The organism is Paenibacillus sp. CECT 9249, assembly GCF_918697855.1.
Taxonomy (GTDB): domain Bacteria; phylum Bacillota; class Bacilli; order Paenibacillales; family Paenibacillaceae; genus MSJ-34.
Map to the genome: position 1 here is coordinate 1 of NZ_CAKKLI010000011.1, position 57,008 is coordinate 57,008.

The following is a 57,008-nucleotide window of genomic DNA, read 5'->3' on the forward strand; positions in this document are numbered from 1 at the left end:
TAAACGCGTCATTCAGGGAGAATTATCATAATTCCCCCTCTCGTATATCCGGATGCGGTCAGATTAACCGTCAATAGCAGGATAACTTACACCATCAATCTCCGGACATTATGCGTTAGCAATAACAGGAATATGAAGAACATCAATTTTTACGTATGTCAAAGTTGCAGCAATATCATAACCAGTACAGGTTCAACAAGCATTTCGTGTTGTGGCAGGATTTTGGAGCCGATGCTTTCAAATATTGAGAACGATGAGCACCAAATAACCGTTGATGAGATTGAAGATGATTACTTTATTAAAATTCAACATGAGATGAGCAGAGATCATTATATAGCCTTTATTGCTTATATCTCTTACGATAGGGTGCTGATCGTAAGATTGTACCCTGAACAAGCCGCAGAAGTGCGTTTCCCAAAAATGTACGGCGGAACGTTATATACGTACTGCAATCGGCACGGATTATGGAAACATGAGAAAACGAAGCGCAGAACAAGGAGAATTAACTGAAATGAAAAAAGCACTTCTAATTATAGACATGCAGGTTATGCCTTTTGTATGGAAAAATTTCGGTGGAAAATCTCTTTATCAAGAAGAAAAATTGCTTGCCAATACCAAGCGCTTGATTGAAAAAGCCCGCAAGAGCAACTCACCCATTTTCTATATCATGTTTACCGAGCGTGAAGGCTCACTGAGATCCGAGAATCAACCGCTGTGGCGAGTACACGAGCAGATCGCTCCCGTTGAACACGATCATATCATTATTAAATCTCATGCGGATTCGTTTCTGGAATCGGGGCTCCACAATCAGCTTAAGGACCTCTGTATCGACACTTTAATTATGTGCGGAATCCAGACCGAGTATTGTGTGGACACGACCGTGAAGAGTGGTTTTTCTCATGGTTATCAAGTAGAATTGGTGAAGGATTGCCACAGTACCTATGATACCGACGAATTAACGGCAGAAAAAATAATAAACCATCACAATAGCATTCTTGCTCAATTTGCTGCTATTGTTCTCACCAATGAAGTCCAGTTTTAGAATCAGACTGACAGCGCAGAGAACCGTACCATAAGTGACGGTACACACTTTAAGAAATATCAGCAGATTAATATAAAAAAACAACCAATCCTACAGATCGGCTGCCATATTTTTTTGTATTTCCTATTTAGCCGCTAATTTTATAGCTTGCTCTTCAGCTTCTTTATATCCTTTTTGTAATACTTCATTTCTGTCCAGAATGGCTGTTCCTTGTACTCGAATGGTTTCAAAATCTTCGATTCCAATCAGATGAAACATGGACTTCAAAAATTTATGCGAGTACTCCACTTCGGTATAATAGTCATTATTGGTGAATATTGATCCACTGGCTTGAATGACAACGATGCTTCTTCCATCGTTGAGAAGACCGACGGATCTTCTTCCATTGTCCGATGCAGTATCGGTATATGTAAAAGTTTCCCTCGCAATCATAATATTATCCATATAATCCTTTAGTTTTGAGGGGATATTGAAGTTATGCAACGGATAAACAATGACATACTTATTCGCACTTTTGAATTGCTTCAATATCTCATTCATGCGGTCTGTTACTTCTTTTTCTTGACTTGTTAATTTTTCCCCATCCTTTTGTTTCGCCCATGCGCTTAGAACTTTTTTATCTAACAGGGGTACTTCATCTTCGTACAGATTAATTTGTTCAATGACTTCATCAGTTGAATGCTTCTTTTTGTATACTTTCAAGAAGTAATGAAATACATTTAGACTCGCAGAGGTTTTAGAATCAAATACGGGGTGTGCATTGATGATAAGCAATTTACTCATGTATATTTTCCTCCTAAATTGAAAAGTTTATTATTATCGATCAACTTAATCGACGATTAGTATAATCCATAATATATTTTCCCCAATGGCATGTCAACTTTCAGCCATATAATTTACGTAAATTTACAAAATGAAATTGATGCTATACTATGTTTTTGTATACCTCTTACCATGAAAGCGGGTGATGTGATCGATGCAGTACAGTGTAATGGTTGAATATGCTTTGCATAGCCTTGTTTATTTAATAGACATACCGGAAGAGGAAAGTATAGGAATAAAAGATCTTTCAGAATTTCAAGGGCTTTCGGAAACGTATCTCTCGAAAGTTTTCGGTAAATTGACTAAGGCTGGTATTGTGAGCTCTACACCTGGTGTAAAGGGAGGATATAAATTAGCTAAACTTCCCGAGGAGATCTCGTTTTGGGATGTAGTTGAAGCGGTTGAAGGAAAGAAACCTATTTTTCAATGTAAAAATATATTAAAAACGAATGTCATGTATAAAGATAATGAAGAATGTACGTCATGCACTCAAAGTAATCCTTTATGTACAATTAACTTGACGATGTTGGAAGCAGAAGAGCATATGCGAAAGGTTTTACGTAATAAAACTCTTGCTTGGTTGAATAAGGAACTAGATCATGTTTTACCTGAGAACGTGCGAGCTGGTAGCCGCAACTATTTTAAGAATAAAAATTCAGACTAAAACTTATAAGAAAGCAGTAAGTTCAAAGAAAGTGACGGGGCACGTGACGATGGTTGAGATGCTAACGAATGATTTGCTTGCGTTGCATGATCGGATTCAACAAGCTGGAGCCCATATTGATAAAGAACCTGAATTTACTAATGATTTCGGTTATTTCACCTTCTACGATCCGGACGGGCATTATATTCGGGCGGTCGAAGAAAGAGGCGTGTCTTTCGATTTGAAACAAAAAATAAGATAAAAAAGAATGGATGTGATCAGATAGTGAAAACAATAGGACTTATAGGCGGCATGAGTTGGGAATCATCCATGCTCTATTACCAGATCATCAATGAGAGGGTAAAAGAAAGGAAAGGTGGACACCACTCAGCAAAGAGTCTGCTATATTCCGTAGATTTTCAAGAAATCAAGGATCTCCAGCATCAAGGGAATTGGACCGAGGCTACGAAGATCATGATTGAATCGGCACAAAAACTTGAAGCAGGCGGAGCCGAAGTCCTCGTCATATGTACGAATACGATGCACAAGATGGCGCCCGAAGTAATGAACTCGGTATCGATTCCTTTACTTCATATTGCAGATGCAACAGCAAATAAAATTGTTAGCGATCATATCAAGAAGGTGGCTTTGTTAGGGACCGCTTTTACTATGGAGGAACCATTTTACAAGGGCAGACTTGTCGATCGGTTTGGACTTGAGGTGGTTGTTCCGGATGAAGCGGATCGAGTAGTCATTCACGATATCATCTATAACGAGCTTTGTCTTGGAATAATAAATGAACATTCAAAGAAAAGATATCTAGACATCATTGACAGTCTTATCCGTAAGGGAGCGGAAGCTGTTATTCTCGGATGTACGGAAATCGCAATGCTCATCTCAAAAGACGACTGTAATATCCCGATTTATGATACAACACGGCTTCATGCCGAGGCTGCCGTTGATTATGCGTTAGGAGACGAGGAGTCAAAATGAAAGAATAAAATGGTGTCAAGCGAGCGAATGGGCAGGGGAACGGCCCGGCCGCTTCCAATCCGAAGCGGATGTGCGTAAGACCGCGCTTTTGCATGAACGTCACGATCCGCTCATAGAAAGAGGACGCTCCGGGCTCGTTATTGGCGACGCCGATGGTATGAGGTGCTGTTAGTTTCTGGTTTTAACCGCTAACCCGCTAAAAGATATTGGTCCTACTACATCTACTCTTGTATTTGCAGTTAGGTTTTCTGCTGTGACTGTGTAAGCATGAGTACCTGCCCTTACATTTCTATCTTCAGCTTGGAAGGTAACGATATAATTTTGCTCCGAACCTTTAGATTCGATACCTTGCTGTGTGTTGAAAATTTCTTTATTGCCACGGAAGACTCTAAAGCGAATTTGCGCAATGCCTTTAACACCTCTGACACCAACGGATGCCACCAAATCTACCCGGTTCGGTTGTGAATTCGCTGGAATTCGTACAGCGATCGATGCAATGCCAGATCTTTGCGGGGAACGTCGAATCGTAAACGATTTGGCCGGGTTGAAGCGGCTAAGCGGTTGAACGGCCGCTTTATCAAGGATACGTACCAAAAAATCAGCTCCTCTTGTTTAATGCTCCAATTTATGTCAGTTATAAAGGGAATGATTGGGCACATATAAGATGCTTACATAGATTTGTGTTAAAAATGGGGTCTTGGCCCAATGCTTTAGTAAAATCAATGAAAGGGCTATCTTTGACATAGACATGTAAAGTAAATTTATCCACTAGATAAGGGGTTATTGTTCTTCGCGGACACAGGAGACGCTAATTGTGACAAACGACCCGATTGCGGCCAGTTTGCGGACAGACGATCCTTTATTCGCGGCAAAAGCGTAAAAATAAGCCCTGCGACGAACGGATAACGGAACCAATGTCCGCCGAAACAGCGAATAAGCGGTTTTGACGCAAAATAACGGTCGTACGGTCCGGTTAGCAATTTCTCGATGCAACGTCATTGGTAATTGAGCGAACTATTTCTGTCTGTTTTCAATATGAGCCTTACGGCAAGGGAGGATGAAAAACGTGTTAAATTATAAAAAACCAAGGTTCTGGGTACTTGTTTTCTCCATTGTCATTATCATAGCAGTTGGGATTGGATGGATAGCAAATTCTAAAATGAAGGGGATCGATGAATTAGAACAAATGACCGGCTCAAAGAATATACCATCAGGTGAAGAAGTTTCTTTTGAACAACCGGAGCAATCCGCAGAAGAAATATTAAGAGACCTAGCAAATCAACAGTTTCCAATTAAAGGGAACCAAATTGGTGATGATGATCAAGAAACCGTTGCAGCATTTGGTAAAGCTTTTGTAAATTTATATAACGGAGCTATTGCAGAACAAAAAGCAGTATCATTTGAAAATTATATATCTAACGAGAATCTTCTAAAATTTACAAATAAAATGTTAGAGTTAGAACAAAGAAAGGAACAAAAGGGAGGCATCGGTGTAATTTTCGGTTTGGAAAATGAATTCAAGGAAGCAGAGTTCATGAAACTTGATGAAAATCTCTACTACGTAAGTTTACCTTTTTCGAACCAAGGGTCTGGAATGAACTTCAAGATGTTAGTTCAAGCTGAAAACAAGGCATTAAAAATGGTTGATTTGTACTTTGGAAACAAGGATGGTGTAGATACGATTGTAACGGGTCATCCCGCTGTTAGAAAACTTCATGATCCAACACTATGGGATGACCCAATATGGGTTGATGGCGTTTTTGAACAGCTTGAAAATATGAATCTGAACTGAACGATTGAGCATGTTTGTTCATAACAAGCCTCGGCGACCGGCATCGGCGAGGCGAAAAATGCAACAGCACCCTCTAATTTGATCGAGAGGTGCTGTTGTTATTTGAATGCTTTAATATTCTCCTTTAATGACAAAAAACGAGCCCCGAATGGTTCCAGCCAGTTTAGACTTCTGCCTGGCAAACTTAAACTTTCCTTCCAATTCCTGCGGTACCTCCATCCCCTCGGAAAGCTTAAAACCAACAGCACGCTTCTTAGGGTCATCAACCGTATACAAGACGTTGACCTCTAGCCCATCCTCATAAAAGACGTAAGCCCATTGGATATTTTCCACTTGAAAACGCGATGTTTCCAAAGGTTTGGCCGCAAACTCAAGATCACGTTCTTCTTTCAAAATTCGGTTCACATAATCAAGCGTTTCCTGGCTTTCGCTAGCCGGTACAACTGTAAATTCATGCTTATATTTGTTCATAAAGTAACGGGCTTCATTCGCACGTAAACCGGCAAGCGCTTCTGCTACGGGTGAAGATTCTAAACCAACCGTAGATACATTTTTAAAATCAACGATATAGGACATGTGCATCCCTCCTAAAAGTTTTGCGAGCATTACTTCTCAGAACCTGCTTCGAGCAAAACCCGCATCCGAAGCTTTCGCTTATCTCTTTATTTTCTAACAACAGGAATCCACATTTCTCCAAATACGAGGCCGTTTCGCTGCCCCATCTCAACCGTTGCGTTTGGCCCGCCAACATAGGCAAAATTCTGCGCTTCCGGCAAGACTTGTCCAAAGGCAATGCCGGTAAGCAGATTGCTCAACTCATCGGACGTCTTCGCTTCCCCTTTGACAACGAGGTATTCCCCTTTAGGAAATTGGATTACTCTGGTCGCTTCCGGTACCGACGCCTCTGTCATGACGCCGGCATAATACATCATCTTGTTATTCACCGCTTCGTTCACGGCAAAAATGTAGTCATTTGCGGCTACGGCCTTTAAAGTGTCAAGCCTTCCATCTTGTTTCACTGCCTCCCAAAAGTCTGCTTTTTCCTTGTTTATGCCAACATAATCTGTGTAATCGCTCTGAAGCTCCTTTCCAATACCTAAAACGATAAAGCTGTCTTTTTCTTCAAGGGTATAATTTGTCATGTTCAAAACCTTCCTTTTTTAAATTAATCAAATGATTTGTCTTTTCACTTGATGGGTTTATAATAACCTTAAATCATGTCAAAAAGTGATACTGTTTAGGGGGGCCCGATGAAAAAAGTTGAACGGATTAATATTATCATGCGATATATCAACAACCGCGCCCACTTTACCATTTCTGAAATCATGCGAGAATTTAACATTTCTCGTTCGACGGCTATTCGGGATATCCGGGAAATCGAAGCCATGGGGATGCCGCTTGTCGCTGAAGTCGGAAGGGATGGGGGTTATTTTGTCATGAACAACTCTGTCTTGCCCACGGTCCGCTTTACCGATAATGAGATCAAAGCTCTTTTTATTGCCTTTATGGCCACAAGAAACCAACAACTCCCTTATCTGAAGAGCCGTCAGTCTTTAGCTGAAAAATTGCTAGGCCTCATCTCGGAAAACCAGCAAGACGACCTTGTTGTTTTGAATCAAATCTTGCTTTTTGAAGGGACCAATCCCCATAATCCCGACCTGCTTGATCTGTCGGACTTGCCCCATCCGATGTTGGAAAAACTCATCCAAATCCTTCTTACGGACAGTTACTTATTGGTTTCCATCAAGGAAGAGAAGGTTATCAAGTCTTATCCCGTTTATCTCTTGCATCTATATCGTGAAAAAAGCCTATGGCAAATTGAAGGCTTCGACTTAGAGGAAGAAAAGAGACGGATTATTCCAGTCGACAATCTTGTCGATGTAGAACCATACCCTGCGAAAAAAAGAACAAGCAAGAAAAAGATATTAGAAAAACTAAATAAGCAGGAAGAATCCATCAACCTTGTCGTTGAACTTGGTCCCAAGGCGATTGCTCAGTTCAAAAAATACCATCCTGTAAGAATTTCAATTTCCTATACGAATCCTTATCAAACTACAGCCATTCTAAAGACTTGTATCCATGTTGACAATTCGGAAGAATTGACCGAAATGACAAATTGGCTGCTTTTCTTAGGTGGGGATATCAAGGTCCGGGAAATGCCGGAAGAACTCTTAGAAGGTTTACAAGAGAGATTATTCCTATACTGCCCATAAGCAGTGCCGGTTAAACTCTAACGCAGCGATAGAGCAATATAGATAAAAAAGAAAGCCCTTTCTAAAGGGCTCTGAATTAATATAAAAGGGGTCTGTGTTTGTCTACGGTTTGATCGCTTTGATAACGGCAGAGACAATATAATCCTCCGCCTTCGACCCAGGAACCCAATCTTTGATAAATGACCTGGATTCCTCTTTCGGCTCGACCACTACATTTTGAAATCCACTTTGCGTAAGCATCGTTTTCAGCTCATCAACGAACGAGGCCCCGGATATACACCCCGAATATAAAACATCCAAGTCGTTTTTTATTTCCACTGGAAGTTCTGCTGTCGTTACGACATCGGAAATAGCCAGACGCCCGCCGTAGCGCAGGACGCGGAATGCTTCATCAAACACTTGTTGTTTATCCGGCGAAAGATTGATGACACAGTTGGAAATGATAACATCCACCGTTTGATCCGGAACCGGTAAATGCTCGATCTCCCCTAGCCGAAAATCTGTGTTCGCGAACCCGCCTTTGACGGCGTTGTTGCGGGTGCGACTCACCATTTCCGGCGTCATATCGACCCCGATCACATGGCCGGTTTCCCCGACTTGCCGAGACGCCAGAAAACAATCGAAACCGCCGCCGCTGCCGAGGTCCAATACTACTTCTCCCGGTTTAAGCTCCGCGATAGCTTGCGGATTGCCGCAACCAAGACCAAGGTTTGCACCGTCCGGAACAGCGGTTAATTCTTCGGATGAATAGCCCAACTGCGAAGAAACGTCATGGGCCGATCCGCAGCAGCTTGAAGCTGGCGAGCAGCACGAACCCGACTCCACTTCTTGCAACGCGATTTCCTTATAACGGCTGCGTACATTTTGGCGAATTTGATCGTTCGTTACTTGATTCATGAATCATCTCTCCTTCACTTTTTTATAAGGATAGTTATTTGCAAATTGCAAATATTTTAGAAAAAAGATCACCCGCAAGAAGGGGTTGAACAGCATTGGCCGGATTTCGCCATCGCTTCGTTTAATAGCTTGATCGAGCGAATGACGGTATCTTTTTCAAAATCGTTCATGTGCGAAAAAATTTCGTTTAAATAGTCGTTCATTTGTTGGTCAATCGACGCCGCAACATACTTGCCTTCCGTCGTTAGGGAAAGCAGATTTACCCTCCGGTCGTCCGGATTGGGCGTTTTCTTCACTAATTTCATCTTGATTAACGATTGGACTTGTCGGCTGAATGTCGTTATATCTGTCCCTAATGCCTCTGCTACTTGCTGGATAGAAGGCTTATGCTGGCGATCGATTTCGTAAAGGATATGGCTTTGAATTAAGGAGATGTCGCAGCCGCCGGCAGAACAGCAGTTTTTATTCAGAAAGCCAAAGCGACGAGTCATGATTTGAAACAGTTCACGTACATTTTCCACGGTGCCTCACCTCATGAAACAGTTATACCGCATTTATTTGCAATTTGCAAGTGTAAAATTTGCCTTATCTTAGGAAATGGGTTGTGAGGGGGGGGTTCAATATTGATTTTTTTTCATAAATAAATAACAATATAGTTATATAGTTTTGATATGGGGTGATCATCATGACAATGGAATTTGAAAAGATTGCAGATATTCTGAAAGCTCTTGCCGATCCGACAAGGCTGAAAATCCTTTCTTTGCTCCGTATTCGCGATTGCTGCGTGTGTGAACTGGTTCCCATCTTTAACATTTCCCAGCCAGCCATTTCTAAACATGTAAGCCGTCTGAAAACGGCTGAACTGGTCCGCGAAACGCGAAAGGGGCAATGGGTGTTCTACTCCATCAATGAGAAGCGGTTAGAGGAAATTGGTTATGCTTTGTCCCATTTGCCTGATCTATCCGAGGAGCTGCGGAAATTGGAGCAACAAGGAATGACGGTTACATGCGAGTGAAGGGGGTACAGCAAGTGAGAAAACAAGAGAAAAAGCGACTCTCATTTCTGGATCGCTATTTGACGTTATGGATTTTTGTTGCGATGGCGATAGGAATTGGCTTGGGTTACGTATTTCCTAACTTTGTCGCCGGTTTGAATGAATTTCAAGTCGGAACCACGTCGATACCGATTGCGCTTGGTCTCATTTTAATGATGTATCCGCCGCTGGCGAAAGTACGATACGAGGAAATCGGCCGTGTCTTTCGAAATGGCAAAGTGTTAACCATTTCATTGATTCAAAACTGGCTTATCGGCCCGATCTTAATGTTTTTCCTGGCTATTATTTTTCTCCAAGGCTATCCCGAATATATGGTCGGCCTGATTATGATCGGTTTAGCCCGTTGTATTGCAATGGTTATCGTTTGGAACGATTTGTGCAGAGGGGATGCCGAGTACGCAGCGGGACTCGTTGCTTTCAACTCGATCTTTCAAGTTTTGTTTTACTCCGTCTACACCTATATCTTTGTTACGATTTTGCCGGGATGGTTCGGGTTGGAAGGCGTCGTTGTTGACATTACGATGGCCGAAGTTGCCAAGAGCGTGTTCATTTATTTAGGGATACCTTTTCTGGCCGGGATGATTACGCGCTATTCGCTTGTAAAAGCAAAAGGGCGGTCCTGGTACGAGACGGTCTTTATTCCGAAAATCAGTCCCATTACACTGATCGCTTTATTGTTTACGATCATCGTCATGTTCTCGCTGAAAGGCGAAATGATTATCCAATTGCCGTTCGATGTCGTGAGGATCGCGATTCCGCTCTTGATTTACTTTGTTGTCATGTTCCTGATTTCGTTTTTCATGGGCAAAAAAGCAGGGGCTAGTTATCCTGTGACTTCTACACTGGCATTTACCGCCTCGGGCAATAACTTCGAGCTGGCGATTGCCGTGGCCGTTGGGGTGTTTGGTATTCACTCCGGAGCGGCATTTGCGGCAGTGATCGGGCCTCTTGTGGAAGTTCCCGTGATGATTGCCTTGGTGAACGTCGCGCTCCGATTCCAGCGGAAGTATTTTCCAAAGCAAGCAGCTTAATATAATAAACAGGAGGACCACCATGTCAGAAAACAAAAAACTCGTTTATTTTCTTTGTACGGGAAACTCTTGCCGCAGCCAAATGGCGGACGGCTGGTTGAAGGCGCTCGGTAATGATCGCTACGATGTGAAAAGCGCCGGGCTGGAAGCGCATGGACTGAATCCGCGCGCCGTCCAGGTGATGAAGGAACCTGGTGTGGATATAAGCGGTCATACTTCGGACGTCATCGATCCGGAGATTTTGAATCGGGCTGACTATGTGATTACGTTATGTGGCCATGCAGAAGAACATTGTCCGGTGATTTCGAATAAAAACGTCGTGAAATGGCATTGGGGCTTCGATGATCCAGCCAAGGCCACCGGCACCGAAGAAGAAATTATGGACCAATTTAGAGCGGTACGGGATGCGATGAAGTCGCGCGTGGAACAGTTCTTAGCCGAAGGTCGGTAAAATAAAGGTCATGTGCGAGACACAACGCAGATACCAAGAAAAAGAAGGTGCCCCAAAAGTCCTAAAATGATGGAGGGATACCTTCTTTTAATTTCATGACGGAGCTATGCGAGCAGTGTAGGGGTAAGTTGTAAATCTAAAACTTAATGTTTTTACGTTTGATCAGATCGTAGGCTACATAGAAACATCAGTTGATACGGGGTTATTGGATTTAAAACACGCCGCCATCCTACACCGGCTGACGATTCTAGAAGATGTCTATTGCCTTCTACTTTGTCCATTTTAAGCTCTTCTGAATATGCTTGAGGACATCGGAATGATTCTCGTAATAGTCAGTCGGCATATCAAAGGACACTTCTAGAACTTGATCGGCGCTCTCTACAAGGATGACCTGTATCACATTAGAAATCAATGTGTTGCTTTGCGCGTCATCGGCATTGGCTTTGAAGGTCATTAGTGTCATGTTCTTATGAAGCTCCGTTTTATCGCTGAGCGCATAGATGCCTTTGTAGGTCTCCTCTTCCCAGTCGATAAACATGCTTTTATAGACTTCCCTTGGATAAGGAAAAGAGTAGATGTAGAAAAAGCCGACTTTTTTGCCTTCGAAGTTCAGTTCGTACTTGAGTTCGTCGCTCATTTGCCCCAAAAAAGTCCATTCGTCCGGAATCTCCAACTCGACTCCTTTGAACGCGACGGTCTGATAATTCCCTGCTGTCTCCGGGGAACTACAGCCGCCCATCATTAGCGCAACCATGAGCAAGCATAACAATAGGGTGTATCTTTTCATTCGGTACCGCTCCTTTGTATATCCAAATATAATCTCTATAGTACTTTCGGTACTTTGAAAATAATTGTTTAGCTTTTGTCCATTTTAGGTTCGATTGGCAAGTTTAAAAATAATTCTCCATCATTTTCTTTAAATAATTTCGAAAGTCTTCAACATATGTTTTGGGCTCTACTATTTTTAGATTTGTACCGAAACTTGCCAAGAATTGAAATCCAATACTGTTTTGAGGAACAGTGATTGTCGCTAAGAAAAATTCGGAACTATAGTTCTCAATACTCTTTCGACCGTACCTTTCAATGAAATGATCTTTTACGCTAGGCGAAATCAACGCTCTTACGGCGACTAGTTCCGGATGATAACTTGCTTCACGTTCTTGTTCTAATAAATCATCTCTAGGACTAAATGTTTTTTCATCCATAGTAAGATGATCGATCCTCGATAATTTAAATGTTCTATATCTCATGCGTTGTAAGCAGAATCCTTTCAAATACCAACTCGCTTCACTAAAATGGAGCTGATATGGCTCGACAATTCGATTCGTGTTAGTGCCATTTTTATCAAGGTAATCAAATGAAATGAACCTTCTCTTTGCTATTGCTTCTTGACATGTCTTCAAGGCTTGACGAATCTCAGAACGACCCCCCCAATCATAAAATGACAGTTGAATCGAACCTTTCGGAGACAATGAGCTAACCATTGATTCTATTTTTTTAATAGTCAATTCAACTTCTTCGCTAATTAGAATTTGTTCCAATCCGCCGAGCGCAGTCAATATATTCTCTAAGTCGGAGCTGCTTAACAGACGTTTATCAAACTTGTATTCATCCATAATCCCGTAGCCGCCATGAACTCCATTAACAGAATAGATAGGGATGTTCGATAAACTCAGCGTTTCCATATCGCGAAGTATCGTTCTTTTGGAAACGTTAAATAATTGTGCGAATTGTTTGGTTGAAACAACATCTTTTTTCAGCAATATCATGATGATTGATATTAATCTCTCGACTTTTTCCATAGTTCTCCTTCTTTTTGTACTTTATTTAGAAATGGTGACATACACCTGTCACCTCTTATCAATTATACTTCATTTATCACAAGAAGGAGGTATTGCTCTATGTCAGCTTTTGTATATTTAAACTTTGATGGAGTTGCGGAACAAGCGATTGATTTTTATTCGAAGGCTTTACATGCGAAAGAAGTAAAACAAGTAAAATTCAAGGATTTCCCGCAAGATCCAAACTATCCATTGCCGGAAAATGAGTTACGTATGATCATGGAGTCTTCCATAGAATTCGCAGGCGGGAAAATCATGATGTCGGATATTTTGCCTTCAATGAAGAGGGTAACAGGTGAGTTAGCGAAAGGAAATAATGTAATAATTAGTCTAGTCATTGATGATAAGCAAAAACTGGAAGAATACTTTAACAATTTGTCTGTCGGCGGCAACGTTACGATGCCGTTATCCAATACGCCTTGGTCTTCGTGCTTTGGAATGCTGGTTGACAAGTTTGGAGTTAACTGGAAATTTAATAGCGATGCAGAAAAGTTCCTTGATAGAGTCATTTCCAACAAACAGTAACTCATTCTATGGAAATTGAAAATTCACTTGACACCGGACGCAGTGGTGATATAGCATATTCCTAATAATTAAAATACGTTGAAAAGGAATAGTACGGTTTTCCAAGCGCCCAGAGAGCTGTTGGACGGTGCGAAACAGCCGTGGAGAAGATCGGAACTCGCCTTGGAGTTGCTCGCTGAACCCGTGAAGTAGGCGGAGCCGGAGCCTGACCGTTATCATCAGGAGGATCGCAGGTTTGTCCGTTTTTGCAAACCCGTATCCGTAGAGTGCATGCCGACGATGGCATGAATTCGGAGTGGTACCGCGTAAGATGTTAAAGTCTTTCGTCTCTGTTTATGGAGATGAAAGGCTTTTTTTGCATGTTCAGTCATTGACAGATAAAACAGGAAATCGATGAAAGGAAGGATATCCATGAAAAATGTTGAAAAGTACGCCAGAGGATATTTTATGCCGCCGGAGACCAGCTTGAATTGGACCCGGAAGGAATATATTACCGAGGCGCCGATTTGGTGCAGCGTCGACCTTCGCGACGGCAATCAGGCATTAATCGTTCCGATGAATCTGGAGGAAAAGCTGGAATACTTCAAATTGCTTGTAGAGACCGGATTCAAGGAGATCGAGGTTGGATTTCCCGCTGCATCGGAAACGGAGTTCGCCTTTTTGCGCACATTGATCGAGCAGGATTTGATCCCGGACGATGTAACGATCCAAGTGCTTACCCAATCGAGAGAGCATATTATCCGCAAAACCTTTGAATCGCTGAAAGGCGCGAAAAAAGCCGTAGTCCATTTGTACAACTCGACCTCCGTGGCGCAGCGGGAACAGGTATTCCGCAAGTCCAAGGAAGAGATTATCGACATCGCCGTGAGCGGCGCCAAGCTGTTGAAGGAATGCGCGCAGGAGACGGAAGGGAACTTTCAGTTCCAGTATTCGTCGGAGAGCTTTACCGGTACGGAGATCGATTTTGCACTGGACATCTGCAACAGCGTACTCGACGTATGGCAGCCGACGGCGGAAAACCCGGTCATCATCAATCTTCCTGCAACGGTATCCATGTCGATGCCTCACGTCTACGCCAGCCAGATCGAGTATATGAGCGAGCATCTGAATTACCGGGAGCATGTGATTTTGTCGGTCCATCCGCATAACGACAGAGGAACGGGTGTGGCGGATGCGGAACTGGCGATGCTGGCCGGGGCCCAGCGCGTGGAAGGCACGTTGTTCGGAAACGGGGAACGAACAGGGAACGTCGACATTGTGACGCTGGCGCTCAACATGTACTCACATGGGATAGATCCGAAGCTGAATTTCGAGAACATCCCTGCGATCATCTCCGTGTATGAACGAATGACCAAAATGAGAGTAGGCGAAAGACATCCTTACGGAGGCGAACTGGTATTCACCGCTTTCTCCGGTTCGCATCAGGATGCCATTGCCAAAGGAATGAAATGGCGCGAGGAACAGGAGCCCCGGCATTGGTCGGTCCCTTATCTGCTGATCGATCCCAAGGACATCGGCAGGGAGTACGAAGGTGATATTATCCGCATTAACAGCCAGTCCGGCAAAGGCGGAATCGGATACGTGCTGCAACTGAAGTACGGACTCGATCTTCCGGCGAAAATGCGCGAAAACTTCGGATACGTCGTGAAAAACGTATCGGATCAGCAGCAAAAGGAGCTGATGCCCGAAGAAATATACGATATTTTCGTGAAAGAGTATGTCAATATAAAAACGCCTGTCGAGTTTGTCAAATACCGCTTTACAGATAATGAAGATTTTCACACCGTTGTCACGATACGAACCGGCGCGGAAGTCAAGGAAATTGAAGGCACCGGAAACGGAAGACTCGATGCGATCAGCAATGCGCTGCAAACCGAACTCGGATTGAATTATACCGATTTGATTTATAAAGAGCACGCTTTGGAAACAGGCTCGAAATCGCAAGCTGTCTCCTATATCGGTATCACGGCTTCAGACGGCAGCGTATATTGGGGTTGCGGCATTGACGTCGATATTATGACCTCATCCGTAAAAGCTCTGTTTAGTGCCGTGAATCGTTTCAGCCGTAATACCACGAACTGATTACTCGCTAACGTAATTGCAGGTTTCGTTAGAGGAAACATAGGATTATTAAACTAAGGGGCTGCTGCAGGCAGTTCCTTTCGTTTTTCATTCCTCGACGGCGATGCCGGCAGCTTTCAAATGCCCGTAGGCAACGATTCTGCTAAATTGAGATGCAACTTCACCCGCAGGAAGAGGCAGATCGTTTTGAATCCACCACATGACAATCCCCATGAAAGACGAGACGAGGTATTCAAGCAGCAATTCCTTGGATACCCCAAAAGGGGAGCTTCCTTGAGCAAGATCCCAGCCTTCATTCAGTTTCTCTTTAATGATATTCTCCATTTTCGCCCGAAACTGGTAGATTCTACTCTCTTCAATTAACATGGCATAGTAAAAGGTGGTGTTCCGCGAAATATGCTCCAGTACAGTTTGCATGACTGTCTCAAGTGTAGAAATATGGAAAGGACTCATATTGAATGGACATAGTACGACCGCATTCTTTAATTCGCTCAACAACTCATCCATGCATGTATTTAATAAATCAGGTTTATTTTGGTGATGAAGATAAAATGTGTTTCGATTGATCATAGCCCGATCTGCAATATCCTGGATCGTTATCGCTTCATATCCTTTTTCCTCAATAAGCTCATAAAACGCCATTCGAATCGATTGTCTAGTGCGCAGTACTCTCAGATCCGTTTTTCCACTCATGATTTTCGTTCCTCCCCAAATTAATTTAGACCGTTAAGCGACAAAGTTCTATGAATTGTATCTTATCCTGCAAAAACAAAAATATTAAATATTGAGCGTCGTCTTCGTCTCTATTATAATGAGCGAAAGATAAATAAACAACACTATGTTCATTATTTATCTGATGACTATAAACTCTAAGGAGGATATTTACAATGACATTCAACCATCAAAATGAGCTTGTACTTAAAGCAACCGCTGTGCTGGAAAGTTTAGAGAGCGGCAACCCCGAAGCGATTACGGCTTACGTTCATCCCGACAAATATATTCAGCACAACCAAGCCTTACTCGATGGTCGTGAAGCCATGCTTGGCGCACTTGAACATTTGAAGAAAGTTGGTACAAAGGTAAGAATTAAGCGCACTTTAGTCGACGGAGATTATGTGGCCCTTCATTCCGTATATGATTTTCACGGCCCTAAAGTTGCCTTTGATATTTTCCGTTTTGAGAATGGACTGATCGTCGAACATTGGGACAACTTGCAAGAGATGGCGGACAAGACGCCAAGCAATCATACGATGATTGACGGACCGGTCACGATTAAGGATATCGACAAGACGGACGCAAACAAAACATATGTCAAAAGTTTTGTCGAGAATATCCTGGTTGGGAAGAACCCAAGCCTGCGCGCCTCTTACTTTGACGGGGATAACTACATTCAGCATAGTCCGCATATTGCAGACGGCCTTTCCTGCCTCGATGCCGCATTGCAGGCACTGAAGGAGAAAAATATTGAATTTCAATATACTCATGTTCATCAGGTTATCGGACAAGGCGATTTTGTGCTTACGGCGAGTGAAGGTCTCTTCGACGGCCAGCCTACCGCTTTCTACGATTTGTTCCGCGTTGAGAATGGAAAGATCGCCGAACATTGGGACGTCATCGAGGCCATACTGCCGGCAGAAAAACGAAAGAATTCGAACAGTAGATTTTGAGGTTGGTTTAGCTGAATCGCAAGAAAGACAGAGGAAAACGTATGGGCTTATTTAAAAACAGATTGATTGTGGCATTACCCCTTATCGTTATGGCAGTCATCTTCATCTTTAGCCTTGCCATGATTCCCAGCATCAATCCTGCTCCCCATCGCTTGCCCATTGCCATTGTGAATGAGGATCAGGGCTTGACGGCTTCAAACGTAAATATGGGCGAGACGGTTGTGTCTAACATTCAGGCGGCAACCTCTGCGAATTCGGATGGAGAGCCGGCGATGAAATGGATCGAAGTTGGCAGCGAAGAAGAAGTAAAAGCAGGACTCGATAACCAGGAATATTATGCGGCATTGGTGATTCCCGAGGATTTTAGCGAGAAGCAAGCATCGCTGACGACGCCGGATCCGTCTTCATCCCCGGTGCGGATTTATATCAACCAAGGCATGAATGCATCGGCGTCTAGTATGGCGGAACAAATGTTAGATCAAGCGATTAGAGGCATGAATGAGGAGATGCGTGCCGAGCTGTTAGCGATTTTCGATCAGCAAGGCGCTGCGGTCTCGACGAAACAAGCCGCCGCGTTCGCTTCGCCTATCGTTAGCGAAGTCATCTATGCGAATGCAATCGGAACGCGCAGTGCCAATGGGAATTCGCCGGTTTTGATGTTCCAACCTTTGTGGATGGCCAGTCTAATCGCAAATGTAATATTCTTGCTTGTAAAAAACAAATCGAATTCCGCGAATCGCAATGAACGGCTTCGGGCGAATATCGTCCAAGTCTTGTGGGGAGCGGTTATTGCTTTGGTAGCTGGATTTAGCTTCACTTGGTTCGCTGAGAGTTGGGGCTTGCACATTTCTCATTTCATGGATACGGCTTTATTTTTGGCCATTGCTTATTTCGCGTTTTTCCTCATGATAGCTGCTGTTTTCTCTTGGATGGGATTGAAAGGCATGATTCTTTTTGTATTGCTCCTATTCTTAGGTGCGCCGCTCCTTAGTCTCGCTCCTGAGTTGTTGTCTCCGTTTTACCGTGATTGGATACTGTCATGGTTGCCGATGCGCTTCTTGGTTGAGGGGCTGCGTGAGTTGTTCTTCTTCGGGCAAGGACTGAGCATGAACCATTCGACAATCGTCTTAATCCGGATCGGCGTCGGCGGCCTGTTGGTCTTGCTTGCATCTGCCTTGAAACGTTCCCGTCAACCGGAACGGAAGCAAAAGGTTGAAATTGCGCATAACCCCTAATAATCATCTCTGTGGGCACCCGTTAGGGTGCCTTTGCATACCTCTCTGGATTGACTCGGGTACTTAGGAAGGTCAGATGGCATGAAGTTCACGCCAAAGCGACTCGAGTTGTCACAAATGTTTCATACTTCAAATGCTGGAAGAATGTTACGATTAATTTAAATTTATCTTCGTGTAATATATCATTCCTAATCCAACATTTGGAGCGTGATCATATGAATGAACAGAGATTATGCGACAAAAATCAAAAACCTTCTAAACACGATGGAAGATGGTTGTGGATTAAGGTTAATGGTATTCAAGCTGTAAAAGACATCGAGAGAATGGTCATGATCAAAAAAAAGCCATTAAAAGCGAGGTCTTAATGATGTGTTGGACGATTGAGAGGATTATTCATTTCAGCAATGAACAGAAAATCATTGATGGATATTGCCATTTCGGGTTTCATGACCAATATGGAAATCAGTATATTCTCGATCATGATCATCACTGGATTGGTGGAATAGATAAAGATAGCGGTCAACTGTATTGGACAGCTGGGCAAAAAACACAAGAAGCTTGGGTACGGCACGTTCATGTTGATTTACTGAATCCAACATACCTCTCCACTATTGATAAGGAGACTGTTGTAGTTGTAAGCAGCGGCAATAAAAAAATCTTTAAAATAAACTTTATCATCGGTTATGTTGAACTCCTTATCGACGGAGAAAAGTGGGGGCTTAAAGATATTGGAAATTGTGAATATGACCCTAGTGGATTTTTGTGGGTAAATGAAGTTACTGGCTGCAGGGTACATAAGTTTAATCTGGATGGTGAACGGATCATAATCCTTGGAAATGGTGAACCTGGGTTTCAAGAAGGTACGGTATCTTTTGAGAATGTACAATTCAATTGGATTTATGATTTAAGGCGGGGGCCAGACGGAAATATATATGTACTGGATAGCAAGAACTACTGTGTGAGAATGATTAATCCAATTTCGGGAGAAGTCGAACGAGTTGCTGGAAATGGGAAAAGCGGTTATTCTGGGGATGGGGGTTTGGCCATTCATGCAACCTTTGGATCAAATTATGCTGAACAGTTTGATGGACCCTGGTCGCTGTCTTTAGACGAAGAAGGGAATTTATATATCGGAGATACCCAAAATCATGTAGTTCGCATGGTAGATCGTAAAACGGGGATTATTTCCACTATTGCAGGGACAAATCAATTAACCGATGTTACTAATCATAGCCCTTCTTCTGAACCCATTAATCCACTTGAACTTCAACTGCTCAGGATATGTAGTCTTGACTATGCGGATAGTTTATTATTTATTCCTGAGTGGAACGGAGATTTAATTGTATTAGGCAAATCGCCGAACAAACTCCATCCTACAGAAAATAGAAAAAGCAGCAAAAATTAAGAAGGGCCATCCAAATGGGTGGCCTTAAAAATTTCCGTTACAGTCAGCGCGGTCAACCGTATCATAAGTAATTCAGTGCAGTTTTATTGAATCAATGATTAAGGAAATCGGGCGTTTTCGATGTCATGATTGGGTGATTCAAGAGCGCAATCCGAAAGAAATCGATGCATGACTAATGTGCTATACTTAAAAAAGGAATTTGCCCAATTGGAGGGATGGACATGAGCCAAAACAACGCAACAAACAAAATCCCGGCGCAAGTAGGGGAACGCGAGATTACGATCACCCGCGTATTTGACGCTTCGCGCGATCTTGTGTTCGAAGCTTGGACGAAAGAGGAACATCTATCGAAGTGGTGGGGTCCTCAAGGGTTTACGACGACGTTTCAGAAATTTGATATGAAACCGGGCGGTACGTGGCAGTTTATCATGCACAGTCCTGATGGCGTTGATTTTCCCAACACCAACGACTTTGTCGAGGTTGTTACACCCGAGCGAATCGTCTTCAAACATGCTGTGTTTCCCCATTTTCTGGCGACGGCAATCTTTGAGGATCTGGGTGGTAAGACCAAACTAACTTACAGAACCGTTTTTGAAGAAACTTCCGCTACATTCGATAAGGTAAAAACATATGCCGTCCCAGGCGCCGAACAGACCATGGATCGTCTTGAGGAGCATCTGGCAAGTCTGTCTCAAAAGTAAGAGACCAACATCATTGCACCGAATTTATGGGCTGCCGCGCCGCGTCGAGCCCTTTTTTACTTCTCGCCGATAGATGCTTCTTCATCGGTATTATGCTTTGCTATGCCATAATGGTCAACGGCGAAGCCAAACAATACTTTAAGCATAAACAATATGCAGACGATCAGCATATAGGGCGTTATCCCCGGCAGCATGGGTATGGAGCCCAGGCCAATTGATAAGAGCAACCCCGCAACGAACAGCTGCGAATGCTTTCCGATAAGGGCATTTACAATAAATGCCCCGATTATCGTATAAGCCCATACCCCTAGCGAATACCCAATATCAGTACGGAGAAGAAGGGCAACGAGCACGAGATGGAAATGTATCGTAATGAATACGATCCGATTCGTTTTTCTCGCCGCATAAAAGTTGCTGGTAGAAGCCGTAAAATTCGCTATACAGCCGGCAAAAATATCGAAGATCAATAATAATGCCAGGGCGCTGCGCCACACCGGCAGTTGGTTTGTCAATTCGGGGAACGACCAATATAACGCAGTAGTCAGTATTCCGCCAAAAAGCAGTATCGCCAGAATAGACCCAATAGACTGTTTTTCACCAAAAACATCATGCAAAAAAGCAGGAATCCGCAGTTGTTTCATTTCATTACACTCCCATCGTCCATTCATGGTTCCAATCGCCATTTCATTTTTGCAAAGTTATGTACTGTATAGATCAATTTACTCTAAAATCATTATAACTACATAGGTTTAAAAGTTCAATGTTTTATACTGATTTTATTGAAATGCTCTAAAACTTTGGTTACACTGTATGGGAGGTGAAGATGATGGACGGCTACGAGCGACGGAAACAGAAAAAAATGGAGCAGATCTACGGAGCATCCATGGAATTGTTTTTTAAATATGGATTCCAAAAGGTCAGCGTGAATGAGATTGCGCATAAAGCGAAGGTTTCCCCTGCTACGATATATAACTATTTCGGTACCAAAGAACGGCTCTATACCGATACGCTGATGAACTGGATGGACAAGCAGTTGGCGCTGTATGAGAGCATTCTTGATTCCGGGCTGTCTTTCCCTGAGAAGACGAAGGAAATCATGCTGCTGGAGGCCAAAAACTTGAAAATTCTAGCGGATGAGTTCCCGAAAGTCCCGTCCTCTGAGTTGGGCGGATTGATGCAAATGATGGAAAGCTATAGCAATCAGAAGATCGTGCGCTTTGTTAGGAAGTTTGTCGCGCTTGGCAAACAAGAGGGTTATATTAATAAAGAACAATCAGAAGAGGTGACGATGCGTTACTTCACGATGTTCAAGAATGAACTGAGCCGATATTGGGAGGCATCGAATCAAGAACAGACAATCTGGAGTATGGATCAATTGATGGAGTTGTTCTTTTACGGGTTAGCAGGACGGGGGAGGCAGCCGGAATAAATTCAAGGAAACTCTTGAGGAAGCAAGCCACTCGTCTGGGAGTGGCTTTTTAGTTAGAGAACCGTGCCGTAAGTATTCTTTACCGTTTAATGACGGCAACGATCTTATGAATAGGTATAAACATTCTAGTTCCCAGTAACGTTCTGAGTACGACTATTCCTTTATTCACTTTCACGACGACGCCCCCGACTTCTTCCGCTGAAACCAATTTAAGTACAACGGCTTTTCCTCGAGAACGAAGCAAAAGATTAACAAGCATGGTCATCTCCTCCTTCAAGTCCCTCTTTTATTCTATGAGATGGAAACGATTCGGTTCGGGCTGAAGGCCCTATTATTATTTTCTCGCAAGGCTTTGGTTGGTCGATGGACAGCTACGGTCCATTAGTCGACTACTGGGCTGAGCTGACTTGAGTCCGTTCGCGGCAGAGCACTTCCCATTCATGAACCCGAGTTTCTCCGATATGAGGACGCCGACTCTCGTGGTCGCGGGGGATCATGACCAATCCCACCTGTCCACTCGGGGGCCGGACTGGTTCACAGACCCCTACTTCCTGAGCCCGGGCAGTAAAAGCCTGCTCACTCTCTTCGGTGCAGAACATATACTTGGCGGAATCTCCGGGTACAACGTCGCGGAGACGACGGATGAGAACCCCGAACGAGTTGCTTTGCTCCAGCAGCTCACGTGGTCTTACCTTCGCGATGCGCTCAATCTCGACGACTCAAGCTGGTTGGCAGCACGGAAAGATCTGGAGGAGGGTGCCAATCCATTAGGTCGCATCGAATCTAAGTAAGAACCTAAAAGGCGTGATCAAGCGAATCAAAGAAAGGGCCATCCCGCAAAAGAATGCCCTAAACCTAAAGCCAAAGGGAGCCATGATATAAAGCGCTCCCTTTTGGCTTGTCGTAAGTCCTCCATCTTTTTCTTGTGAGCCTCGATTACAGCGCAGGCTTTTTACCTCTTGGCAGAGGATATTTTCAGTGTATCGTCTTCTATTTTCCTTGTTCTCTGTCCCTGCACAGTGGCTAGAACTACGCCGGAAATAATGAGAACAGATCCTGCCACTTGCGTTAAGGAAATCGGGGTGCCGAGCGTGATATATCCTAAAATCATGGCGACAAACGGTTGTAAATTCAGAAACAGGGAGGCTTTAGCCGCCCCTACCTTGCGGATCTGCGCATTCCAGATAACCGCGCATAAGCCCTGAATAAGCAGAGCCGATCCAACCAAGAGAACCCACCACCAGAAATGAGGGCTTACCTGTACGTGAGGCTCGCTCCAGACCGCCACCGGGTATACCGAAATGCAGCCCAGCAGGGTGGTATATACCGTTGCGACAAACGCATCCATACGTTCCGTCAGCTTTTTCATGAGGATCACAGATCCCGAAAATGCCAGCATACAGATAAACATGATCCAGACGCCTTCGGTAATGGCTGTACCCATGCTTCCGCCGGGTCCAACTACGAAGAAGACACCGGCGAGGGAAACAATCGAGCCAGCAGCCATGCGTTTCGTTAACGGCTCTTTCAAAAATAAGCGGGCAAATAGCGCTGTAAAAATTGGAGCTAACGATAAGATGAGCGAAGCCGTCGTTGCATCCGTTGTCCGAAGTCCCGTAAAGAAAGAAACTTGGTGAAGCAGCATCCCGATCAGAACGAAGGGCACTAAATAAACGGAGTCGCGGAGCGTAATCTTCGTCATGCCACGGGTTGCAACCAAATATACAAGCAGGAACGCCGATGAAACCATAAGCCGGTATGCCGACAGATACAAGGCGGGAAATGCTTGCAGCAGCAGCGAACCTAAGACGAAATTACTCCCGCAAAGGGTTGCGCAAAACAAGAGAAGCAAATAAGTTCGCAAACAGATGCGCCTTCTTTCACAGAAATACGAATAATGGAGCGGAATTAAATGCGTTTGATTGCGATAAGCTCTATTTCAATCTTGGCGTCTCTTGGAAGTCTAGACACTTCTACGGTTGTTCTGGCAGGGTGATGATCGCTGAAATATTGGCTGTATACTTCGTTCATCTGCTGAAATTGCTCTAAATCCGTCATGAAAACGGATGTTTTTACAACGTCTACTAAAGATAATCCAGCTTCAGTTAAGACGGCTTGCAGGTTTTTTAATATTTGATGGGTTTGGTCAACGATGCCTTCTTTCAGATTTCCTTCGGCATCAATCGGAAGCATGCCCGACGTATAGACGGCATTTTCTAAAGCGATGGCTTGCGAATAAGGGCCGATAGCTGCGGGTGCTTTTGTTGTTGTTATAGCGGTATGGCTCATCGTATTAAATTTCTCCCCGTCTTTTATAAATTGGTGAATAAAAAGGCCCGAGGCGACAATGCCGCGGGCCTCTAATAAAGCAATCGATATAATCTTAAAGTCCGTTCATGCAGCGGAAGCTTTATTTCACCGGTGCGTACGCTTCATCCAGGAAACCGAGGATGGCTTGAAAAGCCTGAAGTCTGTTTTTCTCCAACAAAACCATGTGCGTCCCTTCTCCGATTTCGACCCAGCGGCGATAGGCAGCTCCTGTCAGGGAAGTGAAGAAATTCTGGGCTAATTCAAGGGGCACATCAATATCCCACTCGGCATGAACAAGAAGGATGGGAACCGTGATATTCTTAGGATCATAGAAAGCTTTGCCAACCGTCCAGTATTCGCGGATATCCAGGATAGGGCCGTTGGTCGCCCGGATATGCTCAGGATGATCGGTTAGGCTCCCCGGGTCAGAAGCAAGAGTGGCGTTGACCCATTGTTCAAACCAGCCATCCGGAATCAGATCGCTGCGTTTATGTTCCGGTGCGGCGCTTAGCCAGCGTTCTTTCGTGCTGCCGACAGCAACAAGGCGATACGAACCAAGCGGACCTCCGGTATCGATCGGAACCGGTTTGGAGCTCAGCCATTGTGGAGCGACAAGAGTAAGCTTGTTTACTTTATCGTTGTTTCGGCTGGTATAAGCTCCCGCAACCGTTCCTCCCCAAGACATGCCCAGAACATTAACCTTCGTTAAATTCCGGCGTTTCAGAACATAGTCCACGGCTGTGCCAAAATCTCGTACCCCTGTCTCCGTACGGACAAGCGGTGGATTAAGGTCGGCAGGCTGTTCCATCTCAGGCGGTCTTGTCGAGCCGCCGTAGCCGCGAACGTCCACGGCGTACACGTCATAGCCATGGCTGGCAAGATAGTCCAGAAAAGTGAAGCCATCCAGCTCTACATCGTACAGACTGCCAATTGGATAGGTAGCGCCATGAACCATCACGATCGTTTTCTCGTTAGAGAAGGTATTCATGGAAGCTGGCCGTTTATTTCGCACATAAAGCTCGATTCCGGGTGTATCACTTGGGATACGAAGGTCTTCGGTCACGATATTTACATCATTAAGAAAATTATGGGTTGTCATAAGCTCAGCGCCTTTCGTATTGTGTTTGTGTCAGGTCGTATTAAATAAAGTCCCACTTGTATCCGTCCCCGCTTCGAGTCACGTACCCCGCCGCACTTTCCGGAAAATGCGTGCTGAAATAAATGATTGGACGATCCGCGATGCTCTCCAGCACCCGGAGCCGTGAGACTCGGGCTTGGTCGGTAAATTCGCAGTACATGGAATTCCATTCGGGGTTAAAAACCTGGAACGGATGGTGCATCACATCGGCGCCGAATAAAGATTCTTCTCCGCCGGTTTTAAGATGGATGGACATTTGGCCGATACTGTGGCCGGGCGTCGGAATGAATGTGAAAATATCAAGAAATTTCCCGCCCTCAGGGCTAATCGTTTGCGTTAAGCCAGCTTCAACAACAGGCAATACGCTTTCTTCGTAAACGTTAAAGTTTGCTTCGTTTGCTTTGTTGTGGCTGGCCTCACTCGAATAATATTGTTGTTCCGCGAGGGGGAATACGTATTTGGCATTTGGGAACGTAGGTACCCATTTTCCGTCAACGAGCTTTGTATTCCAACCGACATGGTCCACGTGCAGATGCGTCAGCAGAACGTAATCGACTTCCTCCGGTGTAACTCCTGCCTCTTTCAAGCGTTCGAGATAAGGGAGCTCGAGATTGGCGAGATCCGGATTTAAAGGCAAGTTTTTATCATTTCCTGTAGCAGTATCAATAAGGATCGTATGCTTCGGGGTTTTCACTACCCATGTTCCAATGCTAACGATAAGCTGAGAATTGCCATCGATCAGGCCAGATGGAAGAGAGTTCCGATTCTCCTCCAGGAACTTGGGGTCCCACGATCCCGCAAAATACACTTCTGGTGGAATACCGTCAAGCATCATCTCCGTAACACGTGTAACGGTAACATCACCTACTTGATAGACCTTAGGAATTTTATTAGTCATTCTTTATGCCCCTTTCGTCCTTCTGACACGTTTCTATGAATCCGAATAACAAGGAACGGCTTTTCCATTGCCATCATGTGATTCGTGTCTCGTAACCATCTAAAATTTCGCTGCAAATGAAAATTATTCTGCCGAGAATGAACGATCTGTAATACCCGGGTAAAATTCATTCGTCAACCTTAATAAAATAGTAGTCCAATAAAACTGACAAATCAACGTTTTTACACCGTAATTCCGTCCCAGTAGAAGGGCTTGATATTACTCGTGTTTACCCCTATTATAAAATTATAAATTTCGCTCTCAGCGAAATTAATTCCGGAATTTAGGAGACTGTCAAATGAATTCGATCGGTGAAACCATTCGAAGCACGCGAAAAAAACAGAAATTAACGCTCAAGAAGGTAGCTCACGCAGCCTCTGTATCCTTATCTTTTCTCAGTGAAATTGAACGCGATAAGGCGAATCCGTCCATCAGTGTTCTGAAGCGCATAGCGAATGCATTAAATGTGAATTTTACCGATTTGTTCGGTGAGGAGAATCGAAGCATTGTCGTTAGAAAAAACGAGCGCAAACCTTTGGTGCATTCCGAGGGATCTCGTATTACCTGGTACGCACTCAGTCAAGGAAGCAGCAACCGAATGGGACCGATGTGGGGAGTGTTGGAAGAAGGAGCGGCTTACGGCGACATCGGCGTCGGCCATAGCGATGGCGAGGAATTTCTATTTGTCCACTCCGGGCGATTGGAGTTTGTGCTTGGCAATGAACGTTATACGCTCGAAGAAGGGGACAGCATCTATTATGATGCCACAATTCCCCATAGTTATAAGAATATCTGGGAAGGCGAAACGCTGCTAATAGCGGTTGCTACTCCGCCTACTTTTTGACAGAACGGATTGGAGGTACATCCGTACGAACCGCTGATGACCATTTATAAAGAACAGCGGAAGGGAACCCCTTTAGTATTTTTCGCCGATAGCCCCGTTAAGCTGAACCATACCAAAAGTAACAGCGAGATTTTCGGTCTATTCCGTCCAATGGCTGTAGTAAAGCGTCTAGGAGAATAGGTATACTATAAGTAATTTTAATTGAATAGGACAATTGTAGATCGGAGGCTGTTCAGGATGCAGGAAAAAGAAGGCTCTGCAGATAAAAAAAGAAACGACTCTCACCTGAGCCATTTAGCTTCTGTCGGGCAAATCGCCGCAGGTATCGCCCATGAGGTCAAAAATCCGCTAACTGCTGTCAAAGGATTTTTGCAGTTGTTGAAAGAGCGAAATGAGAGCAAATACATAGAAATTGCCGAATCCGAGCTGGAAAATGCGATTGACATTTTGCAAAATTTACTGCATGTGTCCAAGCCCGATTTGGAGGACGAGCCGTATGTTTCGGTTGACTTGATCGTAGAGCTGGAGTCATTGACACAGTTGTTCCAGGATCAATTTTATCGGGTTTCGATTCATAAAAACTTGCAAAATCCGGGCTCTTACATCTTGGGTAAGAAGAATCAATTGAAAAAAGTGTTTTTCAATTTGCTGAAAAACGCCTTCGAGGCCATTCCAGACAAGGGTTCCATCTATATTGAGCACTTGTCGACAGAGGACGAAGTGATGATTCGTATCCAAGACAACGGCGTAGGCATTCCGCAGGAAAAGCTCGGTATGCTGGGTACGCCGTTCTTTACGACGAAAGCAAACGGTACCGGGATGGGATTGACCCTCGTTTTCTCGGTCATTTATCAGCACAACGGCACCATCGAAGTGGAGAGCGCGGAAAACGCCGGGACCAAATTTACAATCACCTTTCCGAAGGAAACCAAGAATATTAAATTGAAAGAGGTGGTTTATCTGGAATTGGAACGAACGATGAATTTGAAAGATTTTTTCGTTGTCAATCGAAAAGCTTTCGAACAGCGGTTGCTATTGGAAGCGGTTAACGTCCGCGATAAAATCGACGAAATTCTTGCTATCGGCAATATTAACTTGATAGATAACGCCCACAAGCTGGTGCTTTTCGTCATCGACGGGAAAGAGTATGAAGCAATCGCCTTTGCCAAGCAAGAAGGGGTTACATGGGCGAAGCATTCGTTGACCCTCGCCTTCAAGCTGGAATGGATCCAGGCGGTACGGCGCGTCATGTGGGATTTTCTGTACAATTACGATCGAATGCACAACCAGAACGATAGTAAGGAACATTATTTCAACCTGGAAAAAAACATCAACCAGTTAATGGACCAATTCCTCAATCAATTCTTTATTAGCTATTCGCAATTCAAAGACGACTTGATTCGGGCGCAGCGAGCAATGGTTGAGGATCTTTCCGTTCCGATCATTCCATTGACTCAGGCAACTTCCATTCTGCCTCTGATCGGTACGATTGACGAGTTCCGGGCCAACACCATCGAGGACAAAGTCATTTCGCAAATCGGCAATGAGCGGATCGAAACGCTAATCATTGATTTGTCGGGCGTGATGGAGATGGATGCCGATGTCGTTAGAAAGCTAATTAACGTCTTTGATGGGATTAATATGATGGGCGGCAAACCGATCGTTACCGGGCTCAGGCCGGAGATCGTGAAAATGATGATTCGGTCGGGATTGTCCTTCGAACAAAAAGCAGTCACGAAAGGTACGCTGCAGCAAGCGCTGGTGGACCATTTGACAGATGCAATCAAGCTCGGATGAGCGGAAAGTTGAAAACGAATATAGCGGTTCTTCTAAAAAGCCAGAGAGGCTGGCGATAAGCGCCGCGGCAGATTTTTCGCCGCTAGACAGGATAAGCGAAACCGTATCGCAATTAGTGGCAAAGTGGGGGGGCTACTCGTTCAAGTTAGACTTTCTGTTTCCCCCCTAATTCCTGTGCTTATGCTTGCTTCCCCTTATGGCTGCTATTCAGCCACTGGTAAACTGCAACGGCCAGCGCCGAACCGACAAGCGGGGCGATAAGGAATACCCACAATTGGGATAAGGCTTGCCCGCCAAGCAGAAGTGCCGGGCCCAGGCTTCTTGCAGGATTGACGGACGTTCCTGTTAGGGCAATGCCTAGAATATGTACGAAAGCGAGCGTCAGACCGATGACCAGGCCTGTTACGTTTCCATTGCTCTCCGTGGAAGTCACACCCAGGATCGTATAAATAAAAACGAAGGTTAAAACGATTTCGACAATGAAAGCCATCAGCGCTGAAATCCCGATTCCATAACCGGGGCCGAATCCATTCTGACCGAGCCCCGTCGTGGGCATGCCCGCTGAGACGATGATGGCGTATAGAATGGCGGAGCCCGCCATAGCACCGGCTATTTGAGAAATGACATACCCGATGAAGTCGGTAACCGTAAGCTTACGGCTAAAGAGCATGGCAAGTGAAACCGCCGGGTTGATATGACATCCGGAAATCGGACCAATGACGTACGCCATCGCCACAATAGAGAGCCCGAAAGCCAATGCAATTCCCAAATATCCGAGCTCTCCTCCCGCCGTAGCGGCACTGCCGCATCCGAATAGAACAAGCACCAATGTTCCAATGAATTCGGCGGCATACTTTTTGAACGAAGTATTCATAATCTGCCTCCTTATTAATAAAGATCAATCTTACTATAAACGAGACAAATGAACAAAAACTATACATGAAGAGGGTCCCACGACAAAAGTGGCAAATGATGCGAGAATGAACTAGAGCTTTAAGGAATATTTTGGAAGGGGTACTCTCCTTTATTTAAAGAGTACATTCATTACTCACATGATATCGTCCTTTTGGCACCACCATTGGAGAGCCGGAAATGGGGTCCTTGATCACGGTGCAATCAAGTCCGAAAATGTCTTTTACCAAGGAGCTTGTAATCACCTTGGACGGCTCCCCCTCAGCGACAAGCTTTCCTTGATAAAGCGCAAAAATATGGTCTGCATAACGCGCGGATAAGTTGATATCGTGAAGAACCATGACAATGGTCGTTCCGTGTTTTCGGTTCAGGTCGGTAAGCAGGTCGAGAATTTCGATCTGATACGTAATATCTAAAAAGGTTGTCGGTTCGTCGAGAAATAAAATATCGGTTTGTTGCGCCAGAGCCATGGCAATCCAGACACGTTGCCTTTGGCCGCCCGAAAGCTCGTCAATATTACGATTGGCAAGCTCGGTAATATCCATAATTTCCATCGCTTCGGCAACGGCCTCAACATCCTTTTTTGTCCATCCGCCGAACAAGGATTGGTGCGGAAATCTTCCTCGTCCAACCAAATCCGCGACAGATATTCCTTCCGGAACGATGGGGGATTGCGGCAGCAGCCCTAACACTCGAGCCAATTGTTTTGGCGGAATGGTGCCGATTGGCTTTCCGTCAAGAGTGATTTTGCCGGACGTAGGCTTGATAAGCCTTGCCAGAGTTTTCAGCAGCGTAGACTTTCCGCAGCCGTTTGCTCCAATCATAACGCTAATTTGATGACTGGGGATAACGAGGTCTATATCCTGGATGACCGTTCTATGATCATAGCCGGCTACGATTCGTTCGGCTTGAAAAAGATGTGGCGGTTTCATTATAACTCTCCCTTTCGATTCATTCGGATGAGCAAGTAGATCAGATACGGCGCTCCGAGTATTCCGGTGATGATGCCCACAGGGAATCTGACCTCGAAAGCGAATTGTCCGATGAGATCTGCCGCCAAAACCAAATTAACGCCAACAAGAGCTGACGGAATTGCGTTTGAGAAGCCAACTCCGACCAGCCTTGTCGCAATCGGTCCCGAAAGGAAAGAGACAAAGGCGATTGGACCCGTAGTAGCGGTAGCCAGAGCAATCATGCAGACGGAACTCGCAACAAGCGCAATTCTTGTCTTGTCCGTGTCCGTGCCGAGCGAAGAAGCCGATTGTTCTCCAAGTTCCAATAGGCTTAGATGCTTGCCCAGCACGATAACGATCGGCGCAAAGATCAATACCGTTATCGCAAGAGGCGGAAGCTCATGCATTTGCGATCCATTGAGGCTGCCGGTGAGCCATCGGAGCGCTGCGGGAATATCTTGTTCTGCGCTAACCAATAGGAGATAGGAAATAAAGGCGTCAAGCATGGCCTGTAAGCCTATTCCGACAAGGATTAATCGCCCGATCGAAAATGACCTTCCTCTGGATAATAGATAAAGCAATGCGACTGTAGCAAGACCGGCAATCACCGAAGCAACGGAAATAACAGCTCCGCTTGTATGAAGGATGGTGATGCAAAAAACAGCCGCCGCGCTCGAGCCGGAGGTAATCCCGATGACATTCGGGTTCGCAAGGGGGTTGCGCAGCATGGTCTGGAAGACGTACCCGGCAAGACCGAAAGCAAATCCGGCGAAAAGACCTGCCAGCATTCTCGGCAAACGTATCGTATTTACCGCAAAAGACACCCCTTTGAGTTGCTCTCCCGAAAGGGCCCGAACGACATCTTTAACCGGATAAACGGTGCTCCCCAGTAACAGCATGGCACAGCAAAGAACGCTTGCAAGTGCCGCAAGGAAGGCGGTAACAAGGATCCATCGGCGGCGTCTTTGACGTCGGCCCGCCATAATAAACTCTACAGATTTATTTTTCATAATGAACGCACTTTCGATCTCATCGCTAGAATGATTAGTAACGGAGCTCCTATAAACGCTGTAACTACGCCGACTTCAAGCTCTCCGGGGCTGCCGACGAGCCTGCCGCATACATCCGATATCGTCAAAATGATAGCACCCGAAATCGCCGACATCGGTATCACAAATCGCAAGTCGGGGCCAAGAATCAGGCGTATGACATGAGTAGATAAAAGCCCGACAAATCCAATAGGGCCTGCCAGCGCTGTCGTCGCGCCGCATAAAAGAACGCCGGCAAGCGCCGCAACAAGCCTCAATATTCCTGTTCGGACGCCCAATCCGGTCGCCGCCACGTCTCCCAGTGACAGCGCATTGAGTGCCGGCGCAGTAATTACCGCGACCAGGATGCCGACGATCAGCAACGGGGCGAACGTGGCAATCGCGCTCCAGGTTGCCGAACCGACGCTTCCCACTTGCCAAAACCTGAATTGATCCATAACGTAAGAGCGTGGAATCATGATGGCGGTGACGAGAGAAGAAAGGGCGGCGCTTGTGGCGGCTCCCGCCAAAACAAGCTTAATGGGCGTGGCGCCGCCGCGCCCCATCGAGCCGATTCCGTATACGAAAACCGCAGTAACCGCAGCCCCGACTAAAGCGAGCCATATATATTGATGTGCGGTGCTGATGTTTAAGAACGCAATTCCGCACACAACAAACAAGGATGCGCCTGTGTTCACTCCCAATATACTCGGGTCTGCAATCGGGTTGCGAGTGACCGCTTGCATCAGCGCTCCGGAAACTCCGAGCGCCGCACCGCAAAACAAGCTGAAAACGGTTCGGGAAATCCGCTTGCGAACCACGTCCGCCCCATAGGAGTCTGCGTCTTGGTGAAATAAACCGTCTATCAGTTCGTGAAATCCCACCAGACGAGAGCCTAAGGCCAGAGATGCAAGCACGCATACGCCGAGCAAGACCAAACAAATCGCCAGAACCGTCGTAAATTTCCGCGGAATATGTAAGCTTAGCCCTTTGTTTTTGGAGACCGAAGAACTATTCATTGATTTTGGCAATAGCTCCTTCTATTAGTCCCAGGTATTCGTCAATGGTATAAGCGATCGAAAGCGGATTGGGGTTTCCCGAAGCCGCCAAAGGCGTGCCGTTGCCGATGAACACAACAGAACCTCTCCGGATCGCCGGAATTTTGCCGAGCAAGGAATCAGCTTTCACGGCTTGATACAATTCTTCATCGCCATACCCGATTAATATATCGGCATCGGACAGGATGTCGGCATTCTCAGCGCTTAGATTCAATGAGTAGCCGGTAGGATCCGTAATCTGCTTCGTCACGCTTTCAGGATAAACCATTCCGAGTTCAATCAGAAAAGAGCCGCGAGGGTCTGTGGGTGTATAAATATGTAATTTAGACATATCTTTCGCGGAGAAGTTAACCCAGACCACTTTTTTGCCTTGCATCTGGGGATATTTGCTTGCCTTTTCCTTAATCAGGTTCTCGGTATCCTTAATGAGTTGTTCGCCCTCCGCTTTCATGCCCATCCCTGTTGCGTTCATAATGACTTGCTCGCGCCATGTGGTTAACCAAGGAGCGGTCGGATAGGCCACGACAGGAGCGATTTGACTAAGAATATCATAGTCTTCCTGTGTGATACCGGAGTAAGCCGCAAGAATGACATCCGGATTTGCATCTGAAATAGCCTCAAAATCAAGGCCGTCCGTATCCTGGAAAATATTCGGCTTCTCTATGCCGAGTTCCTTGAGCTTTGCAGCCGTCCAAGGCAAAAGCCCGCTATCGTCCTGAACGCCGTAATTCGCCGCCGAGAAGCCTACGGGCACAACGCCGAGAGCGAGAGCGACATCATGATTCGCCCATTGTATGGCAGCAACTCGTTCAGGCTTGCTTGGAATGACCGTTTCGCCAAAAGCATGCTTGATCACGATCGGATATTCGGCATTTGCATCTGGGGAAGCGGGTGTTTCCGTGTTGGACGTTACGTTGCTTGCCGTCTCATTCCCAGTCGAAGTTGGTGCGGGTGTCGAACCTGATTGCGGACTTGAGCAACCAACCAGCGATATCATAAGCACAGCCCCAATGACGAATGTTCCTAAAGAGATTTTACGTTTTGCATTCATTTGCAGACCCTTCCTTATCATGAACGATATTTTAAATGATAATGATTATCAGTATCATTCATTAATATATATTCTCATTGGCGGGTTGTCAATGAAATATTTATAAGTGTGATTTGCGGTGCACGCCGAGTCTTTCGATATTCAAGAAATCCAATAGACCTAATTTTTTTAATATGCTAGGATGTAGGCGAATGTAGGATACATATTTATCTTATTAGCGGAAAGGATTGAAAATATGGAAAATAACGAAAAGAAAGAGCCGATGATTTTTGACATTCTTGTAGCTGAAAGAAGCAATTATGAGGTAGGCAAGCAACGAGCTGCAACTCTAAAAGAGTACTATCCGGAAGATCTCAATTATTTTATGAGTCCAATGGAAGGGCAGGATTATATCTCCGCAGCAACGGCTCATAAGAGAATGATGTTGATTGACAACATATGCTCCGGCTTTGTGGATGAAGTACAAGGATTTGCCGATGAAGCAGGCATAGAACCGGAAAAAATCATTTGCTATGCCAATTCTTATCACAACGCTCCTCATTGCTGCCAATTTGGAGTGCTTCCTGTAAATACGAGCGATGGGCATTTTTATGTAGGAAGGAGCTATGAGTATTTTGTAAGAGATGAAAGAAGCTTATGTATTACTCGAGTGACAGGAAAACCAAAACATATGGGCTTCTCATTGCAAAATGCGGGAAGAATGGATGGAATGAATGAATATGGGCTCGTTGTCTCCATGTCCAGTACGGCTTACTTGAAGCCTCTTGGCGGGGACGGATGCGAGTTCTGGGTCGCGATTCGCGCCTTGTTGGACCGCTGTAAAGACGTTTATGAGGCTCGATGTTTGTTTGAAGAAATACCGTTGTGTACGAATGCGAATTTTCTGGTGGCGGACGCTTCGAATCAAGTGGCCGTATTCGAGGCGGCAAGCTTTGCATCGGATAAAAAAAGACTTTCCGTGCGCAAACCGTTCGGCGGCTTGTTGGTTGCTACCAACCATTATGTGAGTCATGAAATGAAAGAATTCGACGAGTATCACTTTTGGCATTCTGAAATGCGCTATTCTTCCGTCATGAATTCGTTATTGCGGGATGCGCCCGATCTCGACGATGAGAAGATAAGGAACTTACTATCCACTCCGTATCCAAATGGTCCGTGCTGCCATTATTATTCAAGCGGGATGGGTACGCTGCGAAGCATGATCTTTGATGTAACGGAGAAGAAACTGAAGGTCAGCTTCGGACCGCCGGATAGGAATCCATGGCATGAAGTCGATATTGACGCGCCGGTAGGGCTGCAAGAGATTGTATGCAAATATGATGATGTGAAGATCGAGAATCCGGAGCAATTTTGGAGGGAAATGGATTGATTGGAGAGCGGGGGCCAGGAAAAGCCCCTTCCGCAGTTTTCAGCAGAAGGGGCTAACCCTCATGAAACGGGATCGGCTGGCTGCTCCTCATCGGAAATATAGAAATGATTTGTCCCGATTTGGATATTCTTGAGCGAATCTTTGCCGCCGGGATCGTGATCGAAGAAAAGGCTGTGGACGACAGTACCGTCCGCATAGGTAAGGACGAGCGTATTGCCCGCGATTTTATAAGTGCCTTTGTCGCTCTTGGATTCGCTCGAATGGGTCGCGGAGACCGTAGCGTCGAGGGAGGCCAAGGTCAGGTCCGTGCTTTCGAACGTACCGTCGCTCGAGAAGGTCAAGGATTCCGTCCACGACGAAGAGGCGGCATTCACGCCGATGAGGCCGCTAAAGCCGATATACTCGTAGGTCCCTTTCAATTTCAGCCCATTGGCAACCGGCTTAACAGGGGACATAGAGACATCGTCAATATACAGTTCCCCTTTGTCCGATAGGCGGATCGTATGGCTCTCATCATTGCTTAGCTTCAGCTTGTCGCCGGAAATGGTGTAATTGCTGCAACCGTCGCGTTTGCAATCGATCGTTTCCGGCCCGCCCTGCGGCGGAGGACCGACGAGAATGCGACGGTCCGGAAGAAACGTATACATGTCCCAACAAGCGCCTCCGCATTCGTAGCCCCCTACGTCTTCTCTTAATCCGTAATACATGCCATTGAGATCCTTCAGGTCGCTGAGATTTGCAGTTGGCTGCTGAACTTGAGGCGGTTCCGCAGGAGACGGATTGGACGGTTGTTGCTGCTTGGCTGTGTATTCGTCCAGCCGCTTCTGCATCTCTTCCTTCGTGATACCAAGCTGCTTCAGCAAGCGATCCGTGATCACCGTGATTTCCCGATTGACCTGATCCCAATGGACGATCGCGCCCGTGGACTCCCCGATGAAACGAAGCGGAACCATGGTGCTGCCGTTCGCGATTTGAGCGCTTTGGCTGAGCGGAACCTGCTTCCCGTTCACGACCGCCTGCGTGTCGTCAATACGCAGGACGATCGTCAATCCCTCTTTCGATCCTGTCACAACCTGATTGGTTTGATCCCAATCCACTTCTAATCCCATCGCTTCAAAAAGCGGACGGAACTGCACAAGCGTCGCACCCTTGATCGTGAGCGGTTGAACCTGGAAAGCGATTTCCGCCGTATCGACGAATACCTTCACGGGCCGTTCGCCGGCAGCGAAAGTTCTGTCGGGGTGTACCGCGATGAGAGTGGCGAAAAACAGCATACATACAAGTATGGGGCGGTACCAACGCAAACGAATCCCTCCCTGATCTTCATTTGAATGAACTAAACATAAAATACACATTTTTCCTGTAACCTCCAAGGTGCAAAAGTCGCTTTTTTGACGCAGCTTATCCCGAGTAGAAGCACTAATTTCTGCAAAAATAGTCCATTTCATAAGAGCGCTGAGCGGCTGATGTCCCGTCGGGCGGGCTAACGAAACGTAAACACGCTAATCGCCTGTAAATTTCCTTGTTGCTGGTATAACGAAACGAAAACACGCTAATGAGGGAAAAAAGGCGGTAAAACGGTCGATTTCCAATGATTAGCGATCCGTACTTTCGTTAGATTGGGAACTCCTTCATTTTGAGCCCAATAAGGATCGTCAGTTTCGTTAGCGCCAAATTAAGAAGCGCAGATCCGCGCGGATCGCCTTCGGATGTAGGGAGCTATCCCCTTCTATATGCGCAATCAAGCCAGTTACATTAACGACGGCGAATTATGCACTGGACTCCAATTGCAGGTTTCTGAATAAAAGGATCTTTCTTGCGTGTGGTGGGTTATTTTACCTATTATAAGGTAATCCATGGTATTGAACTGGATTTTGAGGGGATGAAACAGTAAAATTTAATTGTATAAAAAGGGAAAATGTAGAGGCCGAATCATTAGTATAAAGACAAGCCGAAGGAGATCAATCACATGCGAAAAATGCTAGGCGTACTCTTTGTGCTGGCTGGTATAGGGTGCGTGACTTTCGCTGTCATCCAATACGTCGGACATCAACAAAATTTGAAGGAAGCAATGGCAGAAGCGAGCGCTTTGATTCGTCTGTCGGACACCGGCGGCCATTCGAATGGAGAACGCGTGGATCAGGTATCCTACCGCGATCGCGATCGCTTGATCGATAAATCGGAGTTTGATCCGAAGCCGAACGATGTGATAGGAATGCTCGAAATTCCAGTGCTGGAAGCGGAGTTGCCGATTATCGAAGGTACGGATGAGGAGATGCTCGCGCGAGGGGTCGGGCACTACAGCGCTACCGCTTTTCCTATGGATAACGAGCAAATTCTGCTATCGGGGCATCGGGACACCGTTTTTCGAAATTTCGACCAGTTGTCGATAGGGGATCGTTTTATCGTTAAACTGCCCTATGGAACATTTGAATACGAGATTCAAAGTACGGACATCGTCGATAAAGACGATACGTCCGTCATTCGTTCTATGGGAACCGAGGCGCTGGTCGTGTCGACCTGCTACCCGTTCCGCTACGTAGGGAATGCGCCTGAGCGTTATATCCTGTATGCTTACCCGGTCGAAGATGAGGGGGATTCCTGACCAGGGGCCTCTATTCAAGTCGCGAAGAATGTAGACACGATTAGAAAAAAAAGATATAGTAAATATGTGGATATTTTTCGATAATTTCATACATCGTACGACAATAGCAAACCCGCCGAAAGGTGGCGACGCAAAGCTATAGGGGCTAACGTGAACGATAAACACTATGCCAGCCAGTTGCCGAATACGACGGAAGCCTCCGTCTATTTTTGCAATGCATGTAAATAGTAGACGGGGGCTTTTTGTGTTTTGGAAAGTTGTAGATATATTGTATAGGTTCAGAAGCTACAATACGACGTCTCGGATACGAATTGGCACACGGTGCAGTTCAAAGCGATCGTACAACCCGGCCAAGCGGGCAAGAATATTATCAACATCGCTTCCGTACATGCCGACAATGTCAAGACGCCTGACAGGCCGAGAGAAGATGTGCAAGTATACCCGAGAAACCCAATGATTGAATCGGAGAAGTTTGTCACGAATACGGATGTCACGAAGACGACATATGAAGTCGGGGACATCGTCTCCTATACGATTCGTGTAAGATCTGTGGTCAGCGACACCTATCTGGAGAATCTGACGATTACGGATCATTTGCCGATAGGGCTGGAATACGTTCCGGGCAGCTTACGGGTGGATGGCGTATCCGTTACGGATGCGCAAGACGGCGATGCCGGCCATTCCGTTACCGGGCAAGTATACGGTTCATTTGGCGATGTATGGGATATGAACTGGCATACGCTGGATTTCCAGGCCGTCATACTTGAGGGCCAAGGCGGTCGGACGATCGAAAATACGGCACTCGTGACCGGCGACAACATGGAGCAGCCGGGCGAACCGACGGAAAAAATGGTTGTAGAGCCGGAGCCGCCGGTTGAACCGCCTGTAGATTCTACCGATCCGGATGGCGGAGATCGGGGCGGCGGCGATGGAGGAAGCCCGGATGACAATCCATGGCGCTCCCCGGTCGTTGAATCCGAGAAAATCGCGAAGGATTTGAACGGGGGCAGCATCCGAGTCGGTGATGTGATCGAGTATACGATCCGGATGCGCAACACGGTTTCCAACAGCCAAGTCACCAACCTGGTGATTTCGGATTTTCTTCCGGAAGAACTGAAATACGTAACGGGTTCGTTGAAGGTCGACGGCCAAGCGGTAACGGATGCCGTGGATGGCGATCAAGGTTCGTATGTCGACGGCAAGGTCAGCGGACGATTCGGCACCATTACGGATACCGACTGGCATACCATCGTGTTCCGGGCCGAAGTGGTATCAGGGGAAGCCGGCCAGACGATCCGCAACACGGGTGAAGTGACCGGGGATAACCTGAATCATTCCGATCATCCTTCCGAAGACATCGTCATTGGCGATGGAAGCGGCAGCAACCCAGGCGTGCCCGGTACTCCGAACAACCCGGAAGGAGAGAACTCGGATTCTGCCTTCCCAGATTCCGGGCTATCCGACGGATCAAGCGGGTCGGGCGATTCCAATTTATCCGGCGGATCGAATGTATCCGACCAATACGATGCTTCGAGTGATCCGGCGAATGCCGAGTCAGGCATAGGCCATAAGCTGCCGAATACGGCTACGAATATGTACAGCTATTTGCTGGCTGGATGTATCATTCTGCTTGCAGGACTGTTCCTGCTAAGAAGAAAAAAAGCATAAAGTTACAGGTGCGAAGGGGACCGGAGCAATCCGGCCCCTTTTCGTTTGATTTATGGAGTGTTGCAGCTAACACATATTTTTCCAAAAGGGATTGACAATGAATGGTGATATAATGAATATATATTCAGTCATTTATATTGAGGTTACAAATCACTTTAAGAAAAAATGGGGGGAATAAAAAATGAACGAAGTTAGTGAAAGAATTCAGGCCTATTTTAAGGATTTCGAGCATGCGAACAATGTGTACGATCCGGATCTTCTCGATCCCTTGGTAAACGATCCTTTGGTGGGTGCTTATCCATCCGGCGATGTACATGCGGTGAAGAAAGAGGATTACTTGGCGGGGACAAGAGAGTCGGGTGAATACTTACAATCTTTATGTTATAAATATTTCAAGCTTACGCCTGTAAAGGAAACTCCCTTAAAAGACAACTATGTGTTGGTAGAAGTGAAAGGCACGGCGAGAGTGGAGCAAGCTTCGGGTCAATCCTTCGACCTCGTCCATGATTCTTTCTACATCCTGCATGTCAAGGAAGAATCGATCAAGATGGTCTTTACGATTACTCATGACGCCCCTATACAAATGATGCAGGACCAAGGATTTTTAACAGCGGAGTAAATGAAGAACGGAAGGAGCGGATGAACGTTGAGCAAGCAGAAAGAACGCTTTGAGGCAATGAGAGCCGAGGCCACGGAGAAGATTTTATTATCGGCAGCCAAACTTTTCGCTCACAAAACGTTTGGCAAAACCACAATGCAGGACATTGCGGAAGACGCCGGTCTCAGTAAAGGATTAGCATATCGGTACTTTGCCACCAAAGAAGAAATCATGAGCAGGTTGATCGAAATCTCGATCCCCGGGTTTGATCGTATGGCAGAGCTCTTTCAACAAGAAGGCAATAAAAAAGAGGTTATCATAAACGCTACGACATTTTTGCTCAATAACCTTCAAGAAGATCCTTCCTCCACCGATGGGCTGCTTCTCCTTAGCCAAATCGACAGTTTTTCCGGTCGAGAGTTGAGTCCGGATCTGAAGAATGCGGTACGGGCCTCGATGAACGGACTGATCGATAGCGTATCGGATCTCATCCATCACGGACAAGAACAAGGGGATTTCAAACCGGGGGATCCACGGAGGCTTGCATTGTTCTATTACAGCGCTTTTCAAGGAGTCGCGTTTACGAGTCGAAGTTTTCGGGGGGATTACGTGTTTCCGACGGCAGAGATGTTTTTGGGCTTTTTGATTTTATAAACCAATGACTAAACTGGCGCTTGACATTTGTTTGATATCAAACTATAATCCGATTATGGAAAGCAGAGACGTAATTTCATTCATTTCAAAAATTAGAGAGAAAGTGAACCGGTTTATCGTATCGGAGATGGCGAAGCGTGGTATCGAAGGGATTGCCACTTCGCATGGCGATATCATCTACGCGCTCTTTAAGACGCCGAGACTTACAATGGCCGACATCTCCAGAAGGATTAACAAAGATAAGTCTACTGTCACAGCGCTTGTCGACAAGCTGGTCAGGCTCGGATATGTGACAAAGGAAAGGGACGTTGAGGACACGAGGGTTGTTTATGTTGCGTTAACCGATAAAGGGAAAGAACTGCAACCGATCTTTGAATCCGTCTCAAAGGAATTGTTGGACTTGTTTTACTTGGGCATCTCTGAAAAAGAAAAAGAAAATCTGCTTCATATTTTAAAAAAGATTTACGATAACTTTTAAATTTTTTTCGAGAAATAGTTTGATGTCAAACAAAATGCCGGGGAGGAAATCATTATGAAAGATTTTACGAAAGAATTGCCCGATCATACCAAGAAGTACATTGGGGAGAACGATTTGTTTCTGGAGATATTCGAGGGGGACAACGTCTCGAAAACAACAAAAAACAGGCCCCCGTTGCTTTTTGTGCACGGCGCTTTCACGGGAAGCTGGATGTGGGCCAAATACATTCCTCACTTTATCGGTGAAGGTTGGAAATGCTATGCCATGAACTTGAGAAGCCATTACAAAAGCAGGCTGCTGGACATGACGAAGATCACTTTGGAAGATTATTCGGAGGATATAAAAGAGGTGATCGCTGAGTGTGGCGTTGCTCCGATTCTAATCGGATTTAGCATGGGGGGCATCCTGGGCCAGAAGTTGGCTGAAACGGTCGAACTGGCCGGGTTGGTGTTGATCGATTCCGTCATAAGCAGAGAAGTTCATGAAGCTGTGCCATACGAAGAATTAGAGCGGATGACGACCGATATCGTCGTGCCCGCCCCGGCCCGGGAAGAGCATTCAAGCATCGATGAAACGGCAGATGACATTGCATTCCAAAGGAAATATCTCGCAATGGAGTCAGCACTGGCCTTTAACGCGTTTGTGATCTCAAACGAGTCGAAGGGCATATCCATAGACAGCCGTTCCATTGCCTGCCCGTGCTTGGTTATCAAAGCAGTAAACAGTGTTGATGACGATCGGCGGGGCAGGCTGACGGCGGAACGCCTCCGTGCTGAATATACGGGGCTTTGGAATACAACGCATACCGGCGTGCTCGTCGGGCAGAGATATAAGGAAGCAGTCTCTGCAATCATGGATTGGTTAAACAGATTTTAGAACGAATGCCGAGGGCATGGAGAGACGAGTAAGCGGCTTAAGGCATATAGGAACCTACTACCTCGAACCTCTGCTCATTGTCTATCGTCATATGCTTCACTTCAACGATGTTGCCTTTTTGAAAAGCGGGAATATTCACGATCGGGATGACCGTCTTCACCACGGTATGGATCACCTCGCCATCCTGCTTCGTGACGGTAAGGTCGAGCATTACTTCCGGTTGATTGTCAATTTGAACATTCGTTTGCCGGATCGAGTTGATCACCGCTTGCGCGGAAGCGCCGCCCGCGAGAATCGCCTTGCGTTGCAAATATGCTTTTTTGCGTGCCCGCATTCCCTTAACCATAAAAGCGATCGTCAATGACGCCGTAAGTAATGAGCAAATGATGAGGATCGCCATAATCATATTCATTGGTATACACCTCGCTATTTATCAATAAGTCCCCGCAGCTGTGAAGCGGCCGATGCCCTTTAACGCGTAGTCAAAGAATGTAAGAATAAGGTCATTTTCAGTTTCGATACAATCGTATTTATCAATATCCGCTTTGCCGCCTTGCAGCATATCGGCAATCACAGGAGCGAACAGCGATAAATCCGTCAGGCTTAAATGTTTGGCCCCTTGAAAATGAACGGTATATGCGTCTGAGGCGTTTTCGTCAATCGCTTTATTGGCCGCATAGATGGAATTGTTGTCGAGCTGTACCCAAACGCTGTCGGAATAGATATTAAGAAGCGGGGTCGTGTAGGCTTCGCCGCTTGCCACAAAATCATGAATCTCATTGTCATAGACAAGCTCGCTAAACAACGGGGCATCGATATTGACAACCGCACTTATATCATCGCGTTCTCTGCTAAGCCAAACGCTTGCCGAACCGCCCATGGAGTGCCCGAATACGCCTATTTGATCCGGATTGATAAGTCGATACATGGGGTCCTTGTCACTTTGCGATTCTGCAAGTATCGTATCAATGACAAAATTCATATCGTCCGTACGCAGTTTCATCCATTTTTGAAAGAGCCCATAGACTTCCTCCGTCGTATAAACGCCCTCTGTGTTGGCATTTTTGATTTCCCTCATATATTCCGAATTGGCGAGAGCCCTTGTTCCATCGTCTGAAACGGTATACAAGGAATGATAAGGATGATCGATGGAACAGACGACATAACCGTGGCTTGCAAGCTCCGTATAGGTAGAGGTGTTGCTTGCTTTCACACCGTATGCCCCGTGTGAAAACACGACAAGCGGATAGGTTCCGTCGGCATGTTTAGGATACCAAAATTGTACATTGACGAATCTGTTCTTCCCCGTGCCGATAAATTCCTCCGTTCGGTTTGTATCAACATATGTGTAACTCGCAGTTGCGACTTCATAGGCTCCTGTCACTTGTGGCGATTGATGCTGGGGAAAAAGAAGTGCAGGCGCAAGCGCAACGATCAGCGCAAAGATCATGCCTATTGTTTTCCCGATTACGCGCGAGTGTTTGTATTCTTGGGGATCTGCTTTGTTGCGGAAAAGTGCGGCGACGCCGATTGCTGCGAGTATGAAAAGCAACGCTCCAAGCATAACCCAGCGGAAACTCCACACGATAACCGATAAGAGTACAAGAATGACAAATGCGACGAAGACGGCAACTCTAACCCAATTCCTCAAAGGTTTATTGGTTTTCCTCGTGACAATACAGTATATGGCCAAAGCAATCTCGAGAATGATAGCGATGAATAATATCAACATGCCCATAGTGCTTACTCCTTTTCTGCTCATCCTTTTGCTATGATCCATCTTAGAAAAAGACTGGAAGGATGTATATAGAAAAACAATAAGCTGTAGCTATAGGCCAATAAGTTGCAAACAAGAGGGCGTTCCTAAAACTAAATCTCAGATGTCTTCCTTCAATGCCAACAGTTTCTCGTTAATCTTCTTTGCTGCTCTTTTGTCATTTTGCCATGACAGTAGACGAACGATGACATAGATGGCCGCGATTTCTACGGCAAGAAGGATTAGACTTGCTGCACTCTCAACGATACCCAGCAAATATCCAAGAGAAATCAATGTAAGTTCTAGCGCACAAAAGTGAATGGCAATTCGAATACGTATATTCCTCTCGCTTATATTATGATGAGAGTATAAAATAAATCCCGTTAATGCACCTATCAGTGAAAACGCCATAATCATATAAATCGACTTCAAATCAAAAACCGTATCGGGATAAAAAACTTGCCGCAAAATCGTGATCGTCATGACGATCGATCCGAAGATGATAAAATAATTTTTAACGATCCTGTTTACTAATTCGGTAAGCTTCACGGTTGTCCCCCCCCCCTTTATAATCCGAGCTTAGATTTCAGTACAGGCACATATTGCCTTGAGACGACAACACGTTCCCCGTTATCGAGTACCGCTTGAAATCTGCCGCTGATAGACGGTTGAATGTATGAAATTTTGGCGATGTTCAAAATCGTAGATTTGGACGCTCGAAAACATTTCTTTTCATTGCATAGCTCCTCTAATTCGTAAAGCTTTTGTTTGACCTCGAAAACTTCGTCTTTGCAGTAAACAAAAACCTTACCGTCAACGGCTTCAAAATAATAGATATCGCCAAGTTTTATCCGGTGAACGGTATCGTTGCGGTATCCGAGTATAATGAGGGTTTCCGTTTTAAGCTTGTTTACGATTTCGTAGATCTCGTCATCCACCTCATGGCACCTGATGAGAATTTCCTCTTCTTGTTCCTTGCTTATTTCTTCGATTGAAACTTTCATATGATCACCCACTGAAACTCAAGCTACGTCTGATTATAACTCTTCTTATAAAATCTCATCCATTCCCTGTAATCATCTTTGTTCTCTTTTACAAATGTAAAGATATCTTTCAATGAGGCGATTCCAAGCCGGTTTAGTTCCTCGTTTAATGCATGGTTGTATTCAACGCTGCGATTCGATACGAGGTATACCGAAGATTTGGTTACGACGTTATTATGTTCATCGCGATAATCAGCGACGACGGCAATCGTGGTGTAACTATATGCTTTTTCGTTTTTTACGCCGATTGCCCTTAGATCGACGAATTCTAAAGGGAACGGTTCAAGGATTTGGTCAAAGAGGAGGTTGCCTTCAAGATCCGTTAGATATAATCGGTGTTTCTTTACTCCATCGACCGCCTGAAAGCCATTGTAGATTTTGCTTTTCCCGTAACTGTGCAAGCTTTCTTTCCTCGTTGCATCTTCCAATATGGTGTATCCATGTTTGACAGCGCTGTCGATGCGCATGTCCCCGCCAAATAGGACCCGTGTTTCGATTTCCTGCATAATATACGGGAGTTTCTTTAATTTATACGCATCGGGTTCTCGATGCTGCGCAAATCCTTCCTCGATCGATTCTCTATTATTTTGAAGTTCGCCATTGTCTGCAATAGCAGCGGTTATTTTACAATCGTCCTTCAACCTGCAGTAAGTAAAGAGATCGTCTATTTCGAAGGCATTGCCATAGTAGTTGTTAAGAACGGCAAGAATATGATCGATATTCGCAAAATCGTAATCGTTGAGATAAACGGCGGTGATGAAAAAGTTGTTCATTCCGCGATGAATTAATTCCTTTTGGATCAAGTCGATTTTGTCGGAAGCTTCCTTATATTCGTCCGGATGTAAAATCTTCTTCACATAGACCTCGATATTGAAACTTTCCGTATATTCCGATAGTTCGGATTCGAGTGTAAATTCATTAGAAGGCAGGAGGCCAAAAGGTTTGCCGAAAGTGGCGATTTCATATTTTAACGGCTCGTTGTACGCGGCGTTTAATGTTTCGGATAAGATTTGTTCCGCCCTTTCTGTCATAAATATAGTTGAATATCCGTCATCAATGATTCCGTTCTGCTCGAAGTACTGCACCTGAAAGGTTTTCCCTTCTTCGCCTAGTACATGCGCTTCTCCTTTAAGGCCTACGATCCCTCCTCCAAAAGGGTTCCCTAGAGATATGGAGTGAAGATTGTCTGTGATGGTAACGGAAAACTCTTTATTATATTTCTTGGCGAGATGGTCCAACATCAATTTTTCAATCTCTTTTTTTTGTTTGGCGTTATATCCCCCGCAGGAAATCAATGTAAAGGCTAATACGGCGAACAACGACCATGTAACAATATTTTTGACAGTCAAGAGATCCCCTCCATAACATCTTGCGATTGCCAATATATACACATGTTACCATAAATTCATCCTATGCGGGGGGAACAAGACCGCTGTGGGAAGAAACTTGTAAATCCTGCTAATAAGTTTGGATATTGCTATTCTTAACGATAACAGTATGTAATCGCTGAAATTTCCGGCTTTCAAATAGCAGATAACTATCATATAATAGTAAATATCTTAATCTATAAATAGTGATGCAAGGGCGGTAAACATGAGCAACAGACAAACCGAAACAGACGTTATCTTAATTGGCGCCGGAATCATGAGCGCGACGTTGGGAACATTGTTGAAAGAAGTAATGCCGGACTGGAGAATTAGCGTGTTTGAGAAGCTGGCAAGCGCAGGCGAGGAAAGCTCCAACGAATGGAATAATGCGGGAACGGGACATGCCGCACTGTGCGAGCTTAATTACACAGCCGAGAAACCGGACGGATCCATCGATATTAGCAAAGCGATCAAAGTGAACGAACAGTTTCAAGTGTCATTGCAATTTTGGTCTTATCTTGTAAACAGCGATCTGATACGCAATCCGCAAGACTTTATCATGCCGTTGCCTCATATGAGCTTAGTCCAAGGGGCCAAGAATGTAGAGTACTTGAAAAAACGTTTTGAAGCGATGTCGGGCAACCCTCTGTTTCAAGGGATGGAATTCTCCGATGACCCGGATCAATTAGCGGAATGGATTCCGCTTATTATGAAAGACCGGACATTGAACGAACCGCTTGCGGCCACAAGAATCGAATCCGGCACGGATGTTAACTTTGGCGCTTTAACGCGCATGCTGTTTGGCCACTTACAAAATAAGGACGTCGATATCCATTACAACCATCGTGTCGATGATATCAAACGGACGAGCGATGGCTTGTGGGAATTGAAAATACGGAATGAAAGCGGTACAACGGAACGCCATACCGCGAAATTCGTTTTTATCGGCGGCGGGGGAGGAAGTCTTCCTCTGCTTCAGAAATCCGGCATCTCCGAAGGAAAGCATATTGGGGGATTCCCGATCAGCGGATTATTCATGGTGTGCAACAATCCGGAAATTGTCGCGCAGCATCATGCCAAAGTATACGGCAAAGCGAAGGTTGGCGCGCCTCCGATGTCTGTTCCCCATCTTGATACAAGATTTATCGACAATAAAAAATCGCTGCTCTTCGGACCGTTTGCCGGCTTCTCGCCGAAGTTCTTAAAAACCGGTTCCATGTTCGATTTATTCGGCTCTATCAAACCGCATAATATTATCACGATGCTGGCGGCAGGTATAAAGAACCTGTCCTTGACAAAATACCTCATCCAGCAAGTGATGTTATCGAAAGAAAAGCGCATGGAAGAGTTGCGGGAGTTCATCCCGAACGCCAAGAGCGAGGATTGGGATCTGCTGGTGGCAGGCCAACGTGTGCAAGTCATTAAAGATACGGTTGCCGGCGGCAAAGGAACGCTGCAATTCGGTACGGAGGTCGTAAGCGCCGCCGACGGTTCGATCGCCGCACTGCTCGGCGCTTCTCCTGGCGCTTCTACCGCCGTTTCGGTCATGCTGGAGGTCATTGAGAAATGCTTCCCGCAGCATCTCCAAGCGTGGGAACCGAAAATAAAAGAAATGATCCCTTCTTATGGCGTATCGCTCGTGGAAAACCCGGAACTTATTCAAGAAATTCATACTTCTGCAGCTCGCATGTTTGGCCTAAACGGTGAATTGCAGCTCGCCAAGTAGATAATAAAAATCTAATATCGCTTCCGATGAGATCAAATGAAATATCCCCCAGTTCCTCAAGACGGTACTGGGGGATATCGCTGTTTATTTTACGGAGTAGATTCCTTTTTCATAGATCAAGGTGTAGACCATTCCATCGTCGGCGAGGACGGCGCTATTGATGCGATCGTTCACCAAACGAACATTGTTGCCATCTTTATCGACCTTATATAATCCGCGGTCATAGCCATTCGACAGATAATAAATGCCCGCTTTGCCGACAAAGAACGAAGCGACCGATTTATCGCTAAGTTTCGTTTCTTTGCCTGTCGCCGGGTCGTATCGATACAGGTCTGCCGCATTGGTATCTCCCGTCTTGGCGGTATAGTAGAAACTTCCGTTATCGTACTGAACCTGCGTCGCCATTCTTGCGGCTGCCGTTCCATGGCGTTCTCCATTCACATCGGTTTTCTCCAAGTTGCCGGATTTGGAATCGATGTAATAAATATCGCTGCCGATCAACCAGAAGTCGCTGGCCGGAGGGGTCAATTTCACTTGCGTCTGATCCGCCAGATTGATTTTGTACACGGCGCTTGCGTCGTTCGGATCGCTGTCTTTATAGCCTAACGTATACAGATAGCCGTCCTGAACGTACAGGGCGTCCCTGGCTGAGAAGCTTGTTCCACCCTGGGGATGCTGTTCCCGGTAGATGTTATATGCAAACTCCGGTTGTCCGACCGACTTCCATTCTCCCGTCTTCAGATCGACCCGGCTTACATTATTGGATATATCGGTCATAAATCTGAAATCTGCGAGGTATAAAGAATCTTCCGATTTGACTACCCGGACTATGCTTTTGAAATTATTAAGCATCGTTAAAGCGCCGTTATCGACTTTGTATAACGTATCGCCCCCCATCGTGTTATCTCCAACATGGAGAATAACATACAATTCGTTGTCGATGAGTTCGATGTTGCCTAACCAGCCGTCGCCCGGTTTCCACGGATGCAGCGAGCAGACTTTTCTGGATTGTTGATTGGCAAGATCCAATGCATAGAGCTCAGCCTGGTCATTGACGATGGACACATAATAGAGCTCGTGTTTGATGATTTTTGCATTGCTAAGATGCGGCTTGCCCGGCAACTTGACTTGCGTTTCTTTTTGCCCGTCCGCTTTTCTGAATAATTGATCTATCGTTTCGTCGCTTTTATAAATCGTCTTCACATAATAAGCGGCATCTCCATTTTTCGTAATCGGATTCAGGCTTTCCGTATAATCAACCGGCTTTCGGCGATCGGTTAGCAAGGCTTTGATGCGATCTTTGGCGGCCGCCGCCTGCGGATCCTGCAAATTGACAGGCCGGTCGCCCATCAGAATGAGGCCGTCCCACCATTGGATTTCTTTGTCCAGCGCCTCTGCCGCGCTTCTCAAGGGCAGCATAATTTGACCCGCTATTTTTTGCGGCGGCACATCCATCGTATGGGGCTCTTTATTGACCAGCATGGTGGTGCTGTTCACCGTAAACTTGATCGTCTTGCTGGCTTGGTAGTTCGATAAAATCACGTCATTCGGATGCTGAGGATCCCATTTCGTATCCCAGAACCCTTGGGATTGCCCAAGTTCCGTAGCGAGCGTACTCATCAAACGAATCGGAACGAGAATCCGCCCCTCGCGTTGTACGATACGATGATCGCCGTACAAGTCTGCCATCTGCCCTTTGACAAACGCTTTCCCTTGGAAATTCTGGGGAATCACGATCATTTGGCCGAATGCCTTGTCGAAGGGTTCCGGGGCCGTCTCCCCGGCCGCAAACGCAGGGACGGCGCTGCAAACCAGCCACATGGACAGTAAAGCAATAAGAACTCTGAATTTTGCCATAAAATCTTCTCCTCTTCTCCCTCACTTTGGATATCGAATCCCATTTTGGATCCTTCCGAACCGACTCGGTAAAAAGATCATCTGCATTATAGACGCATTGCAAAGGAATATGTTTCTGTTTTGCTATCCCAATATTTTACGGGGCGTTTCCTCCCCTCGTCGGTTTGGAATTTATCGCGGAAGCATTCATTTCCCAGTGTATGCACTTCGATAAACTGTTACAATGAAGAATAGTAACAGAATCGGAGGTTTATCTGATGGCGAAAACGATTGTTGAAAAGCTAAACTTGCAAAAATATAAAAAAGCGGCCGTATTGGATCAACCGGAAGGCGAGGATCTATTGGCGGGCTTGGAACAGTATGATACCGAGCTGAAGGGCGGCGGATACGACCTCATCTTCGCTTTTGTGCTCGATTTAAAATCATTGCAGAAACTTGTAAAGAAAGTGATCGATCATAGTCACCTGAATGAAGGCGGCTATTTCTACGCGGCGTATCCGAAAAAAGGGAACAAAGTTTATGAGACTTATATTCATAGAGACAGTCTGCTGGAAGGATTAGGCGCCGATGAAGACGGTTATATTGGGACTAGCAGCGTCAAATTTGCGCGCATGGTCGGGCTGAACGATGTCTTCACGGTTGTCGGCTTCAAAGCGGACGAACGCAATAAAAATCGGGCTTCGTCGAAACCTAGCCAAAGCGTCGACGATTATGTATCCATGCTTCCGCAAGTGGAACAGGATTTGCAGGATCGTCCGGACGTGCTGGCCTTTTATCAATCGCTCACGCCGGGGTACCGCAAAGATTGGGCCCGATACGTATATAGTGCGGTGCAGGAGGAAACAAGAGCGAAGCGGCGGGCGGAAATGAAGGAGGTTCTGGCTGCGGGGTATAAGAGCATGGATCTCTATCGAAGAAGACCATAAACGGAAAGGCGGATTTGACTATGAAGTCGAAGCAGGGAATGGACATGCTGGAGCGGGTAAGGGCGATTTGCGCCCCCTTGCCGGAAGTGGAAGAGTTGATCGACGGCTTCGGCCATAACGTTATGAAGGTGAGGGGCAAGACGTTTGTTATGATGGGAGAGAACCAAGGCATCCCCAGTCTTTCGTTCAAATCGACCAAGGAAGAGCAGTTCTTGCTGCTGCAGCAGGGAGGCTATGTCAAAATGCCGTACATTGGGAATCACGGCTGGGTTTCGGTTGATAAAGCGGCAACCCCGGACTGGGGCGAACTGTCCGGACTCATCAAGGAGGCGTATTTGCTGGCTGCGCCGAAGAAGCTCGCCAAGCAGGTGCTGGAAAGCGAAAGAGAATGAGGCTCGGACGGGCGGAATAAAGGTGCGATTGCTACAAATATGGCGGCTTCGCCAAACCAAGGATTCTCAGTCCATCGCGACCGCTAACGTTGCATCAAAGCAGTGTCGTCATCTTATCCAACCATCCGCCCCGGCGGGAAAGAATAGCCAGGCCATGAAGGACCTTTCATTCGGAAGGGGATACCTCCCTATTTCGAAGACGATCCGCGTGGCGCTTCTTGGTTTGGCGGTAACGAAACTTTTGGCGGTAACGAAACTAACGATCCTTATTGGGCTCAAAATGAAGGTTTTCCCAATCTAACGAAAGCACATATCGCTATTCATTGGAAATCGGCGGTTTTACCGCTTTTTTCCCCTCATTAGCGTGTTGTAGTTTCGTTACACGAGCAACAAAGTGATTTAGCAGGCTATTAGCGTGTGTCAGTTTCGTTAGCCCCCCGACGGGTCGTCAGCCACCAGCGATATGATCAACTTGACTCAAAATGATGTATTTTACCCAATCAAACAGGAAATGAGGAATGGCGTTGCATCGAGGAATTGCTATCCGGACCGTACGGCCGTTATGATGCCTCCAAATCGCTTATTCGCTGTTTAGGCGGACATTGGTACCGTTATTCGTTCGTCGGAGGGCTTATTTTTGCACTATTGCCGCGAATAAAGGATCGTCTGTCCGCAAACGGTCCGAAATCGGGCCGTTTGTCACAAATAGCGTCTCCTGTGTCCGCGAATTTGAGGAGCAGGGCGGTACATCGTATTGCTTCGATGTTATTCTTCGTTTATAGTGGTATTATTGAGTAATGAATCAATAACATAGTAAGGAGACGGCAATGATGGCAAAAATGGAGACATCGGCGAATCGTAAATCCGACATCATATCGGCGGCGATCGAGGTATTCGCGGAGATCGGATACTACCGGGCCACGACGGCACAAGTCGCAGAAAGGGCTACAATATCGCAACCGTATATTTTTCGTTTCTTCTCGACCAAAGAAGCTTTGTTGCAAGCGGCGCTGGAGGCATCCTGGACGAGAGTGATCGATTCCTTCCGCAAGGTCGTGGAGTCCGCATCGCCGGAACAGCTGGAGACTGGGCTGATCCAAGCCTACGAGGATATTTTGGACGCGTATCGGAATGAAATACTGCTTCAGATGCAGGCTCAGACCATCCAGGAAGACACCATTCGGGAAGCGATGCGTAACGGATTCCGGGAAGTTCGCCGAATGGTTCTGGATGCCTATCAAGCGGCCGGCATTCCGAATGCCGAGGAACGGACGATGCTGTTTCTCGCCCGGGGAATGCTGTGCAACATCTCGGCAGCGCTGGACATGCCGGAATTGAAGGAAGGAATGTAATGATCGCAGAATTTATAGAAAAAATTTACAAATCAGTGAAAGTTATATTATAATTATGTTAACAACAAGATAGCTTGATAGAGTGATATAGAATTGTTAATACAATCGCAACCGTATTAGAATTCTATATCATTCAGAAGAAACGCACTCGCCCTACAAGACGGCGGCAACGTTTCTTCTGGTTCCGAAATCGTTTGGACATCTCAGTTGAGACTGCAAACGATTTTTCTTTTTGTATTTTGAGAGAAAGGGGGGAATTGACGAATCCTGCCGGACGAGCATGAAGGAGTCTACGAATGGAAGCGGGATGATAGAATCGCATACACGCAAGTTGGTTGCTGTTGTTCGTTGATCGGATCCGCGGAAGAACTCCCGGTCCGATCCTCCTGAAGGAACGCGCGCCCATTACAAGAAGAAACGTCTTCACCGTTCCGTAATACGGCAGCGTTATCTTTAGGGGCTGGTTTGAAAGGTTTGAAAGCGTTTCCATTTTGAGAAGAAAAGGAGTGAATGAACATGATTACAGCAAAGAGCAAGTGGCTGAATGGTGCGATCATTCTTGCACTCGTTATCAGTTTAATACCGTTCTATGCCGCAACCGCCCTCGGCGCGGCAACCGGTGCGCCTGCAGTGCCGCAGGTATCGCACGACAACTGGGATAATGACGGAAGCTATACTATCAGTTGGAATATGTGGAGCGGGAATAATGCAACGTCTTGGGCATTGCTGGAGAACAATGTGGAAATGCCGGGGATTGGCGGGCCGTTGACCGACAATACGCCGGGAGGCCAGAGCGGCAGCGTCAAGCTGCAGGGGAAGAAGCTCGGACAATACACGTACGCGGTGAAGCTGACGAATTCGTTCGGCACTACGTTGTCGGCGCCGATTACGGTCAATGTAGGCAAGAAGGGGCCGCTGCCTTCGCCGGCGCCGGTCGGTCCGATGCCGAACAAGAACATCGTCGTCTATTTCCCGGAGTGGGGCATTTACGGCGCGCATAACAATTATACGATGGACAAAATCCCGTGGGATAAAGTGACGCATGTGAACTATGCGTTCGCCAAGCCGCTCGCCGACGGCACGATTGCCGGGTTCGACTGCTGGGCGGCGATGAAGGAATCCCAGGGTTGCGAGAACAAGGACGGAGCTTATGACGGGAATTTCGCCGATCTGCAGTATGCGAAGGCGAAGTATCCGCGCGTGAAAATTCTGATTTCGATCGGCGGATGGACGTTGTCCGGCACATTCTCGGATATTGCCGCCGATCCGGTCAAACGGAATCGTTTCGCGGACAGCTCCGTTGCGTTCATGAAGAAGTTCGGCTTCGACGGCATTGACATCGATTGGGAATATCCCGGCCAGCCGGGAGATCCGTATACCAACAACAAGTACCGGCCGGAAGACAAGCAAAACTTCAACCTTCTGCTGGCCAAGGTGCGGGAGAAGCTGGATGCCGCTTCCGCCGCGGACAACCGGACAGGCAACGACAAATATTTGCTGACGATCGCGGCTCCAGCGGGCTATACGGCCATTGAGACGTCGGAGCCGGGCGTCTATCATCAATATCTGGATTTCATCAATCTGATGACATACGACTATCGGGGGGCGTTCGATCGGGTCACAGGCCACCATTCCCCGGTATATCCGAGCGAGGACGGCAAGGAGAAGGAAAGGTTCAACGCGGATTACACGGCGAATCTCTACCATTCGCTCGGCGTGCCGAAGCACAAGCTGAATATCGGAACCCCATATTATTCGCGAGGCTGGGGGCTCGTCGACCCGAATACCGGCGTGAACGGCATGTACGCGAACAGCGGCGAGACCTACAATGTCGGACCTTGCGGCATCTGGGACGATCCGAACTCCCAGCATAACCAGTGCGGCGGGCAAAATCCGTATTATCATATCAAAAATGCGATGGAGAAAGACCCGGCGTTCACCAAATACCGCGATCCGGTCAATCAGACGCCATGGTTGTATTCGCCTTCGAAACGGGAGGTATACACCTATGAAGATGAAGTGTCCATCGCGTTCAAAGCGGATTACGTGAATAACTCCGGTTGGGGAGGCATGATTGCCTGGGAGATTACGGGAGATTCGCCGGCAAGCGGAGGAACTGCGTTAACGGATATGATGTATCAGAAGTTTACGCAGCCGACTGCGCCGGATACCGAACCGCCGACCGCGCCAAGCGGCCTGGCCGTGACGGGCCAGACCTCGGCCAGCGTCAGCCTGTCGTGGGCCGCTTCAACGGATAATGTTGGCGTAACGGGCTATGAAGTGTATGCGAACGGCGCCGCGGCTCCGTCGACGACGACGACGGGGGCGACGAGCGCAACGGTAATCGGACTTGCTCCGAATACGACGTACAGCTTCACCGTGAAGGCTCGGGATGCCGCCGGCAATGTATCGGCAGCGAGCGGCGCGGTCAGTGCAACAACGGCCGCGGATGTGCCGGACGCCGAGCCGCCGACCGCGCCAAGCGGTCTGACCGTGACGGGGAAGACGTCAACCAGCGTCAGCTTGGCATGGACCGCTTCCGCCGATAACGTCGGCGTTGCCGCATACGACGTTTATCGCGACGGCGCATTGGCAGGCACAACGACAAGCACGGCCTATACGGCAAGCGGACTTGCTCCCGGCACGACCTATGTATTCACGGTGAAGGCCCGGGACGCCGCCGGCAATGTATCTGCCGACAGCAATGCCTTGAGCGTCACGACAGATACGGTCTCAACGCCCGAGTGGCAAGCCAATACAAGCTATACCGCGGGCGATGTGGTCATGTACAATAACATGCAGTATAAGTGCCGGCAGTCGCATACGTCATTGCCAGGTTGGGAACCTCCGAATGTTCCCGCACTGTGGCAGTTGCAGCCGTAATAGCGAATAAAAACAATCTTGAGACGATCCGCTTTTCCGCAGTGCTGAAACGGATAGAACAAGTTCTGGGCGGAAAAGCGGACCCGCAAACATAAGAATCAACCAATGACGAAAAAGGGAGTGATTCATATGTCCGGAGGTATCCGCAGAACGAAGTTCCTGTTAAGAAAAATAGGCCTATGTCTTTTAACGCTCATCCTGCTTGTGCCGGCTGCTCCAATCCTTTCCCTGGCATCGTCCGCGGCATTAAGTCCAACGGACGATTCATATGTGCATCAGGGCAATGCTTCCTCCAACTATGGCGCCTCCTCATCGCTGTACGTCAAAAATGATGCGGCCAACTCCCGCCAAGCCTTTTTGAAATTTAACCTTTCCGGAATTTCGGACGTAACGAACGCCAAGCTCAGAATGTATGGGAGCGCTTCTTACAATACCGTTTTATCCGCCTATCAAACCGGAGATCAATGGAATGAGCGGACCATCGCTTGGAACAATAAACCGGCGCAGGGAAGCTTGGCCGGAAGTGTGCCGATGAATACCGCGAAAGCTTATTACGAGTTGGATGTGACGTCTTACGTGGCAGCAGAAGCAGCCGGGGACGGGGTCGTCTCTTTTATGCTTCAAGATAGCGCAGGCAAATATACGACGTTAAACAGCAAAGAAAACGGGTCGAACGGACCCCAACTTGTCGTTGCCGGCAGCGGAACGAGTCCCGGCGAGGATCGTCAGCCGCCTTCCGCTCCAACCAATGTTACGGCTGCTGCCATGTCAGGGACACAGGTTTATTTGAGCTGGAGCCCCTCTACAGACAATGTGGGGGTTACGGGATACGAAGTATTCCGAAACGGAGACCTGGCAGCAGAAACGACTGGTACCTTTATAAATGATACCGGCCTGAATCCGGATACAACTTACAGCTATTACGTGAAGGCCAAAGATGCTGCCGGCAACCGGTCCGCTCCCAGCAGCACAGTGACGGTCGCAACCCTGTCGGATTCCGGCTCTACCCCGGTCTGCACAAATGCGCTTAACAGTACTGCAGCGATCCAGAATGCGATGAAAAACGCCTCTCCCGGCGATGTGATTGCCATAGCGCCAGGAACCTATGTTGGAGTGCGATCCACGAGTGGAGACCCGGGAGGACAGGGCTTGTTCTATTCCGGCAAAAACGGAAGCCAAGCTTCCCCAATTATTCTGAAAAGCTGCGATCCGGCTCACCCTGCCGTGTTCAAAGGAACGAATGTAAACGACGGCTCTTACGGCATTCATTTGACCGGAGATTATTGGCAAATTCGTGATATTGAGATCCATACCGCGCAAAAGGGAGTTGTCGTCGATCATGGGAATTATAATCTTCTTCATCGGCTGAAGGTGCACAACATCGGAGACGAGGGGGTTCATTTCCGGGACGGAAGCTCATACAACACGCTGGAGTATTCAACGATATACGATACCGGCAAGTATCAGCCGGGATATGGGGAAGGGGCGTATGTCGGATCGGACTCCAGCTCGAACTATGAACATCTGGTATATGACAACGTGATTCGACATACGGTGTTTGACGGCGGGATTACCGCGGAACATATCGATGTAAAAGAAGGGGCCAG

At 46.4% G+C, this 57,008-nt stretch carries 60 protein-coding genes, 1 riboswitch and 1 other annotated feature (1 of these 62 running past the window's edge); of the genes, 33 read left to right on the plus strand and 27 right to left on the minus strand.

Annotation, left to right across the window (positions count from 1 at the left end; translation table 11 throughout):
• Positions 1–315 precede the first annotated feature (315 nt).
• Complete coding sequence (locus LQ229_RS10630) at positions 316–510, plus strand: hypothetical protein (protein WP_230191755.1); 195 nt, start codon at positions 316–318, stop codon at positions 508–510.
• A complete protein-coding gene (locus LQ229_RS10635; protein WP_230191686.1) occupies positions 473–1,042 on the plus strand; it encodes a cysteine hydrolase family protein in 570 nt (189 codons plus the stop codon). The genes LQ229_RS10630 and LQ229_RS10635 overlap by 38 nt, the downstream gene beginning before the upstream one ends.
• Before the next feature lie 123 nt (positions 1,043–1,165).
• Here the strand turns inward: LQ229_RS10635 and LQ229_RS10640 are convergent, their stop codons facing one another.
• Positions 1,166–1,825: an NAD(P)H-dependent oxidoreductase gene (locus tag LQ229_RS10640; RefSeq protein ID WP_216537618.1), complete on the minus strand. Its 660-nt coding sequence runs from the start codon at positions 1,823–1,825 to the stop codon at positions 1,166–1,168.
• A 193-nt stretch (positions 1,826–2,018) separates the two neighbouring features.
• Here LQ229_RS10640 and LQ229_RS10645 point away from each other — a divergent pair, with 193 nt between their 5' ends.
• From LQ229_RS10645 to LQ229_RS10655, 3 genes are read left to right on the plus strand one after another with little or no spacing between them, the layout of a single operon-like run.
• Positions 2,019–2,528, plus strand: a complete 510-nt coding sequence (locus tag LQ229_RS10645; RefSeq protein ID WP_216537617.1) for an Rrf2 family transcriptional regulator — start codon at positions 2,019–2,021, stop codon at positions 2,526–2,528.
• Complete coding sequence (locus LQ229_RS27285; protein ID WP_356710368.1) at positions 2,464–2,769, plus strand: VOC family protein; 306 nt, start codon at positions 2,464–2,466, stop codon at positions 2,767–2,769. Before LQ229_RS10645 ends, LQ229_RS27285 begins: the two co-directional genes overlap by 65 nt.
• 23 nt (positions 2,770–2,792) lie before the next feature.
• Positions 2,793–3,500: an aspartate/glutamate racemase family protein gene (locus LQ229_RS10655; protein WP_230191687.1), complete on the plus strand. Its 708-nt coding sequence runs from the start codon at positions 2,793–2,795 to the stop codon at positions 3,498–3,500.
• A 168-nt stretch (positions 3,501–3,668) separates the two neighbouring features.
• Here LQ229_RS10655 and LQ229_RS10660 read toward each other — a convergent pair whose 3' ends face one another.
• Both LQ229_RS10660 and LQ229_RS10665 read right to left on the minus strand, forming a co-directional pair.
• Complete coding sequence (locus tag LQ229_RS10660) at positions 3,669–4,094, minus strand: exosporium protein C (RefSeq protein ID WP_216537615.1); 426 nt, start codon at positions 4,092–4,094, stop codon at positions 3,669–3,671.
• 186 nt (positions 4,095–4,280) lie between these two features.
• The gene (locus LQ229_RS10665; protein WP_230191688.1) at positions 4,281–4,499 is read right to left on the minus strand and encodes a hypothetical protein; all 219 of its coding nucleotides are present in this window, start codon (positions 4,497–4,499) and stop codon (positions 4,281–4,283) included.
• Between the two features lie 67 nt (positions 4,500–4,566).
• Between LQ229_RS10665 and LQ229_RS10670 the strand changes: the two genes are divergently transcribed.
• On the plus strand, positions 4,567–5,292 hold the full coding sequence (locus LQ229_RS10670) for a hypothetical protein (RefSeq protein WP_230191689.1): 726 nt from the start codon (positions 4,567–4,569) through the stop codon (positions 5,290–5,292).
• Between the two features lie 111 nt (positions 5,293–5,403).
• Here LQ229_RS10670 and LQ229_RS10675 read toward each other — a convergent pair whose 3' ends face one another.
• Positions 5,404–5,868, minus strand: coding sequence for a phage tail protein (locus tag LQ229_RS10675; protein WP_216537613.1), 465 nt, complete (start codon positions 5,866–5,868; stop codon positions 5,404–5,406).
• 86 nt (positions 5,869–5,954) lie between these two features.
• Entirely contained in the window at positions 5,955–6,434 is a 480-nt protein-coding gene (locus tag LQ229_RS10680; RefSeq protein ID WP_216537612.1) for a GyrI-like domain-containing protein, read from the minus strand.
• Between the two features lie 108 nt (positions 6,435–6,542).
• Between LQ229_RS10680 and LQ229_RS10685 the strand changes: the two genes are divergently transcribed.
• The gene (locus tag LQ229_RS10685; RefSeq protein ID WP_216537611.1) at positions 6,543–7,505 is read left to right on the plus strand and encodes an HTH domain-containing protein; all 963 of its coding nucleotides are present in this window, start codon (positions 6,543–6,545) and stop codon (positions 7,503–7,505) included.
• Between the two features lie 102 nt (positions 7,506–7,607).
• On the opposite strand, the gene LQ229_RS10690 is transcribed toward LQ229_RS10685, so the two are convergent.
• Both LQ229_RS10690 and LQ229_RS10695 read right to left on the minus strand, forming a co-directional pair.
• Positions 7,608–8,402: an arsenite methyltransferase gene (locus LQ229_RS10690; RefSeq protein WP_216537610.1), complete on the minus strand. Its 795-nt coding sequence runs from the start codon at positions 8,400–8,402 to the stop codon at positions 7,608–7,610.
• A 68-nt stretch (positions 8,403–8,470) separates the two neighbouring features.
• Positions 8,471–8,923, minus strand: coding sequence for a MarR family winged helix-turn-helix transcriptional regulator (locus LQ229_RS10695; protein ID WP_216537609.1), 453 nt, complete (start codon positions 8,921–8,923; stop codon positions 8,471–8,473).
• A 170-nt stretch (positions 8,924–9,093) separates the two neighbouring features.
• Between LQ229_RS10695 and LQ229_RS10700 the strand changes: the two genes are divergently transcribed.
• Genes LQ229_RS10700 through arsC form a run of 3 tightly spaced genes read left to right on the plus strand, consistent with a single transcriptional unit; the run spans position 9,094 to position 10,938 of the window.
• On the plus strand, positions 9,094–9,417 hold the full coding sequence (locus LQ229_RS10700; RefSeq protein ID WP_216537707.1) for a metalloregulator ArsR/SmtB family transcription factor: 324 nt from the start codon (positions 9,094–9,096) through the stop codon (positions 9,415–9,417).
• A 14-nt stretch (positions 9,418–9,431) separates the two neighbouring features.
• Positions 9,432–10,487: an ACR3 family arsenite efflux transporter gene (gene arsB / locus LQ229_RS10705; protein ID WP_290370025.1), complete on the plus strand. Its 1,056-nt coding sequence runs from the start codon at positions 9,432–9,434 to the stop codon at positions 10,485–10,487.
• 22 nt (positions 10,488–10,509) lie between these two features.
• Positions 10,510–10,938, plus strand: coding sequence for an arsenate reductase (thioredoxin) (arsC, locus tag LQ229_RS10710; protein WP_230191690.1), 429 nt, complete (start codon positions 10,510–10,512; stop codon positions 10,936–10,938).
• 268 nt (positions 10,939–11,206) lie between these two features.
• Here arsC and LQ229_RS10715 read toward each other — a convergent pair whose 3' ends face one another.
• Both LQ229_RS10715 and LQ229_RS10720 read right to left on the minus strand, forming a co-directional pair.
• Positions 11,207–11,725 (minus strand): hypothetical protein, encoded by a 519-nt coding sequence (locus LQ229_RS10715; RefSeq protein ID WP_216537607.1) that lies wholly within the window; start codon positions 11,723–11,725, stop codon positions 11,207–11,209.
• 103 nt (positions 11,726–11,828) lie between these two features.
• On the minus strand, positions 11,829–12,740 hold the full coding sequence (locus LQ229_RS10720; RefSeq protein ID WP_216537606.1) for a YafY family protein: 912 nt from the start codon (positions 12,738–12,740) through the stop codon (positions 11,829–11,831).
• Between the two features lie 99 nt (positions 12,741–12,839).
• Between LQ229_RS10720 and LQ229_RS10725 the strand changes: the two genes are divergently transcribed.
• The gene (locus LQ229_RS10725) at positions 12,840–13,304 is read left to right on the plus strand and encodes a VOC family protein (protein ID WP_216537605.1); all 465 of its coding nucleotides are present in this window, start codon (positions 12,840–12,842) and stop codon (positions 13,302–13,304) included.
• Between the two features lie 69 nt (positions 13,305–13,373).
• Positions 13,374–13,638: a binding site (T-box leader), on the plus strand.
• Between the two features lie 77 nt (positions 13,639–13,715).
• Positions 13,716–15,386 (plus strand): 2-isopropylmalate synthase, encoded by a 1,671-nt coding sequence (gene leuA, locus LQ229_RS10730; RefSeq protein ID WP_230191691.1) that lies wholly within the window; start codon positions 13,716–13,718, stop codon positions 15,384–15,386.
• 87 nt (positions 15,387–15,473) lie between these two features.
• On the opposite strand, the gene LQ229_RS10735 is transcribed toward leuA, so the two are convergent.
• The gene (locus LQ229_RS10735; RefSeq protein ID WP_230191692.1) at positions 15,474–16,079 is read right to left on the minus strand and encodes a TetR/AcrR family transcriptional regulator; all 606 of its coding nucleotides are present in this window, start codon (positions 16,077–16,079) and stop codon (positions 15,474–15,476) included.
• A 194-nt stretch (positions 16,080–16,273) separates the two neighbouring features.
• Here LQ229_RS10735 and LQ229_RS10740 point away from each other — a divergent pair, with 194 nt between their 5' ends.
• The 4 genes from LQ229_RS10740 (at position 16,274) to LQ229_RS10755 (ending at position 20,394) form a co-directional block, all read left to right on the plus strand.
• Complete coding sequence (locus LQ229_RS10740) at positions 16,274–17,053, plus strand: nuclear transport factor 2 family protein (RefSeq protein ID WP_230191693.1); 780 nt, start codon at positions 16,274–16,276, stop codon at positions 17,051–17,053.
• Between the two features lie 89 nt (positions 17,054–17,142).
• On the plus strand, positions 17,143–18,288 hold the full coding sequence (locus LQ229_RS10745) for an ABC transporter permease (protein WP_230191694.1): 1,146 nt from the start codon (positions 17,143–17,145) through the stop codon (positions 18,286–18,288).
• A gap of 367 nt (positions 18,289–18,655) precedes the next feature.
• On the plus strand, positions 18,656–19,693 hold the full coding sequence (locus tag LQ229_RS10750; RefSeq protein WP_230191695.1) for a hypothetical protein: 1,038 nt from the start codon (positions 18,656–18,658) through the stop codon (positions 19,691–19,693).
• 221 nt (positions 19,694–19,914) lie between these two features.
• Positions 19,915–20,394 (plus strand): SRPBCC family protein, encoded by a 480-nt coding sequence (locus tag LQ229_RS10755; RefSeq protein ID WP_230191696.1) that lies wholly within the window; start codon positions 19,915–19,917, stop codon positions 20,392–20,394.
• Between the two features lie 56 nt (positions 20,395–20,450).
• On the opposite strand, the gene LQ229_RS10760 is transcribed toward LQ229_RS10755, so the two are convergent.
• Positions 20,451–21,035, minus strand: coding sequence for a hypothetical protein (locus tag LQ229_RS10760; RefSeq protein WP_230191697.1), 585 nt, complete (start codon positions 21,033–21,035; stop codon positions 20,451–20,453).
• A gap of 185 nt (positions 21,036–21,220) precedes the next feature.
• On the opposite strand from LQ229_RS10760, the gene LQ229_RS10765 reads away from it, so the two are divergent.
• Both LQ229_RS10765 and LQ229_RS10770 read left to right on the plus strand, forming a co-directional pair.
• Positions 21,221–21,823, plus strand: coding sequence for a TetR/AcrR family transcriptional regulator (locus LQ229_RS10765; protein ID WP_230191756.1), 603 nt, complete (start codon positions 21,221–21,223; stop codon positions 21,821–21,823).
• Between the two features lie 440 nt (positions 21,824–22,263).
• Entirely contained in the window at positions 22,264–22,614 is a 351-nt protein-coding gene (locus tag LQ229_RS10770) for a hypothetical protein (protein WP_230191698.1), read from the plus strand.
• A gap of 161 nt (positions 22,615–22,775) precedes the next feature.
• On the opposite strand, the gene LQ229_RS10775 is transcribed toward LQ229_RS10770, so the two are convergent.
• From LQ229_RS10775 to LQ229_RS10790, 4 genes are all read right to left on the minus strand, one after another.
• Positions 22,776–23,687: a DMT family transporter gene (locus LQ229_RS10775; RefSeq protein WP_230191699.1), complete on the minus strand. Its 912-nt coding sequence runs from the start codon at positions 23,685–23,687 to the stop codon at positions 22,776–22,778.
• A 44-nt stretch (positions 23,688–23,731) separates the two neighbouring features.
• The gene (locus LQ229_RS10780; protein ID WP_216541270.1) at positions 23,732–24,112 is read right to left on the minus strand and encodes a RidA family protein; all 381 of its coding nucleotides are present in this window, start codon (positions 24,110–24,112) and stop codon (positions 23,732–23,734) included.
• Positions 24,113–24,233: 121 nt separating this feature from the next.
• Positions 24,234–25,232, minus strand: coding sequence for an alpha/beta hydrolase (locus LQ229_RS10785; protein ID WP_216541269.1), 999 nt, complete (start codon positions 25,230–25,232; stop codon positions 24,234–24,236).
• A gap of 40 nt (positions 25,233–25,272) precedes the next feature.
• Positions 25,273–26,169 (minus strand): MBL fold metallo-hydrolase, encoded by an 897-nt coding sequence (locus LQ229_RS10790; protein WP_216541268.1) that lies wholly within the window; start codon positions 26,167–26,169, stop codon positions 25,273–25,275.
• A 337-nt stretch (positions 26,170–26,506) separates the two neighbouring features.
• Between LQ229_RS10790 and LQ229_RS10795 the strand changes: the two genes are divergently transcribed.
• Entirely contained in the window at positions 26,507–27,052 is a 546-nt protein-coding gene (locus tag LQ229_RS10795; protein WP_216541267.1) for an XRE family transcriptional regulator, read from the plus strand.
• Between the two features lie 237 nt (positions 27,053–27,289).
• On the plus strand, positions 27,290–28,849 hold the full coding sequence (locus LQ229_RS10800; protein ID WP_230191700.1) for an ATP-binding protein: 1,560 nt from the start codon (positions 27,290–27,292) through the stop codon (positions 28,847–28,849).
• 178 nt (positions 28,850–29,027) lie between these two features.
• Here LQ229_RS10800 and LQ229_RS10805 read toward each other — a convergent pair whose 3' ends face one another.
• From LQ229_RS10805 to LQ229_RS10825, 5 genes are all read right to left on the minus strand, one after another.
• Positions 29,028–29,723: an MIP family channel protein gene (locus LQ229_RS10805; RefSeq protein ID WP_230191701.1), complete on the minus strand. Its 696-nt coding sequence runs from the start codon at positions 29,721–29,723 to the stop codon at positions 29,028–29,030.
• A gap of 154 nt (positions 29,724–29,877) precedes the next feature.
• A complete protein-coding gene (locus LQ229_RS10810) occupies positions 29,878–30,693 on the minus strand; it encodes an ABC transporter ATP-binding protein (RefSeq protein ID WP_216541264.1) in 816 nt (271 codons plus the stop codon).
• Positions 30,693–31,724 (minus strand): iron ABC transporter permease, encoded by a 1,032-nt coding sequence (locus tag LQ229_RS10815; RefSeq protein WP_216541263.1) that lies wholly within the window; start codon positions 31,722–31,724, stop codon positions 30,693–30,695. Before LQ229_RS10815 ends, LQ229_RS10810 begins: the two co-directional genes overlap by 1 nt.
• Positions 31,721–32,761 (minus strand): iron ABC transporter permease, encoded by a 1,041-nt coding sequence (locus LQ229_RS10820; RefSeq protein ID WP_230191702.1) that lies wholly within the window; start codon positions 32,759–32,761, stop codon positions 31,721–31,723. Before LQ229_RS10820 ends, LQ229_RS10815 begins: the two co-directional genes overlap by 4 nt.
• Positions 32,754–33,851, minus strand: a complete 1,098-nt coding sequence (locus LQ229_RS10825; RefSeq protein WP_230191703.1) for an iron-siderophore ABC transporter substrate-binding protein — start codon at positions 33,849–33,851, stop codon at positions 32,754–32,756. The genes LQ229_RS10820 and LQ229_RS10825 overlap by 8 nt, the downstream gene beginning before the upstream one ends.
• A 262-nt stretch (positions 33,852–34,113) precedes the next feature.
• Between LQ229_RS10825 and LQ229_RS10830 the strand changes: the two genes are divergently transcribed.
• Positions 34,114–35,220: a C45 family peptidase gene (locus tag LQ229_RS10830; protein ID WP_230191757.1), complete on the plus strand. Its 1,107-nt coding sequence runs from the start codon at positions 34,114–34,116 to the stop codon at positions 35,218–35,220.
• A 59-nt stretch (positions 35,221–35,279) separates the two neighbouring features.
• On the opposite strand, the gene LQ229_RS10835 is transcribed toward LQ229_RS10830, so the two are convergent.
• The gene (locus LQ229_RS10835) at positions 35,280–36,524 is read right to left on the minus strand and encodes a copper amine oxidase N-terminal domain-containing protein (protein ID WP_216541260.1); all 1,245 of its coding nucleotides are present in this window, start codon (positions 36,522–36,524) and stop codon (positions 35,280–35,282) included.
• A 665-nt stretch (positions 36,525–37,189) separates the two neighbouring features.
• Between LQ229_RS10835 and LQ229_RS10840 the strand changes: the two genes are divergently transcribed.
• The 6 genes from LQ229_RS10840 to LQ229_RS10865 all read left to right on the plus strand — a co-directional run bounded on the left by LQ229_RS10840 (position 37,190) and on the right by LQ229_RS10865 (position 42,099).
• Positions 37,190–37,825 (plus strand): class D sortase, encoded by a 636-nt coding sequence (locus LQ229_RS10840; RefSeq protein WP_216536813.1) that lies wholly within the window; start codon positions 37,190–37,192, stop codon positions 37,823–37,825.
• Positions 37,826–37,920: 95 nt separating this feature from the next.
• Positions 37,921–38,010, plus strand: a riboswitch (cyclic di-GMP riboswitch).
• A 136-nt stretch (positions 38,011–38,146) separates the two neighbouring features.
• Entirely contained in the window at positions 38,147–39,493 is a 1,347-nt protein-coding gene (locus LQ229_RS10845) for an LPXTG cell wall anchor domain-containing protein (protein WP_230191704.1), read from the plus strand.
• A 181-nt stretch (positions 39,494–39,674) separates the two neighbouring features.
• Positions 39,675–40,112 carry a hypothetical protein gene (locus LQ229_RS10850; RefSeq protein WP_216536815.1) on the plus strand — a complete coding sequence of 146 codons (438 nt, stop codon included), beginning with the start codon at positions 39,675–39,677 and terminating at the stop codon, positions 40,110–40,112.
• 27 nt (positions 40,113–40,139) lie between these two features.
• Complete coding sequence (locus tag LQ229_RS10855) at positions 40,140–40,745, plus strand: TetR/AcrR family transcriptional regulator (protein ID WP_216536816.1); 606 nt, start codon at positions 40,140–40,142, stop codon at positions 40,743–40,745.
• Between the two features lie 4 nt (positions 40,746–40,749).
• Entirely contained in the window at positions 40,750–41,223 is a 474-nt protein-coding gene (locus LQ229_RS10860; protein WP_230191705.1) for a MarR family transcriptional regulator, read from the plus strand.
• 54 nt (positions 41,224–41,277) lie between these two features.
• Entirely contained in the window at positions 41,278–42,099 is an 822-nt protein-coding gene (locus LQ229_RS10865; protein ID WP_216536817.1) for an alpha/beta hydrolase family protein, read from the plus strand.
• Positions 42,100–42,136: 37 nt separating this feature from the next.
• Here the strand turns inward: LQ229_RS10865 and LQ229_RS10870 are convergent, their stop codons facing one another.
• From LQ229_RS10870 to LQ229_RS10890, 5 genes are all read right to left on the minus strand, one after another.
• Positions 42,137–42,511, minus strand: a complete 375-nt coding sequence (locus tag LQ229_RS10870) for a hypothetical protein (RefSeq protein ID WP_216536818.1) — start codon at positions 42,509–42,511, stop codon at positions 42,137–42,139.
• Positions 42,512–42,532: 21 nt separating this feature from the next.
• Entirely contained in the window at positions 42,533–43,837 is a 1,305-nt protein-coding gene (locus LQ229_RS10875; RefSeq protein WP_230191706.1) for an alpha/beta hydrolase, read from the minus strand.
• 138 nt (positions 43,838–43,975) lie between these two features.
• A complete protein-coding gene (locus tag LQ229_RS10880) occupies positions 43,976–44,404 on the minus strand; it encodes a DUF3021 family protein (protein WP_216536820.1) in 429 nt (142 codons plus the stop codon).
• Between the two features lie 17 nt (positions 44,405–44,421).
• Positions 44,422–44,859 (minus strand): LytTR family DNA-binding domain-containing protein, encoded by a 438-nt coding sequence (locus tag LQ229_RS10885; protein ID WP_230191707.1) that lies wholly within the window; start codon positions 44,857–44,859, stop codon positions 44,422–44,424.
• A 23-nt stretch (positions 44,860–44,882) separates the two neighbouring features.
• Positions 44,883–46,247 carry a hypothetical protein gene (locus LQ229_RS10890; RefSeq protein WP_230191708.1) on the minus strand — a complete coding sequence of 455 codons (1,365 nt, stop codon included), beginning with the start codon at positions 46,245–46,247 and terminating at the stop codon, positions 44,883–44,885.
• 244 nt (positions 46,248–46,491) lie between these two features.
• Here LQ229_RS10890 and LQ229_RS10895 point away from each other — a divergent pair, with 244 nt between their 5' ends.
• The gene (locus LQ229_RS10895; protein WP_216536823.1) at positions 46,492–47,991 is read left to right on the plus strand and encodes a malate:quinone oxidoreductase; all 1,500 of its coding nucleotides are present in this window, start codon (positions 46,492–46,494) and stop codon (positions 47,989–47,991) included.
• 84 nt (positions 47,992–48,075) lie between these two features.
• On the opposite strand, the gene LQ229_RS10900 is transcribed toward LQ229_RS10895, so the two are convergent.
• Positions 48,076–49,848, minus strand: coding sequence for a DUF5050 domain-containing protein (locus tag LQ229_RS10900; protein WP_230191709.1), 1,773 nt, complete (start codon positions 49,846–49,848; stop codon positions 48,076–48,078).
• 257 nt (positions 49,849–50,105) lie between these two features.
• Between LQ229_RS10900 and LQ229_RS10905 the strand changes: the two genes are divergently transcribed.
• The 5 genes from LQ229_RS10905 to LQ229_RS10925 form a co-directional block, all read left to right on the plus strand.
• Positions 50,106–50,774, plus strand: coding sequence for a YdeI/OmpD-associated family protein (locus LQ229_RS10905; RefSeq protein WP_216536825.1), 669 nt, complete (start codon positions 50,106–50,108; stop codon positions 50,772–50,774).
• 20 nt (positions 50,775–50,794) lie between these two features.
• A complete protein-coding gene (locus LQ229_RS10910; protein WP_216536826.1) occupies positions 50,795–51,166 on the plus strand; it encodes an MmcQ/YjbR family DNA-binding protein in 372 nt (123 codons plus the stop codon).
• 830 nt (positions 51,167–51,996) lie between these two features.
• A complete protein-coding gene (locus tag LQ229_RS10915) occupies positions 51,997–52,518 on the plus strand; it encodes a TetR/AcrR family transcriptional regulator (protein WP_230191710.1) in 522 nt (173 codons plus the stop codon).
• A gap of 516 nt (positions 52,519–53,034) precedes the next feature.
• On the plus strand, positions 53,035–55,401 hold the full coding sequence (locus LQ229_RS10920) for a glycosyl hydrolase family 18 protein (RefSeq protein ID WP_216536827.1): 2,367 nt from the start codon (positions 53,035–53,037) through the stop codon (positions 55,399–55,401).
• 105 nt (positions 55,402–55,506) lie between these two features.
• Positions 55,507–57,008, plus strand: the 5' portion of a protein-coding gene (locus LQ229_RS10925) for a DNRLRE domain-containing protein (protein WP_230191711.1). 337 nt of this gene lie beyond the right edge of the window; 1,502 of the gene's 1,839 nt are visible here — the first part of the coding sequence; it begins with the start codon at positions 55,507–55,509; the stop codon falls past the right edge of the window.

What these genes read in the sequence shown, in the direction of transcription:
- LQ229_RS10630 (WP_230191755.1), top strand. Translation starts at nt 316, where the DNA reads ATGAGCAGAGATCATTATATAGCCTTTATTGCTTATATCTCTTACGAT.
- LQ229_RS10635 (WP_230191686.1), top strand. Translation starts at nt 473, where the DNA reads ATGAGAAAACGAAGCGCAGAACAAGGAGAATTAACTGAAATGAAAAAA.
- LQ229_RS10640 (WP_216537618.1), bottom strand. Translation starts at nt 1,825, where the DNA reads ATGAGTAAATTGCTTATCATCAATGCACACCCCGTATTTGATTCTAAA.
- LQ229_RS10645 (WP_216537617.1), top strand. Translation starts at nt 2,019, where the DNA reads ATGCAGTACAGTGTAATGGTTGAATATGCTTTGCATAGCCTTGTTTAT.
- LQ229_RS27285 (WP_356710368.1), top strand. Translation starts at nt 2,464, where the DNA reads ATGTTTTACCTGAGAACGTGCGAGCTGGTAGCCGCAACTATTTTAAGA.
- LQ229_RS10665 (WP_230191688.1), bottom strand. Translation starts at nt 4,499, where the DNA reads ATGACGTTGCATCGAGAAATTGCTAACCGGACCGTACGACCGTTATTT.
- LQ229_RS10675 (WP_216537613.1), bottom strand. Translation starts at nt 5,868, where the DNA reads ATGTCCTATATCGTTGATTTTAAAAATGTATCTACGGTTGGTTTAGAA.
- LQ229_RS10680 (WP_216537612.1), bottom strand. Translation starts at nt 6,434, where the DNA reads ATGACAAATTATACCCTTGAAGAAAAAGACAGCTTTATCGTTTTAGGT.
- LQ229_RS10685 (WP_216537611.1), top strand. Translation starts at nt 6,543, where the DNA reads ATGAAAAAAGTTGAACGGATTAATATTATCATGCGATATATCAACAAC.
- LQ229_RS10690 (WP_216537610.1), bottom strand. Translation starts at nt 8,402, where the DNA reads ATGAATCAAGTAACGAACGATCAAATTCGCCAAAATGTACGCAGCCGT.
- LQ229_RS10700 (WP_216537707.1), top strand. Translation starts at nt 9,094, where the DNA reads ATGGAATTTGAAAAGATTGCAGATATTCTGAAAGCTCTTGCCGATCCG.
- arsC (WP_230191690.1), top strand. Translation starts at nt 10,510, where the DNA reads ATGTCAGAAAACAAAAAACTCGTTTATTTTCTTTGTACGGGAAACTCT.
- LQ229_RS10715 (WP_216537607.1), bottom strand. Translation starts at nt 11,725, where the DNA reads ATGAAAAGATACACCCTATTGTTATGCTTGCTCATGGTTGCGCTAATG.
- LQ229_RS10720 (WP_216537606.1), bottom strand. Translation starts at nt 12,740, where the DNA reads ATGGAAAAAGTCGAGAGATTAATATCAATCATCATGATATTGCTGAAA.
- LQ229_RS10725 (WP_216537605.1), top strand. Translation starts at nt 12,840, where the DNA reads ATGTCAGCTTTTGTATATTTAAACTTTGATGGAGTTGCGGAACAAGCG.
- leuA (WP_230191691.1), top strand. Translation starts at nt 13,716, where the DNA reads ATGAAAAATGTTGAAAAGTACGCCAGAGGATATTTTATGCCGCCGGAG.
- LQ229_RS10735 (WP_230191692.1), bottom strand. Translation starts at nt 16,079, where the DNA reads ATGAGTGGAAAAACGGATCTGAGAGTACTGCGCACTAGACAATCGATT.
- LQ229_RS10740 (WP_230191693.1), top strand. Translation starts at nt 16,274, where the DNA reads ATGACATTCAACCATCAAAATGAGCTTGTACTTAAAGCAACCGCTGTG.
- LQ229_RS10745 (WP_230191694.1), top strand. Translation starts at nt 17,143, where the DNA reads ATGGCAGTCATCTTCATCTTTAGCCTTGCCATGATTCCCAGCATCAAT.
- LQ229_RS10750 (WP_230191695.1), top strand. Translation starts at nt 18,656, where the DNA reads ATGTGTTGGACGATTGAGAGGATTATTCATTTCAGCAATGAACAGAAA.
- LQ229_RS10755 (WP_230191696.1), top strand. Translation starts at nt 19,915, where the DNA reads ATGAGCCAAAACAACGCAACAAACAAAATCCCGGCGCAAGTAGGGGAA.
- LQ229_RS10760 (WP_230191697.1), bottom strand. Translation starts at nt 21,035, where the DNA reads ATGAAACAACTGCGGATTCCTGCTTTTTTGCATGATGTTTTTGGTGAA.
- LQ229_RS10765 (WP_230191756.1), top strand. Translation starts at nt 21,221, where the DNA reads ATGGACGGCTACGAGCGACGGAAACAGAAAAAAATGGAGCAGATCTAC.
- LQ229_RS10770 (WP_230191698.1), top strand. Translation starts at nt 22,264, where the DNA reads ATGAACCCGAGTTTCTCCGATATGAGGACGCCGACTCTCGTGGTCGCG.
- LQ229_RS10780 (WP_216541270.1), bottom strand. Translation starts at nt 24,112, where the DNA reads ATGAGCCATACCGCTATAACAACAACAAAAGCACCCGCAGCTATCGGC.
- LQ229_RS10785 (WP_216541269.1), bottom strand. Translation starts at nt 25,232, where the DNA reads ATGACAACCCATAATTTTCTTAATGATGTAAATATCGTGACCGAAGAC.
- LQ229_RS10790 (WP_216541268.1), bottom strand. Translation starts at nt 26,169, where the DNA reads ATGACTAATAAAATTCCTAAGGTCTATCAAGTAGGTGATGTTACCGTT.
- LQ229_RS10795 (WP_216541267.1), top strand. Translation starts at nt 26,507, where the DNA reads ATGAATTCGATCGGTGAAACCATTCGAAGCACGCGAAAAAAACAGAAA.
- LQ229_RS10800 (WP_230191700.1), top strand. Translation starts at nt 27,290, where the DNA reads ATGCAGGAAAAAGAAGGCTCTGCAGATAAAAAAAGAAACGACTCTCAC.
- LQ229_RS10805 (WP_230191701.1), bottom strand. Translation starts at nt 29,723, where the DNA reads ATGAATACTTCGTTCAAAAAGTATGCCGCCGAATTCATTGGAACATTG.
- LQ229_RS10810 (WP_216541264.1), bottom strand. Translation starts at nt 30,693, where the DNA reads ATGAAACCGCCACATCTTTTTCAAGCCGAACGAATCGTAGCCGGCTAT.
- LQ229_RS10815 (WP_216541263.1), bottom strand. Translation starts at nt 31,724, where the DNA reads ATGAAAAATAAATCTGTAGAGTTTATTATGGCGGGCCGACGTCAAAGA.
- LQ229_RS10820 (WP_230191702.1), bottom strand. Translation starts at nt 32,761, where the DNA reads ATGAATAGTTCTTCGGTCTCCAAAAACAAAGGGCTAAGCTTACATATT.
- LQ229_RS10825 (WP_230191703.1), bottom strand. Translation starts at nt 33,851, where the DNA reads ATGAATGCAAAACGTAAAATCTCTTTAGGAACATTCGTCATTGGGGCT.
- LQ229_RS10830 (WP_230191757.1), top strand. Translation starts at nt 34,114, where the DNA reads ATGATTTTTGACATTCTTGTAGCTGAAAGAAGCAATTATGAGGTAGGC.
- LQ229_RS10840 (WP_216536813.1), top strand. Translation starts at nt 37,190, where the DNA reads ATGCGAAAAATGCTAGGCGTACTCTTTGTGCTGGCTGGTATAGGGTGC.
- LQ229_RS10850 (WP_216536815.1), top strand. Translation starts at nt 39,675, where the DNA reads ATGAACGAAGTTAGTGAAAGAATTCAGGCCTATTTTAAGGATTTCGAG.
- LQ229_RS10860 (WP_230191705.1), top strand. Translation starts at nt 40,750, where the DNA reads ATGACTAAACTGGCGCTTGACATTTGTTTGATATCAAACTATAATCCG.
- LQ229_RS10865 (WP_216536817.1), top strand. Translation starts at nt 41,278, where the DNA reads ATGAAAGATTTTACGAAAGAATTGCCCGATCATACCAAGAAGTACATT.
- LQ229_RS10870 (WP_216536818.1), bottom strand. Translation starts at nt 42,511, where the DNA reads ATGAATATGATTATGGCGATCCTCATCATTTGCTCATTACTTACGGCG.
- LQ229_RS10875 (WP_230191706.1), bottom strand. Translation starts at nt 43,837, where the DNA reads ATGGGCATGTTGATATTATTCATCGCTATCATTCTCGAGATTGCTTTG.
- LQ229_RS10885 (WP_230191707.1), bottom strand. Translation starts at nt 44,859, where the DNA reads ATGAAAGTTTCAATCGAAGAAATAAGCAAGGAACAAGAAGAGGAAATT.
- LQ229_RS10895 (WP_216536823.1), top strand. Translation starts at nt 46,492, where the DNA reads ATGAGCAACAGACAAACCGAAACAGACGTTATCTTAATTGGCGCCGGA.
- LQ229_RS10900 (WP_230191709.1), bottom strand. Translation starts at nt 49,848, where the DNA reads ATGGCAAAATTCAGAGTTCTTATTGCTTTACTGTCCATGTGGCTGGTT.
- LQ229_RS10905 (WP_216536825.1), top strand. Translation starts at nt 50,106, where the DNA reads ATGGCGAAAACGATTGTTGAAAAGCTAAACTTGCAAAAATATAAAAAA.
- LQ229_RS10910 (WP_216536826.1), top strand. Translation starts at nt 50,795, where the DNA reads ATGAAGTCGAAGCAGGGAATGGACATGCTGGAGCGGGTAAGGGCGATT.
- LQ229_RS10915 (WP_230191710.1), top strand. Translation starts at nt 51,997, where the DNA reads ATGGCAAAAATGGAGACATCGGCGAATCGTAAATCCGACATCATATCG.
- LQ229_RS10920 (WP_216536827.1), top strand. Translation starts at nt 53,035, where the DNA reads ATGATTACAGCAAAGAGCAAGTGGCTGAATGGTGCGATCATTCTTGCA.